General features: G+C 56.0%; 44 protein-coding genes (1 of these 44 only partly in view). 30 read left to right on the top strand and 14 right to left on the bottom strand.

From position 1 onward, the window contains the following. From C7459_RS01330 to C7459_RS01305, 5 genes are all read left to right on the top strand, one after another. Positions 1-496: the 3' portion of a glycoside hydrolase family 130 protein gene (locus C7459_RS01330; protein WP_245884357.1), read on the top strand. It extends 467 nt beyond the left edge of the window; only the last 496 of its 963 coding nucleotides appear in the window; its start codon lies off the left edge, out of view; the stop codon is at positions 494-496. Positions 497-515: 19 nt separating this feature from the next. Further along, positions 516-3,095 carry a beta-mannosidase gene (locus C7459_RS01325; RefSeq protein ID WP_109685482.1) on the top strand — a complete coding sequence of 860 codons (2,580 nt, stop codon included), beginning with the start codon at positions 516-518 and terminating at the stop codon, positions 3,093-3,095. 196 nt (positions 3,096-3,291) lie between these two features. Continuing rightward, positions 3,292-4,239: an ROK family protein gene (locus C7459_RS01315; RefSeq protein ID WP_109685477.1), complete on the top strand. Its 948-nt coding sequence runs from the start codon at positions 3,292-3,294 to the stop codon at positions 4,237-4,239. After that, positions 4,220-5,197: a type I phosphomannose isomerase catalytic subunit gene (locus tag C7459_RS01310; RefSeq protein WP_109685475.1), complete on the top strand. Its 978-nt coding sequence runs from the start codon at positions 4,220-4,222 to the stop codon at positions 5,195-5,197. The genes C7459_RS01315 and C7459_RS01310 overlap by 20 nt, the downstream gene beginning before the upstream one ends. Positions 5,198-5,291: 94 nt before the next feature. Continuing rightward, on the top strand, positions 5,292-6,908 hold the full coding sequence (locus tag C7459_RS01305) for an ABC-F family ATP-binding cassette domain-containing protein (RefSeq protein WP_109685473.1): 1,617 nt from the start codon (positions 5,292-5,294) through the stop codon (positions 6,906-6,908). Positions 6,909-6,949: 41 nt separating this feature from the next. Here the strand turns inward: C7459_RS01305 and C7459_RS01300 are convergent, their stop codons facing one another. Beyond that, positions 6,950-8,182, bottom strand: coding sequence for an MDR family MFS transporter (locus C7459_RS01300; protein ID WP_109685470.1), 1,233 nt, complete (start codon positions 8,180-8,182; stop codon positions 6,950-6,952). A 213-nt stretch (positions 8,183-8,395) separates the two neighbouring features. Between C7459_RS01300 and C7459_RS01295 the strand changes: the two genes are divergently transcribed. The 16 genes from C7459_RS01295 (at position 8,396) to C7459_RS01220 (ending at position 33,454) form a co-directional block, all read left to right on the top strand. Further along, positions 8,396-10,801: a penicillin acylase family protein gene (locus C7459_RS01295; RefSeq protein ID WP_109685468.1), complete on the top strand. Its 2,406-nt coding sequence runs from the start codon at positions 8,396-8,398 to the stop codon at positions 10,799-10,801. A gap of 154 nt (positions 10,802-10,955) precedes the next feature. After that, positions 10,956-11,165 (top strand): YwbE family protein, encoded by a 210-nt coding sequence (locus C7459_RS01290; RefSeq protein ID WP_109685898.1) that lies wholly within the window; start codon positions 10,956-10,958, stop codon positions 11,163-11,165. Positions 11,166-11,294: 129 nt separating this feature from the next. Next, entirely contained in the window at positions 11,295-12,029 is a 735-nt protein-coding gene (locus C7459_RS01285) for a YheC/YheD family protein (RefSeq protein WP_109685465.1), read from the top strand. Positions 12,030-12,259: 230 nt separating this feature from the next. Further along, entirely contained in the window at positions 12,260-18,490 is a 6,231-nt protein-coding gene (locus tag C7459_RS01280; protein ID WP_109685463.1) for an S-layer homology domain-containing protein, read from the top strand. 139 nt (positions 18,491-18,629) lie between these two features. Further along, a complete protein-coding gene (locus C7459_RS01275) occupies positions 18,630-19,634 on the top strand; it encodes a 5-oxoprolinase subunit C family protein (protein ID WP_109685461.1) in 1,005 nt (334 codons plus the stop codon). A gap of 223 nt (positions 19,635-19,857) precedes the next feature. Beyond that, positions 19,858-22,263 carry a bifunctional diguanylate cyclase/phosphodiesterase gene (locus C7459_RS01270; protein ID WP_109685458.1) on the top strand — a complete coding sequence of 802 codons (2,406 nt, stop codon included), beginning with the start codon at positions 19,858-19,860 and terminating at the stop codon, positions 22,261-22,263. A 341-nt stretch (positions 22,264-22,604) separates the two neighbouring features. After that, a complete protein-coding gene (locus C7459_RS01265; protein ID WP_109685456.1) occupies positions 22,605-24,401 on the top strand; it encodes an ABC transporter transmembrane domain-containing protein in 1,797 nt (598 codons plus the stop codon). Next, positions 24,358-26,094: an ABC transporter ATP-binding protein gene (locus tag C7459_RS01260; RefSeq protein WP_109685454.1), complete on the top strand. Its 1,737-nt coding sequence runs from the start codon at positions 24,358-24,360 to the stop codon at positions 26,092-26,094. Before C7459_RS01265 ends, C7459_RS01260 begins: the two co-directional genes overlap by 44 nt. A gap of 144 nt (positions 26,095-26,238) precedes the next feature. Next, a complete protein-coding gene (locus C7459_RS01255) occupies positions 26,239-27,030 on the top strand; it encodes a ComEA family DNA-binding protein (protein WP_170119196.1) in 792 nt (263 codons plus the stop codon). A 113-nt stretch (positions 27,031-27,143) separates the two neighbouring features. Continuing rightward, a complete protein-coding gene (locus tag C7459_RS01250) occupies positions 27,144-27,986 on the top strand; it encodes a sulfurtransferase (protein ID WP_109685450.1) in 843 nt (280 codons plus the stop codon). Positions 27,987-27,991: 5 nt separating this feature from the next. Beyond that, positions 27,992-28,348 (top strand): toprim domain-containing protein, encoded by a 357-nt coding sequence (locus C7459_RS01245; RefSeq protein WP_109685447.1) that lies wholly within the window; start codon positions 27,992-27,994, stop codon positions 28,346-28,348. Between the two features lie 101 nt (positions 28,349-28,449). Beyond that, positions 28,450-28,833: a DUF423 domain-containing protein gene (locus C7459_RS01240; RefSeq protein ID WP_109685445.1), complete on the top strand. Its 384-nt coding sequence runs from the start codon at positions 28,450-28,452 to the stop codon at positions 28,831-28,833. Between the two features lie 152 nt (positions 28,834-28,985). Continuing rightward, the gene (locus C7459_RS01235; protein ID WP_109685896.1) at positions 28,986-30,596 is read left to right on the top strand and encodes a spore germination protein; all 1,611 of its coding nucleotides are present in this window, start codon (positions 28,986-28,988) and stop codon (positions 30,594-30,596) included. Next, positions 30,593-31,783: a Ger(x)C family spore germination protein gene (locus tag C7459_RS01230; protein WP_109685443.1), complete on the top strand. Its 1,191-nt coding sequence runs from the start codon at positions 30,593-30,595 to the stop codon at positions 31,781-31,783. Before C7459_RS01235 ends, C7459_RS01230 begins: the two co-directional genes overlap by 4 nt. Further along, entirely contained in the window at positions 31,780-32,010 is a 231-nt protein-coding gene (locus C7459_RS01225) for a hypothetical protein (protein WP_109685441.1), read from the top strand. Before C7459_RS01230 ends, C7459_RS01225 begins: the two co-directional genes overlap by 4 nt. Positions 32,011-32,026: 16 nt before the next feature. Continuing rightward, positions 32,027-33,454: a GerAB/ArcD/ProY family transporter gene (locus tag C7459_RS01220; protein ID WP_109685439.1), complete on the top strand. Its 1,428-nt coding sequence runs from the start codon at positions 32,027-32,029 to the stop codon at positions 33,452-33,454. Positions 33,455-33,528: 74 nt separating this feature from the next. On the opposite strand, the gene C7459_RS01215 is transcribed toward C7459_RS01220, so the two are convergent. Further along, positions 33,529-35,244 (bottom strand): methyl-accepting chemotaxis protein, encoded by a 1,716-nt coding sequence (locus C7459_RS01215; protein ID WP_109685436.1) that lies wholly within the window; start codon positions 35,242-35,244, stop codon positions 33,529-33,531. A gap of 262 nt (positions 35,245-35,506) precedes the next feature. Between C7459_RS01215 and C7459_RS01210 the strand changes: the two genes are divergently transcribed. Beyond that, complete coding sequence (locus C7459_RS01210; RefSeq protein WP_425450707.1) at positions 35,507-36,346, top strand: YitT family protein; 840 nt, start codon at positions 35,507-35,509, stop codon at positions 36,344-36,346. 35 nt (positions 36,347-36,381) lie between these two features. Here C7459_RS01210 and C7459_RS01205 read toward each other — a convergent pair whose 3' ends face one another. Beyond that, positions 36,382-36,582 (bottom strand): hypothetical protein, encoded by a 201-nt coding sequence (locus C7459_RS01205; RefSeq protein ID WP_109685434.1) that lies wholly within the window; start codon positions 36,580-36,582, stop codon positions 36,382-36,384. A 118-nt stretch (positions 36,583-36,700) separates the two neighbouring features. Here C7459_RS01205 and C7459_RS01200 point away from each other — a divergent pair, with 118 nt between their 5' ends. Together C7459_RS01200 and C7459_RS01195 are read left to right on the top strand one after the other, a co-directional pair. Continuing rightward, positions 36,701-37,102: a hypothetical protein gene (locus C7459_RS01200; RefSeq protein ID WP_109685433.1), complete on the top strand. Its 402-nt coding sequence runs from the start codon at positions 36,701-36,703 to the stop codon at positions 37,100-37,102. 10 nt (positions 37,103-37,112) lie between these two features. After that, entirely contained in the window at positions 37,113-37,373 is a 261-nt protein-coding gene (locus C7459_RS01195; protein WP_109685431.1) for a hypothetical protein, read from the top strand. An 89-nt stretch (positions 37,374-37,462) separates the two neighbouring features. Here the strand turns inward: C7459_RS01195 and C7459_RS01190 are convergent, their stop codons facing one another. After that, on the bottom strand, positions 37,463-38,062 hold the full coding sequence (locus C7459_RS01190; protein ID WP_109685429.1) for a hypothetical protein: 600 nt from the start codon (positions 38,060-38,062) through the stop codon (positions 37,463-37,465). Between the two features lie 108 nt (positions 38,063-38,170). Here C7459_RS01190 and C7459_RS01185 point away from each other — a divergent pair, with 108 nt between their 5' ends. Beyond that, on the top strand, positions 38,171-38,425 hold the full coding sequence (locus tag C7459_RS01185; RefSeq protein WP_109685426.1) for a hypothetical protein: 255 nt from the start codon (positions 38,171-38,173) through the stop codon (positions 38,423-38,425). A 49-nt stretch (positions 38,426-38,474) separates the two neighbouring features. Here the strand turns inward: C7459_RS01185 and C7459_RS01180 are convergent, their stop codons facing one another. Then, complete coding sequence (locus C7459_RS01180; RefSeq protein WP_109685424.1) at positions 38,475-40,211, bottom strand: M6 family metalloprotease domain-containing protein; 1,737 nt, start codon at positions 40,209-40,211, stop codon at positions 38,475-38,477. Between the two features lie 210 nt (positions 40,212-40,421). Between C7459_RS01180 and C7459_RS01175 the strand changes: the two genes are divergently transcribed. After that, entirely contained in the window at positions 40,422-40,889 is a 468-nt protein-coding gene (locus C7459_RS01175; RefSeq protein ID WP_109685422.1) for a hypothetical protein, read from the top strand. 49 nt (positions 40,890-40,938) lie between these two features. Here the strand turns inward: C7459_RS01175 and C7459_RS01170 are convergent, their stop codons facing one another. Both C7459_RS01170 and C7459_RS01165 read right to left on the bottom strand, forming a co-directional pair. Next, the gene (locus tag C7459_RS01170; RefSeq protein WP_109685420.1) at positions 40,939-42,123 is read right to left on the bottom strand and encodes a pyridoxal phosphate-dependent aminotransferase; all 1,185 of its coding nucleotides are present in this window, start codon (positions 42,121-42,123) and stop codon (positions 40,939-40,941) included. A 109-nt stretch (positions 42,124-42,232) separates the two neighbouring features. After that, positions 42,233-44,335, bottom strand: coding sequence for a transglycosylase domain-containing protein (locus C7459_RS01165; protein WP_170119195.1), 2,103 nt, complete (start codon positions 44,333-44,335; stop codon positions 42,233-42,235). A gap of 171 nt (positions 44,336-44,506) precedes the next feature. Here C7459_RS01165 and speE point away from each other — a divergent pair, with 171 nt between their 5' ends. The 4 genes from speE (at position 44,507) to C7459_RS01145 (ending at position 46,957) form a co-directional block, all read left to right on the top strand. Further along, a complete protein-coding gene (speE, locus tag C7459_RS01160) occupies positions 44,507-45,337 on the top strand; it encodes a polyamine aminopropyltransferase (protein ID WP_109685416.1) in 831 nt (276 codons plus the stop codon). Between the two features lie 16 nt (positions 45,338-45,353). Then, positions 45,354-46,232 carry an agmatinase gene (gene speB / locus C7459_RS01155; protein WP_109685892.1) on the top strand — a complete coding sequence of 293 codons (879 nt, stop codon included), beginning with the start codon at positions 45,354-45,356 and terminating at the stop codon, positions 46,230-46,232. Positions 46,233-46,304: 72 nt separating this feature from the next. Then, positions 46,305-46,730, top strand: coding sequence for a YwiB family protein (locus tag C7459_RS01150; RefSeq protein WP_109685414.1), 426 nt, complete (start codon positions 46,305-46,307; stop codon positions 46,728-46,730). A 59-nt stretch (positions 46,731-46,789) separates the two neighbouring features. Beyond that, positions 46,790-46,957 carry a XapX domain-containing protein gene (locus C7459_RS01145; protein WP_109685890.1) on the top strand — a complete coding sequence of 56 codons (168 nt, stop codon included), beginning with the start codon at positions 46,790-46,792 and terminating at the stop codon, positions 46,955-46,957. A 46-nt stretch (positions 46,958-47,003) separates the two neighbouring features. Here the strand turns inward: C7459_RS01145 and C7459_RS01140 are convergent, their stop codons facing one another. The 7 genes from C7459_RS01140 to C7459_RS01110 form a co-directional block, all read right to left on the bottom strand. After that, the gene (locus C7459_RS01140) at positions 47,004-47,831 is read right to left on the bottom strand and encodes a DUF4435 domain-containing protein (RefSeq protein ID WP_109685412.1); all 828 of its coding nucleotides are present in this window, start codon (positions 47,829-47,831) and stop codon (positions 47,004-47,006) included. Next, positions 47,815-48,912 carry an ATP-binding protein gene (locus C7459_RS01135; RefSeq protein WP_109685410.1) on the bottom strand — a complete coding sequence of 366 codons (1,098 nt, stop codon included), beginning with the start codon at positions 48,910-48,912 and terminating at the stop codon, positions 47,815-47,817. Before C7459_RS01135 ends, C7459_RS01140 begins: the two co-directional genes overlap by 17 nt. Positions 48,913-49,424: 512 nt before the next feature. Further along, complete coding sequence (locus C7459_RS01130; protein ID WP_109685408.1) at positions 49,425-50,999, bottom strand: M4 family metallopeptidase; 1,575 nt, start codon at positions 50,997-50,999, stop codon at positions 49,425-49,427. Between the two features lie 126 nt (positions 51,000-51,125). Beyond that, complete coding sequence (locus C7459_RS01125; RefSeq protein ID WP_109685406.1) at positions 51,126-52,640, bottom strand: M4 family metallopeptidase; 1,515 nt, start codon at positions 52,638-52,640, stop codon at positions 51,126-51,128. 76 nt (positions 52,641-52,716) lie between these two features. Next, complete coding sequence (locus C7459_RS01120; protein ID WP_109685404.1) at positions 52,717-54,252, bottom strand: M4 family metallopeptidase; 1,536 nt, start codon at positions 54,250-54,252, stop codon at positions 52,717-52,719. Positions 54,253-54,445: 193 nt separating this feature from the next. Continuing rightward, positions 54,446-55,978 (bottom strand): M4 family metallopeptidase, encoded by a 1,533-nt coding sequence (locus C7459_RS01115; RefSeq protein ID WP_109685402.1) that lies wholly within the window; start codon positions 55,976-55,978, stop codon positions 54,446-54,448. 209 nt (positions 55,979-56,187) lie between these two features. Further along, a partial coding sequence (locus tag C7459_RS01110; protein ID WP_109685400.1) for a M4 family metallopeptidase occupies positions 56,188-57,671 on the bottom strand: 1,484 nt, incomplete at its 5' end.

Raw genomic sequence — 57,671 nt, 5'->3', positions numbered from 1 at the left:
GAAGTCGGGCGCCATCCTCGCGGAGCCGTTGGATGGGCGCTATGTGATGTATTTTGGTGACAAGTCCATCTGGGTGGCGTATTCCGAAGATCTGCTCCACTGGACTCCTGTGCAAAAACCGGTGTTCAGCCCGACGGAGGACCCGCAGGCATTTGACAGCGTGCTGATTGAGCCAGGCCCGCAACCGCTGTTGACAGAGGAAGGCATCGTGTTGATCTACAACGCGGCCCGCATCGTCGATGATCCTGCTGACGCCGGGTTTGGCAAGGTGCGATATGCGACTGGACAAGTGTTGCTGGCCAAGGACAATCCGGAACAAGTGCTCAAGCGCACCCGCGAACCGTTTCTCGTACCGGGCACTCGCGATGAACTGGAAGGGCAAGTGGATAACGTGGTGTTCGTCGAGGGCTTGGTCGCGTACAAGGGCGCGCACTATCTCTACTACGGCATGGCCGATTCCAAGATTGGAGTCTCCATCTGGAAGTCGCAAGGATGAGCTGAAGGGGGAATGCAGATTGAAGATCGACCGCAACTGGAAGATCCAAAGTTTTGATGTCGGTCAGGTGCGCGACTTGTATGTGGCCGCGCCCGAGTATGTGGATCACTTCTGGCTCCCGGCGGCTGTGCCGGGCGATGTCCATTCCACCTTGATTGAAAAGCGGATCATCGACGACCCCTTCGTTGGGCACAACGACCTCAAGTGTCAGTGGGTCGAAGCGAAGGTTTGGTGGTACCGTACCGAGTTTTCATTTGATGCTTCCGGGTGGGCGGGTGAAGCGTTGGAGCTGACGTTCGAAGGGCTCGATACGTTTGCGACGGTGTACCTGAACGGTGTGGAGTTGGGCAGCACGGCGAACATGTTCATCGCCCACACGTTCGATGTCACCCGCGAAGTGCGTGACGGACGCAACATCATCGCGGTCAAATTTGATCCGATCGACCCACATGTGCGGGACAAACAACACACGCAATGGTCTGGATACAGCGCGGAACGCATCTGGACGCGCAAGTGCCAATCCAATTTCGGCTGGGACTGGGGACCGCGAATTGTGACGGCAGGCATTTGGAAGGACGTGTATCTGACGACGAGGCATGCTGCGAAGATCGAGAGCGTGTTCGCCAAGACCACAAGTTTGCAAGCGGGGCTGGCGATTCTCGACGTCGAGGTTGCGGTCGAATCGTTTGCCGAGATGCAGCATGCCGTACTGGAAGTGCGGCTCCAAGCGGCGGACGGGATCGTTCACACGAGTGCGCGGCCGCTGCATCCCTACAGGGAAACAACGAATCGGGTGGATCGCCCCTATCTTGGCTCAGCGAGTTTGCACCGCATGACGCTGGAGATCCCCGATCCGCACTTGTGGTGGACACACGATCTAGGCGACCCGCATCTGTACAGGTTGGATGTGATCGTGTCGGGTGAGCAGGGGGTTGTGGATCGTGTTGCGCAACAGGTCGGCATCCGCACAATCGAGGTGGAACAGGTCGATCAGGACGGTCAATCCGTGTTCGCTTTCGTGCTCAACGGCATCAAGTTGTTTGCCAAAGGAGCGAATTGGATTCCGATTGACAACATGATCGGAGCGGTCCCCGACACCCGTTACGTACACCTGATCGAATTGGCGAAGCGGGGGAACATGAACATGCTCCGCATCTGGGGGGGCGGCATCTACGAGAAGGACGTGTTCTATGACGAGTGTGATCGGCAAGGGATTCTGATCTGGCAGGACTTCATGTTCGCCTGTGCGCTCTACCCCGATTTCAACCGCAACTTCATGGAGAACGTGCGCGAGGAGATCGTGCAGGTCGTGAAAAGGCTGCGCAACCGCGCCTGCCTCGCGCTCTGGTGCGGGAACAACGAGATCGATTGGGTCTATGAGGTGTTTACCGCTAACGGGGAAGTGACGACACCGTTTTATGGGCAAAAGATTTTCCACGATCTCATGCCGAAACTGCTCCGCGATCTTGACCCGACCCGTTTTTATTGGCCGAGTTCACCCTATGGCGGCAACGATCACAACGCCGCCGAAGCGGGAGACCGCCATAACTGGCAAGTTTGGCATGGCAACATCGAGCCGCGCCGTTTTGGTGAGATCCAACAGCAGGACTATAGCATCGAGGGCGTCTCGTTCAAGAATTTCAAAAAAGACCTCTCCCGCTTTGTCAGCGAGTTTGGCATGCACGCCGCGGCCGACCGCTATACGCTCCAGCAAAACATTCCGGACGGTCAGTTCTACTGGGGGAGTGCGGAGATGTCCTACCGCAACAAGGACTACCACCACCAAAAAGGTATTTTGCTCATGGAAGGGTATACCGGCATCCCGCAGGACATCGAGCAATATCTGTTTTTCTCCATGTTGACGCAGGCGGAAGGATTGAAGTACGGGATTGAACACTACCGCCGCAACAAGCCGTTGACCAGTGGCACCCTGTTCTGGCAACTCAACGACTGCTGGCCGGGCACCTCGTGGTCGGTGATCGACTACTACCTCATTCCAAAGGCTTCCTATTATTACGCGCGGCGTTTTTACGAGCCGTTGTTGCTGACGATTGAACATGATCCAGAACAACCGTTGCACATCTGGGTTGTCAACGATCGCTTGGTGGAGTATGTGGACGATGTTTGCGTGGAAGCGATCCGCTTTGATGGCACCTTGCTGTCCTCAAACACGATGCCGGTGCGTGTGCCATCCAACACGGCACAGCAAATTTCCACGCTTACAGAGGCAGAGATCTTGCGCGGATGCCCGCCGGAGGAAGTGGGCGTGCGGGTGCGGTCCTTGTCTGGACAGGCGAGACCCAATACGTACTTCCTGCGCGATCAAAAGCATCTCCGCCTGCCGCAAACGCCAGGTTTGCAAGTCCAAGTAGATCGGGAAGCCCGCACGGTAACGGTCATGTCCCAAAAATTTGCCCGGTTCGTTCGTTTGGAACTGCCGGCGAAGTCTGTGGTGTATTCCGATAACTATTTTGATGTGCTGCCAGGCGAGTCTGTGCAGATTCAGGTGGAACGCTTGGACGGCGGGGAGATTCCGTGGGACCACTTGCACATCTCCTCGGTGAACGCGGTTTCAGGCGATGGAGAGGGAGGGCGATGAGCATGGATCCGAACACCTATGGCGGTACAGGTGAGGCCAGCAGAGCGGGATGTACGCATCGGTGCAATCGCTTGCAGGCTGCCGGAATGATTTGGGACGGCCAGCTGGGCGAGCACGGTGTGGCATCGCGGGTGAACGGTGACAGGCTTCCCCGCATACTTTCATATGAAGCAGGTGGTCAGAGAGGGGGGAGTTCATGAAACCGTATGTGATTGGCGTTGACATCGGCGGAACCAAGATCGCCATCGGATTGGTCGACGAAGCGGGACGTGTGATCGGGCAACACGTCTTGCCGACGCATCTCGACAACTCCCCGTCCGTCATGGTCCAGCAGATCGCAGAGCGGATCGACGACCTCTTGCTTGCCGCGGAGGTAACTCTCGAGCAAGTGCGAGGGATCGGAGTGGGAGCGCCTGGCCCATTGGATGTCAAAAAAGGGGTCTTTCTCTGCCCGCCCAATTTGCCCACCTGGCACAACTACCCCTTGCTGGAAGATCTGCAAAGCCGATACTCGGTACCTGTGCTGATCGAGAATGACGCCAACGCAGCAACGCTAGCAGAAAAATGGGTCGGAGCAGCGCGGACGAACGACCATTTTATCTACCTCACGATCTCCACAGGGATCGGAGCTGGGCTGTATCTGAACGGGAACCTGATCTCCTCGATCCGCGAGAATGCCGGAGAGGTCGGGCATATCGTGATCGATCCAGCACGCGGGCGCTGTATCTGTGGACAATTGGGCTGTTTGGAATGGATCGCCTCGGGAACGGCGATTGCCCGGCGAGGGTCAGAGTTGCTGGGACGAATCGTAAGCACCGAAGAGGTCTTCTCCCTGTACCGTTCGGGGCATCCGAAGCTGGTCGCGCTCGTTGAGGAGACGTTTACGTACATCGGGATGGGGTGTGTCACGTTGATTAACTTGTTCAGCCCAGAGCGCATCATCATTGGCGGCGGGGTGTCCAACGTCGGGAATGCCCTGTTCGAAGCGGTGCGCAGCTATGTGCAGGGCTGTGCGCTGAATCCGTCTGGACGAACGACCGCCATCGTGCCCTCCGAAGTTGGAGCGTGGGCGGGGGTGGTCGGAGCGGCGGCGGTGGTCTGGCAGAGAGGGGAGGATGTGCGCGATGCGAGCGTATCCCGTTAAGTTTGCTCCGGTGGTCAAACCGCGCCCTTGGGGCGGCGACCGGCTCAAGGCGCTGTTTCAGATCGAGCGTGCAGAGCCCATCGGTGAATATTGGGTCCTGTCAGGATTGGCGCAAGACGCAAGCGTCGTCGTCAACGGCGCGTGGGCGGGCAAGACGCTGGTCGAATTGGTCGAGGAGCAACCTGCCGAGTATCTGGGCGGTGCAACGCATCAGCAGTTTCCGTTGTTGATCAAATTCTTGGAGGCGCGAGAGCACTTGTCTGTGCAGATTCACCCGGACGATCAGCGGGCTCGCGAGTGGGAGCAAAGCCTTGGCAAAACGGAGGCGTGGTACATTTTGGATCACGATCCGGGCGCCAAGGTGATCTACGGGCACAGCTTCCCGAACCCTGACAGCTATTGGCGGGCGGTTCGCGAACGGCGCGTCGTCGACTTTTTGCAGGAGCGACCGATTGCGCGAGACCAGTTGGTTTTCGTCCCGGCGCGCACGCTGCATGCGTTGCTGGCAGGTACGATCCTGATCGAAATCCAGCAGACGTCAGATGTGACCTACCGCGTCTATGATTGGGATCGCGTCGATGCACAAGGCAACAGCCGCGAATTGCATCTCGACCAAGCGGCACAGGTCATGCGCTACGGCGAGACGGCCGCCACAGACCCCAGCGACCAACAGCGGTACGTGTTGCATAGGGAGGATGGGATTGAACACGAGCGCCTGCTGACATGCTCGTACTTTACCATAGAGAAGCTGTGCCTCGATGACGCAGGGAAGTCCATGCAGTTGGGATGTGCAGGCAACCCAGACGTTGTGATCATCGCCGAAGGGGAGGGCTACTTGGAAACAGAGGACACGGTGTTGGAACTCCGAGCAGGTGACACGGTGCTGGTTCCAACCTCACAACGCGCGTATCGACTCACGACGACCACCCGCATGCAGGTGTTGCGAACGTTTTATTGAGGCGGTAAATTCCGTTCTTCTAGCCAATGTGCTATACTAGGTAATTGTTATTCCCTTTTAAATAGCACACCCTACAAAAGGATGGTATCCATACATGATCTCGACTAACGGAATTACCCTGCGCTACGGCAAACGCGCGCTTTTTGAAGACGTCACCATCAAGTTCACACCGGGCAATTGCTACGGTCTGATCGGCGCCAACGGCGCAGGCAAATCCACGTTCCTGAAAATTCTCTCCGGCGAAGTCGAACAAACCAAGGGCGAAGTCAACATCACCCCAGGCGAGCGCCTCGCGATCCTCAAGCAGAACCACTTTGAATTCGACGAGTTCGAAGTGCTGCGCACCGTTATCTTTGGCCACAAGCAACTGTACGATATCATGGTCGAGAAGGATGCAATCTACGCCAAGGGCGAATTCACCGAAGAGGACGGCATGCGCGCTGCAGAGCTCGAAGGCGAGTTTGCCGACCTCAACGGGTGGGTTGCTGAATCCGAAGCGGCCGAATTGCTCCAAGGTCTCGGCATCACGACCGCTCTGCACGACAAGCAAATGAAAGAACTCGACGGTTCGCAGAAAGTCCGCGTCCTGCTCGCCCAAGCGCTGTTTGGCAACCCGGACATCCTGCTGCTCGATGAGCCGACCAACCACTTGGACATCGAGTCGATCCGCTGGCTGGAAGACTTCCTTTTGAAATACCAAAACACCGTCATCGTCGTTTCCCATGACCGTCACTTCCTGAACACCGTCTGCACGCACATCGCGGACATCGACTTTGGGAAAATGACCGTCTACGTCGGGAACTATGATTTCTGGTACGAGTCCTCCCAACTGGCGCTGTCCTTGATGAAGAACCAGAACAAGAAAAAAGAAGAGAAGGTCAAAGAACTCGAAGAGTTCGTCCGTCGCTTCTCCGCCAACAAGTCCAAAGCGAAGCAAGCAACCTCGCGCAAGAAGTTGCTCGATAAAATTTCCATCGACGACATCAAACCGTCGAGCCGCAAATACCCGTTCATCGACTTCAAGCCGGATCGTGATGCGGGCAATGACATCCTGACCGTCTCGAATCTCACGGTCACCATCGACGGGGAGAAGGTCCTCAACGACATCTCCTTCACGTTGAACAAAGGCGACAAAGTCGCATTTGTCGGCCCGAACGAACTGGCGAAAACCACGTTGTTCAAAGTGCTGATGGGCGAAATCCAACCGGACAGCGGCGAGTTTACATTTGGCGTGACCACCACCCAAGCGTACTTCCCAAAAGACAACCAAGAGTATTTTGAGAACAACGACATGACCCTCGTCGACTGGCTGCGTCAATACACCCGCGACCAAGACGAAACCTATGTGCGCTCCTTCCTCGGCCGCATGCTGTTCTCCGGTGAAGAGTCTCTGAAAAAAGCGTCCGTGCTCTCCGGCGGCGAGAAAGTCCGCTGCATGCTCTCCAAGATCATGCAAACCGGCGCGAACATCCTGTTGATGGATGAGCCGACCAACCACTTGGACCTCGAATCGATCACGGCGCTGAACAACGGCCTGATCAAGTTCACGGGCACCCTGTTGTTCGTTTCCCATGACCATCAGTTCGTGGAAACGATCGCGAACCGCATCATGGAGATCACCCCGAACGGTCTCGTCGACAAAGTCGCCACCTACGACGAATACCTCGTAGACGAGCGCATCCAGCAACAACTGTCCTCGATGTACAACTAGTGGTAGTAAAAAAGGAGCCCCCAGCGCGGGGGCTCCTTTTTTTATGCATCGATATTCTTCGCCGTGCGAATTGGTTTGGGCAGCCCGACTTTGTTATAGGTGAGGAAGAAACCGGCGGCGACGATGCAGAGGACGATCATCAGGCCGATCATCGTCTGGGCGGAGAACTGTTCGAACAGGAACGCACCGAACAAGGGACCGACCATGCGACCGGCGGATTGACCGCTGGTGACGATGCCTTGGAACAGACCTTCGCGACCGGGGACGGCCAACTCTGCTGCCAGTGCCGGAACCCCAGGCCACGCGAGCATCTCGCCCATCGTGAGGATCACCATCCCGAGCACGAACCCAGCGTAACTCGGCCAAACCAGCACCGTGGTCATCGACAGGGCAAACAGCCCAGCCCCGATCAGAATCTGTACCTGCAATGTCCAAGCGTAGCGGCGGATGCACCACGACAGCAAGGGTTGCAACAACACGATCACCAAGCCGTTCACCGTCCACAGCACACTGTAGCTCGACAACGAGATGCCTGTGGACTGCACATACACGGAAACGGTCGTCTGCCACTGGCTATACGTCACGACCATGAAGCCGAGACCGATGGCCAACATGAACAGGGCGTACCAAGTCTCGCGCTTCACGACGGGTGCAGCGCCGGTGGCGCTTGTTTCCCTCGCAGGCTTGCCGCTGCGAGACTTGGCTTTGGCCACCACTTCCTCGGTAATCGTCGCGAGGAACAGCACGAGGAAGAGGATATACGAGAGCGCATTGCCGTAGAACGCCCACTTGAAGGAAGCAGAGGCCAGCAAGCCGCCGAGCACTGCGCCGATGGCGACACCTAAATTGTTGGCGACGTAGACCATGTTGATCGCACGCCTGCCGCCTTCGGGCCACAACACCGTACTGAGCGCCCGTTGGATCGGCCAGTACGTGCCTTGGCAGAACCCGAGCAGCACCAGCAAGACCACATACAACTCAAACGATTGCCACGTCCCCATCGCGATCAGGATCAACAGCGCGGCGGTGATCGAGAGGATCAGCGTCTTGCGCCCGCTCCAGCGGTCGAACAGCCAGCCGCCCGCCAAGTTGCCGAGCAGCATGGTGGCGTATTGCAACAACAACACAACGCCCGCCGTCATCAACGACTTTCCAAACGATCCGATATATGACGTTGTCAAAGGCCACAGAAAACTCTCCCCGATCGCCGAGATCGTAATGCTCAGAGCCAGCATCCACATCGCGCGTGGATAAGCCTTGAGAGATTCGAGCATGTGAGCCACCCCAGATCGTAGTTTTGTTTTGACGCAATCACCATTGTAGCAAGGAGATTGGAATCCTACAATTGCGCAAATACTCACTGTCGAGTAGAATTTATGTAAAGAATTAATTTTGGGATATACGCTCGCTGTAGGAGTTTATAGACCGAACTCACGAAGTATAGATTGGTTTTAAAGTTTTTCAAGAGGTAAAGGAGGGTTTATGCAGTGAGCACATACACCAAAGTTACCGTTCAGGGGTTGCAACACGCCGCACAAATTGTCTTCCAACCTGACGGGACTCCGCATGTGAAGGCCCATAACGATGCGGATGCGTATTACTGTGTCGGGTACTTGCACGCCAAGTATCGACTGTTTCAAATTGACTTCATCCGTCGTCAAGGCCACGGTCGTCTCGCAGAAGTAGTCGGCCCAACCTTGCTGGAGTCTGACAAATACCAGCGTGAACTCAACCTCTCCCGCCTCGTAGACGGCGAGTGGAAGCTCATTCAAGCGGTTCCAGAGACCCGCGCCGTGATCGAGGCTTACACCGCCGGGGTCAATTCTGTGATCGATGAATATCGTGCGAGTGGCCAATGGCCCTTTTTCTTCCAACAACTGGGGTATACCCCGGAGCCGTGGACACCACAGGATACACTGATGAGCAATGCCGTCATGTCGCAGTTGCTCTCCTCCACCGAAATTCCGGTGCTCTACTCCATGATCGCTGACAAACTTGGCGAGGACAAACTATCCAAGCTCTTCCCCGTACTTCCCAATAACGAACAGAATCCCTACGACCGCGGCCCGTATCGCAAACTCCCGCCGCAGCCGTTCCCGATCTCGCCCGAACAGTACTTCCGCGAATTCCATGCCCACGCCAACGCCAGTGTCGAAGATCTGGTCGCTGCCACCGAAGCGACGGTCGATCGGGAAGCAGGTCTGGACTTCCTCGCACGCTTCAACCAGATCCCGACGCACAACCAACGGGACCGTCACTCCAACGCGTGGGTCGTCAGCGGGGAAAAGTCGACCACCGGGAAAGCCATGCTCGCCGCCGACCCGCACCTCGTGCTCAACCTGCCGTCGATCTGGTACCAAGTTCACATCGAGACACCGCAATTCGACATCACCGGGGTAACCGTGCCAGGCAACCCGTTCGTGTTCATCGGCCGCAACCAGCATCTCGCATGGGGGGTCACCTCCGGGCAGAACGCTTCGAACTTTTTTTATAAGGAGCACACCGACGAAGCGCACCCGAATCAATACCTCTGGGACGGCGCGTGGCATGAGTTCTTCACCACGACGACAGAGATCAAAGTCAGAGGGGCCGAGACGGTCGAACACACGTATCAATCCTCCGTACACGGGCCGATCATCATGCGCGGGGATGCCCCGTATGCGCTGACGTGGGTCTACGGCGTGCCGGGACGTGGGGCGACGGCCTACCACAAAGCGACGCAGGCCAAGAGCTTCGATCAATTCAAGGCGGCGATCCGCCTCGCAGAAAACTCCCCGCTGAACTGGTGCTGTGCAGATGACCAGAACAACATCGGGATCATCAGTGGAGGTCGTCTGGCCATGTTCCGCGAGGGAGTCAAACCATGGCTGCCGATGACCGGAACTGGGGAAGCGGACATCATCGGACTCGTCCCGAAGGAAGCGATGCCGCTTGCACACAACCCGGAGCAGCACTACCTCAGCACCTCGAACCAACGCCAAGCCGGTCCCGACTATCCGTATTACCTCGGCACCGCGACCAACTTCGACCCTGGCTACCGAGCGAACCGTGCGCATCAGTTGCTCGCCGCCAAGGACAAGTTCAGCCCAGAGGATTTCGTGGCGATGCAGTTCGATGTCACCGATTGCCTCGCAGCCAAAATTGTGCCGGTGTTGCTGAATACGATGCAAGGTCAAGTCTCCGGCGACTTGGAAATCCAAGCGCTGCGTGTGCTGTCGAGCTGGGATTACCAGATGCTCGCGACCGAAGTCGGGCCGACGCTGTGGTGGGAGTTCTGGTCATCGTATCTGCAAGAGACGTTCGACCCGTGGATGAACCTCGCCGGACTGCCGGTGAAGGAATACAACGCCAGCCCGATCGAGTACTTGAACTCCGCGCTCGATCAGAACTTGGAGCACTGGACGCTCGCAGACCCGACCAACGAGTTCTTCACGAATCCGCAGACGGGCGTTGCGCGCACAGCACCAGAGGTCATGGTGGCGGCGTTCCACAAAATGGTCAACACCTTGCAGGAGAAACTCGGCACCGATGTCGACACGTGGACATGGGGCAGTGTCCACAACCGTCTGATCGCGTCGCTGATCGGTGAACCGTCGCTGAGCTACGGGCCGGTTCCATGTGACGGTGACACGTTCACGCTGAACGTTTCGCCGGGGATGACCGCTACGTTTGGCGCTTCGTGGCGGATGGTGACGGTGCTGGACAAGCACTACACCGGCGCGGGCATCTACCCAGGCGGGCAATCAGAAGACCCGACTTCCGGCTGGTACACCGACCGTCTCGCAGGATGGGCGACCGGGAACTACGCGAAGTTCGTGTCCTTCCACGACGCAGAGAAAGACCCACAGAATACACAACGCTGGGAACTACAACCGGCGAAACACCAAGGGTGATCTGAAAAAAACCTCTCTCGCCGCCTTGGCAGAGAGGTTTTTTTTGCCGATTTTGGGGCGGGAGCATGTGAAAAGTATGCATTCGGTTTTGCAATCGGGGCGAGATGTGGCAATCTAGTAGAGGAACTTGTCACAACCTGAGGAGGTCATCATCATCGACGGCAGAACGCGCAGCAACATCCGACCGGGGCTTACGGTGGATATCGTATTGAAACAGGACCAACGCACGGGCAAGCGCACACGCGGGATCGTCAAAGACCTGCTGACCAGCTCCCCGACCCATCCGCATGGCATCAAAGTCCGGCTGGCCGATGGGCAAGTCGGGCGGGTGCAGGAGATCATCACCGGCACGACCACCAACTGAGGATCGGAAAAAGACAGGGGGACATACAGGCCCTGTCTTTTTTTTGTACGCCTCGATCCCTCTGCGGTCGCAACATCGGCAACGTGCGCCGCATATCGTAGGGGAGACCCCGATGGAGGTGATCTCCCTTTGAAAAAGCCCACGATGCCTGGCAGCAAGTGGACCAAGTACAAACTGCTCCGCTCCGACCCGGCCCTCGCCGACCTTCAACCGGAGACACGGCTCTACACCCCGTCTGCGTTGCGTGCGATGCTCAGGCGCTACGAGACCCTCTACGTCAAACCGAACGACTCGTTTGGCGGACTCGATGTGCTCTGCCTCACGCGCACGCCGACCGGGTTGCTCCTCCAATCTGGCAAACGGAAAAAAACGCTCGCTGACATCGCGTCATTCGATCGATTTCTGCGGTCGATCTCGCGCGGACGCACCTTCATCATCCAGCGAGGCATCGCGTTGCGCCCATGGCACGGACGTCCGGTCGATATCCGCACCCTCGTGCAACGCCATGAAAAAGGTCTCTGGGAGACGCTCGGCCTGTACGCCAAAGCGGCCGCACCCGGTCTCGCGATCACCAACCTCAAGTCGGGTGGCAAGATCCTGACGGTCAAGACGTACCTCCGCGCGCTCCCGCTCTCGCTCGACGAACGCGCCGCGATCCTGCGCGATCTGCAACTGATCTCGGAACAAGTCGCCAGCGCGTTGGGCGAGCGCTATCGGAACCGTCGTTATGGTCTCGACATCGGGCTCGATGAGCAGGGCAAACTCTGGTTGATCGAAGTCAACGGACGCGTCAGCCTGAACATCCTGCGCCGCGTCGACAACGAGATGTACCGGCGCGCCATGAAGCGCAGAAAACAGCCCTAGCCGTCGCGGCAGGGTTGTTTTTTTAGAAGCTCCATATGAGGACCCAAGCACCTGAAAGCAAGAGGTGATTTTTTGCACTTGCCAAGCTTTCAGAATTTGCACTACAATAGATGTAGTTTGTGAACAGAGTGTGAAGTTTTTCGTGCGGCCTAAGATGCAAGCGGTTGCACGATTTTTCCACGCTTCATGCAACCGCTTTCAAGATTAGAGATGATAAAGGAGGTTCTCACATGCAGTTTTTACTGCGCAAGAAGCAGGTGCGCAACTGGTCGTTGATCACGGCATCGTTGATGGTCGTGCAGATGATCGGTGGCTCGATGTGGCCTGCGATCGCAGGAGCAGTTGACAACCCGATCGTGACAACCGTCGTCCAAGCGGACGTCTTGGTCGACCAGCCGGGTGGCAAAAGCAAGTGGGTCGTAGCGGGCAGTTTCCAAGGTTGGGACAACGCGTCCACCACGACGCAACTGAAACACCTCGTCGGCGATTTCTATGAATACTCAACCGTGCTGGAGCCGGGCCACTATGATTTCAAGCTCGTTCACCAAGGCACGTGGGACGGATACTCCGACAACGGCAGCAACTTCCAGTTTGACCTGAGTGAACAGTCCAAGGTCAATTTTTACGTAAATGACGCGCTGGGCCAAGCGCGCATCAACCTGCCGGGCGTCGCTGGTTTGCCCCAGTACACCCCCGCGCTGACCGATGCCGAGTGGCCGCGATTGGTCGGCGATATCCAGACGGTGTTTGGCGAACCGGCTTGGAGCCCGGATCAAGCGAAGCAGATGTTTGTCGATACGCACTTTGACAACACGGTCTACCAACTGCAGCGCTCACTTCCCGTCGGCAAGTACGCGATGAAGGTCGTCCAAGGCGATAACTGGAGCGCTCCAGCGTATGGCGATGCGGGCGGTAACAACTTTGAGTTGCAAACGATCGACCCGGCGGATGTGACGCTCTCGATCGACCTGCAGAACGGCAAGTCGCTCTCCACCGACTACAAACCGGCAGAAGGCCAGTTCGATGGCACGATCCATCGCGACAAGCTCGCCTTTGATTCCCGCACGGTGACGTACAAGAAACCGTTTGGCGCGATCAAGGAGCAAACGGAAGACCTCACGTTGCGTTTTTCCACAGCGGCGGGTGACGCACAAGTCGCGCGCGTGGAACTGACCAACCCGCAAGGACTCGCTTCCGCTTATGACATGCACAAAGCCACCACGTTCGATGAAAAAGACTTCTGGGAAGTCACGATCCCGAAAACGGCCTTCCAAGGCATCGGCGTGTGGGGCTACAAATTCATCCTGATCGACGGCCCGACCAAAGTCGAGTACGGCGAGGACAACACGCGCGGCGGCACAGGTGTCTCCGCAGATGAAGGGGCGTTGCCGTATGACCTCACCGTCTACGCCAAGGACTTCCAAACCCCGGATTGGATGAAAAACGCCGTCGTCTATCAGATCTTCCCGGATCGCTTCTTTGACGGCGACAAAACCAACAACCGTGCAAAAACCGCAGACGGCTACCGTGGCGGGGAGACCCTGCCCGGCGAAGTCCTGACCTCGAAGGACGGACACAAGCTCCAATACTTCGATGGTGGCGTGCCGAACGACCCGACCCCGGATCAAGTCGCGGGCCAATGGTCGGATGTGCCGGAGAACCCGGATCGCACGAAACCGGAACAGCAACCGTACTTCCCAGGGGCGAAAACAGACGGCCTCTGGACCAACGAATTCTACGGTGGCGATATCCAAGGTGCCGCACAGAAACTCGACTACCTCCAGTCGCTGGGCGTCACCGTCATCTACTTCAACCCGGTCGCGTGGGCCTCGTCGAACCACAAGTACGATGCAACCGACTACAAACACCTCGACCCGATGTTTGGCGAGCCGGTCTACAACACGCCGGGCGACCCGACGTCAGGCATGGATTATGAAAAAACACGCGTCGCGTCCGACCGTGTTTTTGCAGAATTCGCCAAGCAAGCGCGTGCGAAGGGGATCAAGTTGATCGTAGACGGCGTGTTCAATCACGTGGGCGATGATTCCATCTACTTTGACCGCTATGGCAAGTACCCGGAGATCGGCGCTTACGAGTTCTGGGCAAAAGTTTGGGACAAAGTCAACGTGGAACACAAGTCGCAGATGATCGCAGAGCAGGAAGTCATCGATTCCTTCACGGCGCAAATCAACCCGGCGACGGGTCAGAACTACCAGTACCCACAGGACTTTGATTTCACCAAGTGGTTCACCGTCTCCAATGAAAAAGTCGAAAACCACTACAAGTACGAAGGCTGGTGGGGCTATGACTCCCTCCCGGTTGTCGATGCACCGTCCGCAGCAGCAGGCGATACCGAAGCGCTGCCGGGCAACCATGAATGGAATGTCTTGGGCTACCGTGATATCGTCATCGGTCACGACCTGACGGGCAAGACCGACGAAGATGCGAGCGCGATGATGCAAAACGCGAACTCGCAGCGTTGGGAGTGGATGGGCGCGCGCGGCTGGCGTCTCGATGTCGCACCGGACGTCTCCGCTGGCACTTGGCAACAATTCCGCAAAGCGGTGAAGTCGACGACCGGACGCCTCGATGCCAACGGCGAACCGATCGACGACCCGGTCATCCTCGGCGAAGAGTGGGGCGTCGCAACTCGCTTCCTGCTCGGCGACCAGTTTGACTCGGTCATGAACTACCGCTTCCGTGGCGCGCTGCAGGGCTTCATCATCTCCGGCAACGCGCAGCAATTCAATGACGCGCTGGAATCGATCCGCGAAGACTACCCGGCAGAAGCATGGCAAGTCATGCTCAACCTCGTCGACTCGCACGATACGATCCGCTCGATCACCAAGTACGACAAACCGGAATGGGAAGAGGAACACCTCGCGATCGCCCCGGATGCGTCTGACAAAGCACTCAAGATGCAAGCGCTGACCGCGATCTTCCAGATGGGATATCCGGGCGCGCCGACGATCAACTACGGCGATGAAGTCGGGCTCACCGGCACCAAGGACCCGGACTCCCGCCGCTCGTTCCCGTGGGAGCGCGTCTCTGGCTCGAACGGCACCTATGCAGGTGTTGAGCGCTATGCAAGCCTGTTTGACACCTATCAAAAAGCGGCGAACACCCGTGACGACAACGAAGTGTTCCGCACTGGCGATCTGAAAGTGGCGTACACCCAAGGCGACGTCATCGCCTACGCACGCAAAACGGCCAGCAAAGCCGGTCTGGTCGTCGTCAACCGTGGGCCGAACGATGCGACGATCCAAGCGGATGTTGCAGGGTTCCTGCCAGACGGTCTGACGCTTCGAGACCAACTGGGCAACACGGTGGAAGGCACGACCGTAGACGGCAAAATTGAACTGACCGTCAAAGGCATGAGCGGTTTGATGATGACCTCCACAACCGATCTCGTCGTCGTTCCGTCTGTCGAGAACGTCCACGCGACCGGCGGCAACCAACGCGTCACCCTCACGTGGGATGCAGTCGCCACAGCGACGGGCTACACCGTCTACCGCGCACCGATCGAAGGCGGACAACTGCAACGCGTGGGCGTGATCACCGACACCACGTGGATGGACGTCAATGTGCAAAATGGCAAGAAGTACTACTACACCGTAACCGCAACGACCGATGGCGGGCAGAGCCCGTTGAGTGCGTATGCGGCCGCAACCCCGGCATTTGAGATCAGCGAAGTTGACATCACCCAACAGTCAACTCCGGTGACGCTGGGCGCTGGAAACAAGACCTCCGAAATCCAAGTCACAGTCAACGTACCCGGTCTGACCGATGATCCGGCGTATGCAGGTCAGGATGCACCGAACCTGATCGCTCGTCTCGCCTTCTATAAGGAAGGCAAAAACAAAGCCACAGCGACCGACACCAAACTGCGCTACAAGCAAGACACCAATGATGGCAAAAAAGTCTACTGGGCGACATTTGAACCGACCGAAGCAGGCGCGCACTACTACTTCGGCAAAGTCTCCACCGACAATGGCGAGACCTACACGGAGTCGACACAAGCATTTGTCGATGTCTATGCAGACGCCAACGACACCACAGCTCCGAACGCGCCGGAACTGGCTGCGATCAACGTCGAGTCCAACCGCGTCCAACTGAATTGGACGGAGGATGACCTCGATGCGAGCGTCTACCAATTCGAAGTGTATCGCAAGTCGACGGGCACCGACTTTGAAAAGCTCGCAGTCGTGGAGAAAACGGTGACTTCCTACGTCGACTTCACCGTCAGCAATGACACGGCGTACACGTACAAGGTCTCCGCAGTAGACAGCTCATACAACCGTGCGCTGTCCAACGAACAGTCTGTCACCCCGACGCTCGTTATGGTCGATGTGAAACTGCGCGTGCATCTCCCGAGCTACACGCCGGTGCAGGATGATATCTTCATCGCGGGCGACCTCAACGGCTGGAACTCATCGGGCGGCAAGTTGAACGTCCCGAGTGGCGCGACCTCCCGCGATGTCGTCGAGTACAGCTTCAAGATGATGTCAGGCAAGGCAATTCAGTACAAATACACCCGTGGCACTTGGTCGACCGAAGCGCTGACCTCGCACAACCGCATGGCGAACGACACCCAAGACCCGAGTAACTATGCGTACTCTTCGACCGATACCAACATGAAGCTGACGGTCAAGAACCAAGGCAGCAACCAGATGGTCGTGGACGATTATGTCCTGCGCTGGGTGGATATGCCGATGATCGTCACCATGCCGCGGATCTCGTATGGTGAAAAAATCACCTACTCGACGCCAGACGATCACTTCACGCTCAAAGCCAACGTGCCCTATGGCGTGACCTACACCATCAACGGCCAACCGATTCCGGCTGGCAGCATGGATGCTTTTGGCAACGTCCAAGTTGACAACCTGCCACTGGCACCGGGTCTCAACCACTTCGTGTTGCACATCGAACCGAGCGCGGAGACGATGAACCTGCCGTGGTACACCGACAAGGGCCGCGCAAGTCAAGCGACCAAGACGCTGGAGATGGACATCACCCGCGAGTCCACAGTCGCGCCGGTTGCTGTCACTGGCGTTGCGCTCGACAAGTCACTGCTGGTGCTGACGGCGGGTCAAGCCGCGACCAAGCTGACGGCCACGATCGAACCTGCCAACGCAACCGTCAAGGATGTCACCTGGAGCTCCAGTGATCCGACCGTCGCAACGGTCAACGCGAACGGCGAAGTCACCCCGCTCGCACCAGGCCACACCGTGGTCACCGTCACGACGAAGGATGGGAACTTCACCGCCACCAGCACGGTCAACGTCAACAACGCAGGTGGAAATGGCAACGGCAATAGCAACGGGAACGGCAAGCCGGCAGAAAAGCCGGGCACGATCTCTGAGCAGCAGTTGAAGGACGCGATCAACGCATCCAGCAACGGCACCAACGTCACCTTGAACATCAGCGGCAAGAACGAAGTCTTCCTGCCGACCAACACCGCCGCACTGCTGGGTAACAAGCAACTGGAACTCACGCAGGGCAATGTCGTGCTCCATGTCCCGACAGAAACCCTCACCCAGCTCGTCAATCAAACGGGCGCTACCACGGGCCAGCAGATCTCCTTGCAAGTCAAGCCGCTGGACGAAGCAACGAAAAAAGTCCTGCTGGGCAAAGCGAGCGAGACAGGCAAGGCGAACGTCGCGGCTGTCTCGGACGTCTATGACTTCCACCTCGCGCTCGTCGGTGCAGATGGCAAGGAAACGTCCGCTCTGAGCCAATTCGACCATCCGCTCACCCTGACGTTCCAAGTGAACGGCAATGCGAACAAAAAGCTGCTCGGCATCTACTACATCAGCGACGATGGCAAACTTGAATTCGTCGGTGGCAAGCTGAGTGCAGACGGCAAGACCATGACCGTCGAAATTCACCACTTCTCCAAATACGCAGTGCTTGAGTTCAACAAGCACTTCGCTGACCTCGATGCCAAGCACTGGGCGGCGAATGCGATCCAAGAGCTGACCGCCAAGCATGTGATCACCGGCACCAGCGATGACCAATTCGAACCGGAGCGCAACATCACCCGCGCCGAATTCGCCGCACTGCTCGTGCGCACCCTCGACCTGAAGGCGATGCACAACGCCTCCTTCACCGACGTGGATGCAAGCGACTGGTATGCACAGTCTGTCGCCGCCGCCAGCGAAGCAGGACTCGTCTATGGCCGGAGCGCGAACACCTTCGCTCCGAACGAGACGATCACCCGTGAAGAGATGGCCGCGATGCTGATGCGTGCACATGCTGTGAAGACCGGTCACGAGGCGACGGATCTCGCGGAACTGACCTTCCACGACGCAGCCGACATCAGCGCGTGGGCACAGACCTCGATCCAAGCGGCAGTCCAATTGGGCTTCCTCGCAGGTGAGGGTGACAATACCTTCTCCCCGCAAGGCCAGACCACTCGTGCGGAAAGCGCACAAGTCATCTACAAACTGCTCGGCGAGTAAGCCAAAAAGACCCCCTGCCTCAGGGGGTCTTTTTTGTGCTATGAATCGGAGCAATGATGTAGTAAACTAAACACATGCGATAAATCGTAAATTATTTTTAATTATAAAATTTCCAAACTTGATTTGGGAGGGTATATCCATGAGTCTGAAGATCATCCGCAGGGGGTTGTTCAGCACCTTGCAAGAACGCAGCCGGTATGAGTTTGGGCAGGAGGGGCTTGCAGTCGGAGGAGCGATCGACTCGTTCGCTTTGCTGGCGGCCAATCTGCTGGTTGGCAATGAAGAAGGGGAGCCTGCGCTGGAGATCACCTTGCTCGGACCTGAGATTCTGTTCGAGCGTGAGGCGTTGATCGCCGTCTGTGGGGGCGACCTCGAACCGACGGTGGACGGGCAGGCGATCCCGAACTGGCGACCTGTCTACGTCCATGCGGGCAGCGTGCTGCGCTTTGGCGACGCGAAGTCCGGCTTCCGCGCCTATCTCGCCGTCTCCGGGGGCTTTGAAGTTCCGACAGCTCAAAACTACCGCTTCTCCAGCCCGCGCCCGGGAGCGTCCTTGCACCAAGGCCATGCCTTGCGCGAGGGCGACACCTTGCAATTCGGGCTGCCGTCTGAGACGGGCGAGCGCCGTATGATCACCCTGCGCGAGAAAGCGAAGCATCGTGCGTTTGCAACCACCCCGTGGTTTGTCTCGCACGAGATCATGCCGTCCTACAACGCCAAGCGCCGCATCCGCGTCCTGCGCAGCGGCGAGTTCGCCGAGTTCAGTTCCGGCTCCCGCGAGCGCATCTTCACAAGTCCCTTCCAATTGAAGCCGGAGACCGACCGCCTGCACTACCGTCTCGACGGAGTGTCCTTGCGACTCGAACAATCGTCGTCTGCCACCACCTCCGCCTCCTCCGAACTGATCGGTGCAATCGGCCTCCCAGATGGCGACGAACCTGTGATCCAGATGAGCACAGGGGTGCTGACCACAGCGCACATCGCCAACGTCATTCCTGTCGATTTCCCGGTGCTCTCCCAAGTGCGCCCTGGCGAACGAATTAAATTCCACGAGATCTCAATCCAAGAAGCCCAAGAACTCGCCTACCTGCGCGAGATGGGGTTGCATATCCTCAAAAACACGATCCTTGCACAAAACCGTTGAGAATTGATCTGGAAAAAGCCGAGCATCCACTTGCGGATGCTTGGCTTTTTTTGTGCAGATGAAAGTAGATAGTTGTTTACAATGTATATACTGGTAAATAGGCAGATTGAGTGTTTCTGAATTAGTGGTGTAAATGAAATGCCATACATGATATATTGGATACACCAAGAGTTGCACCGAACTGTGTTATTTCCTGTCAAACGGGAGAGGAGGAGTTGCCGAGATGAGAGTATGGAAGTCTAGTATTTTTTGGCGAATCTATCTGATCAACTTGGCGCTCATCTGCATCCTGCTGGCTTCCATGTTTGTCACCTCTGCTGTGACGTTGCCGGAAATTTCCCGTGAGAAGGCGCAGACGATTACCGATGCCAGCGTCAACCGCATCACAGAGCAAGTTGAGAATGTGGCGGACTATATTCACGTGGTGATCAAAGCGGTTCAGCAAGACTCGAATTTCCATAGCACCGATGGCAGCGTCTTGCGAAAGGGCCTCCAAGACATCGTGGAGACATCTGCAATCATCGACAGTGCGGTGATCACCGATCCGAACGGAGTAGTTCGTCAAGTCATCCCCAACGATCTGGCGGACTTGCAAGACGTGGATCTCGGCTACCGCGAGTACATCCGGCATTCCTTGGTGCAGAAGACCCCCTACATCAGCGATGTGCTCTGGGGCGCGGCAGGACGACCTGTCGTGGTCGTCTCCGTGCCGATTCTCGATGAGCTGGGTGTCGTGGAGCGCAGCGTCAACCTGACCCTGCGGATCAGCGAGAACAAATTCCTCAGTACCTTGTTCCAGAAAATCGAACTGGGCGGCGAGGGCTATGTCTATATTTTTGACCGGAACGGACGGCTGATCTCACACCCGGACAAGACCCGTATCGGCGAGAACATCTCCCAGAACGAAGTGGTGCAATCGGTCACCAACAACAAAACCTCGGGCTACCGACAAGTCGTCAACACGCGTGGCGTGCTGATGGATGCCTCCTACGCCTACGTCCCGGAGATCGGGTGGGGGGTGGTGGCACAGGTGCCAGACGAGTCGGTCTATGAGGGATTTAATGCCTTCCGCCACAACCTCTGGATTCTGTGCATCTTGATCTTCATCCCGCTGTCGGTGGTCACCGCGATCTACGCCCGGCAGATCATCAAGCCGATCCGCCAACTGTACAACGCGGTCGACCAAGTGGCGAGAGGCAATTACGAGATGGATATCGAGACGGTCTCTTCGAGCCGGGAGATTGGGCTGTTGACGAAGCGCTTCAACGATATGTTGCACACCATACGCGATGCCAGAGAGCAGATTCAGTACCAAGCCTACCACGACCCGCTGACGGGACTGCCGAACCGGATGTTGGCGGCCGACCGCCTCGGGCAGATGCTCGCACATGCGCAGCGCACGCGGACACAGGTTGCGGTGCTGTTCCTGAACCTCGACCGCTTCAAGGGCATCAACGATTCGCTAGGCCACAGCATCGGCGATCGGTTGTTGCGGGAGGTGGCGGAGCGCATCTCTGGATGTGTCAGTGAGAGCGACACCGTGTCGCGCATCGGTGGGGATGAATTCCTGCTGATGATCCCGGATGTGATGCATGTGCAGGATGTGCTGAACGTCGTGCAAGAGATCCTGCAATTGCTGAACATCCCGTTCTACCTCGACAGTCATGAACTGTTCCTGACCGCGTCGATTGGCATCTCGTTCTACCCGGACGATGGAGATGAGATCACTGAGCTGATCAAAAACGCGGACATCGCCATGCACCGCGCCAAGCAACAAGGACGCAACACGTGGCAGCTGCACACGACGGCGATGAATCAGCACGCCGCCGAGCGTCTGCTGATGGAGAACCACCTGCGCAAAGCGCTGGAGCGGCGCGAGTTTCTCGTCTATTACCAGCCCAAAATCGACCTGATGACCGGCGACTTGGTCGGGATGGAGGCGCTGGTCCGCTGGAACCACAGCATCTGGGGGCTGGTGTCCCCTGCCAAGTTCATCCCGGTCGCTGAGGATAGCGGGTTGATTCAACCGATCGGGGAGTGGGTGTTGCGCACCGCCTGTGACCAGACCAAGCGATGGCAGGACGCGGGTCTACCGCCGATGCGCATTGCCGTCAACCTATCTGCACACCAAGTGGAACAGGCCAATCTGGTCGAGACGGTGCAGAGCATCTTGCAAGAGACGGGATTGGAACCGCGCTACTTGGAACTGGAATTGACGGAGAGCATCCTGATGCAAAACACCGAGACGGTGAACATGACCCTGCGCCGCTTGCGGGACATGGGCATCTCGATTGCCATCGATGATTTTGGCACGGGCTACTCGTCGCTGTCCTACCTGCACCGCTTCCCAATCACTTGCTTAAAAATTGACCAATCCTTCGTCCGGCGCATCGAGGGCAACGGCGACCGCACCGATGGTGTGATTGCCAAGGCCGTCATCGCCCTCGCCCACAACCTCGACCTTGAAGTGGTCGCGGAAGGTGTGGAGGAGAAATCCCAGATGCAGTTTTTGCGCGATGAAGGGTGCAGTTTGGCACAAGGCTTCCTGTTCAGCAAACCGGTTCCGCGTGAAGAGTTCGAAATTTTATTGACAAAAGCAGGCACGACATCATATACTGAGAGCATCTAAATTCTACCAATCCACTTATTAAAAAGGAGGTCTACGTCATGGTGAACGAAAAAGTAGGGGCTCGGGCCTTGAATCCTGAACTTGTTGTTCAACTCAATAGGGGCGTAGAACAGCCGTATGGATCGGTGGCTGCACGGTAACTTTCTCCGCGAGGGGATCGGATGGTGCAAATAGCATGCACCAGTTCAACCATAGGCCGCTGTTACACGCGAGCCTATGGTTTTTTGTTTGCCCACATCGGGCGACTCTCAAAGCCGTAGGAATCTTTCGGGATTTTTGCGGCTTTTCTGTGTTTTTGTACCATCCATATTTTGGGATCGGAACTGGAGAAGGAGGAACTCATGAAGATTTTTCTCGACTTGCTTTGGTATTTCAAGCACGAAAAGCGGGCGTACTCGATCGGCATCGCGACCTTGCTGTGTGTCGCGGTGTTGGAGATGATCCCGCCGTATGTGATCGGCGTGATCGTCGACGGGATCAAAGACCGGACGCTGACGTCCGACAACCTCATGAAGTGGGCGGGAGCGATCGTAGGGGTGGCGCTGGTCATCTATTGTCTACGCTACCTCTGGCGCATCTACTTATTTGGAGCTTCCTCGCGGTTGGCGCGACTGCTGCGCAACCGACTGTACGAACACTTCACCAAGATGTCGCCGCAATTTTTCCACCAGCGCCGCACAGGTGACCTGATGGCCCATGCCACCAACGACATCTCCGCCATCGAACTGACGGCGGGGGATGGCGTGCTCACGCTGGTGGACTCGATCTCGCTGGGCGGCATCGTCATCCTGACGATGGCGACGACGATCTCATGGAAACTCACCCTGTTCGCCCTGCTCCCGATGCCGTTCATGGCGTGGGCGACCTCGCGCTATGGCAACATGCTTCACGAGCGCTTCCATCTCGCCCAGGAAGCGTTCTCCACGATCAACGACAAAGTTCAGGAGAACATCTCCGGCGTGCGCGTGGTCAAGGCATTCGGGCAAGAACAAGCGGAGAAGGACGACTTCAAACGCCTTTCCGATGACGTGGTGGACAAAAACATCCGCGTGGCGCGCGTCGACGCGCTTTTTGACCCGACGATTCTGCTCGTTGTCGGTTGCTCCTACCTGCTCTCGATCGGCATCGGCGCCCGCTATGTCGTGAACGGAGAGATCTCGATCGGTGAACTGACGCAGTTCACGATCTTGCTCGGCCACCTGATCTGGCCGATGCTGGCGTTCGGCTGGCTGTTCAACATCGTCGAGCGGGGCCGGGCTTCCTACGACCGCGTCGATGCGCTGCTGAACGTCAAGGCTACCGTCGTCAACCAAGCGGGTGCGACAGAAGCGATCCCGAGCGGCGAACTTCGCTACGAGATTCAATCGTTCACCTACCCGGAAAAAGAAACCCCGGTGTTACGGGATCTCCACATCGCGCTCCAACGCGGGCAGACGCTCGGCATCGTCGGCAAAACCGGTGCAGGCAAGACGACCCTGCTGAAACTCCTGCTCCGCGAGTTCGACATCACCGACGGTGACATCAAGATCGGCGGCACCTCGATCTACGACACCACGCTCAGTTCCTTGCGTTCGGCGGTCGGGTATGTGCCACAGGATCACTTCCTGTTCTCCGCGACGATCGCTGAGAATATCGCATTTGGCAACCCGAGCGCCTCGCAGGCGGATGTGGAGGCTGCGGCGAAGCTCGCCTGCATCCACGACGACATCCTGCACTTCTCCGAAGGCTACCAGACGCTGGTCGGGGAGCGTGGGGTCACCCTGTCCGGTGGGCAAAAGCAGCGCATCTCGATCGCGCGTGCCTTGCTCTTGAATCCGGAAGTGCTGATCCTCGACGACTCGCTGTCGGCGGTCGATGCCAAAACGGAACAGGCGATCCTCGATGCCTTGCAAGCCAACCGACAAAACAAAACCACGCTCATCTCCGCACATCGCCTCAGCGCGATCGAACACGCGGAGCAGATCATCGTCCTCGAGGACGGGTCGATCGTCGAGCAAGGTCGACATGATCACTTGATGGAAGACAACGGCTGGTACGCGACGATGTACCAGCGCCAACAACTTGAATCTCTCGTAGCCGAAGGAGGTGTCGCGGATGGTGATTCGCAGACTCGCCGCGTATCTCAAGCCACATCGTAAAAGCCTATTGATCGCCTTCCTCCTGCTGTTGTGCGGGACGATGGCCGAAGTCTGGACCCCGAAACTGGTGCAGATCTTCATCGACGATTACCTGACACCGGGGAACTTTGACTCGACCGATCTGACCTACCTCGCCGTCGGGTTCATCCTCCTGCACATCGCCGCCGCTGGGTTCAATTATTTCCAGTTGGTGATGTTCAACAAGATCGCCCAATGGATCGTGCAACAACTGCGCATCGACGTGTTCGGCAAAGTCCAGCACTTGGGCCTCGAATTTTTTGACCGGACCCCTGCGGGTTCGCTGGTCTCGCGGATCACCAACGACACCGAAGCGGTGAAGGAATTGTTCGTGAGCGTGCTCTCGACTTTCCTGCAAAACACAGTATTTCTCGTCGGCGTGTTCGCGATGATGTTCTACCTCGATGTGAAGCTGGCGTCGTACTGCCTGCTGTTCATGCCGGTCGTGCTGGGGATCATGTGGCTGTACCGCCACTTCTCCACCAAGATCTACCACATCTCGCGCCAAAAGCTCTCACAGCTCAACGCCAAGCTCAACGAATCGATCTCGGGCATGAACATCATCCAAGCGTTCCGCCAAGAGCAACGACTGCGCAAGGACTTCTCAGAAACCAACCAAGAGCACTACATGGCGAATGTTCGCAACATCCGCTTGAACGGGTTGCTCCTGCGTCCGATCATGGACATGATGTACTTGCTGGCGATCGTGCTGGTGCTGTACTTTTTCGGCAACCTCTCGCAGCACAGCGTCGTGGAAGTCGGGGTGCTGTACGCATTTATCAACTACATCGAGCGTTTCTTCCAGCCTGTGATCCAGATGATGTTGCGTCTGTCGCAGATGCAGCAAGCCTTGGTCTCTGCGGAGCGCGTGTTTGAATTGCTCGATGACGAGCGGATGGCACCGACGCAGCAGGGCGAGTCGAGCCCGGAAGTTCGCGATGGATGGATTGAGTTCAACAACGTCTCCTTCTCCTATGACGGGGAGACCGACGTCTTGAAAAACATCTCCTTCACCGCCAAGCCGGGCCAGACGGTCGCCTTGGTCGGGCACACGGGGAGTGGCAAGAGTTCGATCATCAACTTGCTGATGCGTTTCTACCCGAACTACCGAGGGGAAATCTCCATCGACGGGGCTTCGCTCTCCGCGTTCACCGACGAGGAGTTGCGCAAAAAGGTCGGGCTCGTTCTGCAAGATCCGTTCCTGTTCGTCGGGGATGTGAAAGGCAACATCCGGCTCGCCAACGACGAGATCACCGAGGAGCAGATCTACGAAGCGGCACAGTTCGTGCAAGCGGACTCCTTCATCCAGAAGCTGCCGAAGGGCTATGACGAGCCGGTGGTCGAGCGCGGGGCAACGTTCTCCAGCGGACAGCGACAATTGCTGTCGTTCGCTCGGACGATCGCGTTGAACCCGAAAGTGTTGGTGCTCGACGAAGCGACGGCGAGCGTGGATACGGAGACGGAGGAAGCGATCCAAGAAGCGTTGGAAAAGATGCGCAAGGGCCGCACCACCATCGCGATCGCCCACCGCCTCTCCACGATCCAAGACGCCGATCTGATCCTCGTGCTGCACCGTGGGGAGATCGTTGAGCGCGGCACCCACCAAGAACTGCTGGCCATGCAAGGGCTCTACCACAAGATGTTCCTGCTCCAACTGGGCGGCGTGGCATCGTAAGAAGAGAAAAGACCTGTCCTCGGGACGGGTCTTTTTTCACCGTGGCGATAGGTCTAGAGAAATGGTTCGAATCAACCATTCAAATTCATTCATAACTATGCGAAAATGAATTATATCTGACTGGTATCAGCCATGAGGTGGATTATGACCGACAAACAAAACGGATCTGTCTGGAAGCACTCCCTATGGATTCTATGGACATTTACATTTGTGTTGAACTGGGTGGCGTTTCTCTACATCGGCTCAAAGGCGAAACGTCCGGCATGGTGGTTGGCAGGTGCCGTGTATGCGACCCCGGTGGTGCTGTTGCTCGTCTTGCAGGACAGCGCTCGACTGCTCGATGCGCTCGCGGTGCTGGTGCTAGGTCTGGCGAGTATCGTCCATGCCTTTCTCGCGCGTCCGAAGTACCTCGCACACGTCAACGCGGAGTTGGAGCAGAAGTTGCGCAAGTATCAAGCCCTGCAAGAGTTGATCCAACAGGATCAAGAAGCCGCTCCTGCAACCCGCGTGCAACCGAAACCTCCCGCAGCGGACGTTCCCGCCGCCGAAATCCCTGTGGTTTTGGCAACGGAACCTGATCTCCCCCCTGAACTACCTCCTGCAGTCGCGCCGCCTGACACGATGGCAGAGGAACCGGCTCCGGTGTTGCCGCCGCGCACGTTGACGCAGCGGGTCGATGAATTTGTGCTGGAGGATGTGGAGGACAACGGCCAGCGCGGGTTGCAGGCACAAGTTCCCAACCACCAGATCATCAACCTGAACACCGCCAGCGCCGGGGAGATCGGCGGGGTGCCAGGCCTCGGACAGATGTTGGGGATGCGGGCGGTCAGCATTCGGGAGACCCAAGGCCACTTCACCTCGATCGAGCAATTCGTGGACGCCATCGGCCTCCGACCGCACGTCGCCAACCGCATTCGCCCGTATGTCACCTTGTAATTCCTCAAACACCCGCCAGTGCGCCGGGTGTTTTTTGCGTGCCGTTCCCTTTTCCGTAACGACCGGATGTGAGACAATGGAAAAAACAAACCCAACGGGGGAGTGATCAACCCATGTCTTCGCATCTCATGTCCTTGCACGAGCTCGCTGAAAACCTCAGCAACCCGAACGTGAAGATTCTCGATTGCCGCTTTGTCCTCGGCCAACCGCACGCCGGTCGCGAAGCGTATCTGCAAGACCACATCCCAGGCGCGTTCTACTGTGACCTTGAACAGGACCTCTCCGCCAAAGTCGAGGCCCACGGCGGACGCCATCCGCTCCCGAATCTCGACGAACTGGCGGCGAAGCTCGGCGGCATCGGCATCGATGCGCAGACGACCGTCGTCGCCTACGATGACCAAGGCGGCGCGATGGCCGCTCGTCTCTGGTGGTTGCTCCAGTACCTCGGGCACGACAAGACCGTGGTCCTTGAGAGTTCCTACACGCACTGGAAGCACGCCGGACACCCGACTACCTCCGAACTGCCGCACGCCACGCCCAAGACTTTCACGCCGTCGATCCAGCACACCCACGTCTACCACATCGACGAGGTGAAAAAACGCCTCGGCCAGCCGGGCGTCACGTTGATTGACGCGCGCGAGGAACGCCGGTACCTCGGACTCGAAGAACCGATCGATCCGGTCGCAGGGCACATCCCGTCCGCGATCAACCATTTCTGGAAGGACAGCTTGACGGAGGAGGGGTCTTGGAAACAGGCGGAACAACAACGCGCTCGCTTCGAAGACCTCAACCCAGACGATGAGATCATCGTCTACTGCGGTTCGGGTGTGACGGCGACGCCGAACATCCTCGCGCTGCGCGAGGCCGGCTTCCAGAACGTCAAACTCTACGCCGGCAGTTGGAGCGACTGGTGCTCCTACCCGGAGAACCCGATCGGCACGAAACAGGGCGAGTGACGCCGATGTCACACCCGCCGAAGATCTTGATCGTCGAAGGCAAGACCGACCGTCAGCGCTTGCTCCAAGTCCTCACCGAACCTGTCGAGTTCATCCTCACCTATGGGACGATGAGCGACGACAAACTGGAGGCGTTGATCTGGCCGCTCGCCGACGAGGAGGACGTCTATGTTCTCGTCGACGCCGATGATCCCGGCAACAAACTGCGCAGTATCCTCAAGCGCGAACTCCCAAACGCCCGGCATCTCTACACCCGCCGCCTCTACCGCGAAGTCGCGACGACCCCGCTGGAGCACCTCGCAGAGATCCTGCATCGTGTACACTTCGAGGTGCGTGCGGAGCTGTTGCCGAAGCTTCCCTAGCTACACAACTGTCATAAGCAACCTGCGCAAGGTTGCTTTTTTTCTGTGAGAATCTGCTATGATAGGTGCGATAGACTCTACAAAAGTGAGGACTGGTTGTCATGACTCGGAAATTTACAATCCTCGGCAGTATCTTGATGCTGCTTTCTGTTGCGATCGGCGCGTTCGGTGCCCATGCGCTCAAGCCGGTGTTGCTGGAGAACAATTTGCAATCCACGTTCGAAACCGGCGTCCACTACCACATGATCCACGGCTTTGCGATCTTGTTGATCGCGCTGCTTGCCGACAAGTTTGCCAAGCAGACCAAGCTGTTGAACGTGGCAGGCTGGCTGTTTTTTGCCGGGATCTTGCTGTTCTCTGGTTCCTTGTATGTCTTGGCGGTCACCAACATCACCATTCTTGGGGCGGTCACACCGCTGGGTGGCGTTTGCTTCCTCGTCGCATGGGCCTTGGTTGCTCTCGCGGCTGCTCGCAGCGCTCGCTAAGGAAACTGAAAACCCCTTTCCACTCACCGGAAAGGGGTTTTTTATTGCGTGCCAACACATACTACCTCTTACCAGTCATAGGAGGTGTTCCCATGTATCGACGATTCCGCAAGGGGCGCAAATCATCGCAAGCAAAAAATCCACCGGAGGAGATGCGCCACGAACGGACGCCTGTGAGCGATGACATGTCGGAGTCGTTGGAGAATCTCAACCGTCCCTATGTGGAGCAGCTTGGGGAAGTATCAATCGCCTCGTCCCTGCAGCAAAACCTTACGTTCCTCAACGAGTTGTTTGCGGACTGCTCGGATTTCGTGATACGTCCGTTTCAAATTGAAACGTCCCGTCCGGCACGGGCCATTTTTATCGACGGCCTGATCAACTCGGCGGAGGTCGATCGCGCGTTGCAGGCGCTGATGATCGACGAAGGGGGGATGGTTGATGCCTCGCAACTGGCGGAGCGTTCCGTGCCAGCGGCGCAAACTGCAATGGTTGAGAACTACCGAGAGCTCGTGTTGGCGGTGCTGTCCGGGGATACCGGCATCCTGATCGAGGGGGAACGGCAGGCGATCCTGTTGAGTTTGCGCGGGGCCAAGATGCGCTCGATCAACGAGCCAGAATCTGAGGCGGTCGTGCGCGGACCGCGGGAAGGCTTTATTGAAAACTTGCGCACGAACACCTCGATGCTGCGCCGCAAGCTCAAGACCCCACGCTTGAAAATGCAACCGCTCGTCGTCGGCAAACATTCCAACACCAGCATCGCCATCGCGTACCTAGAGGGGGTCGTCGACCCTGCGACTGTGGACGAAGTGATCGGGCGGATCAAGAAGATCCAGATCGACGGCGTGCTGGAGTCGGGCTATATCGAGGAATTGATCCAAGACAGCACCTACTCCCCCTTCCCACAAGTGCAGTATTCCGAGCGCCCGGACACCATCGCGGCGGCACTGCTCGAGGGGCGCGTCGCGATCTTTGTGGACGGTACGCCATTTGTCCTGATCGTGCCGACGACGTTCTGGCAACTTTTACAGGCCAATGAGGACTACTACGAACGCTTCCAGATGGCGACGCTGATCCGCTGGTTGCGCTATATGTTACTGTTCATCGCCTTGTTGTTGCCCGCCCTGTACATTGCGATATCGACGTTTCACCAGACCATGTTTCCCACGACCCTGCTCCTCTCGGTAGCCGCTGCTCGCGAGACGATTCCATTCCCAGCGGTCGTGGAAGCGTTCATCATGGAGGTGGCCTTCGAAGCGCTGCGCGAGGCAGGGGTTCGGTTGCCCAAGACGGTTGGACAGGCGGTCTCGATCCTCGGTGCGCTCGTGGTTGGGCAAGCGGCGGTGCAGGCCGGGATCGTGTCGGCACCGATGGTGATCATCGTCTCGCTCACCGGGATCGCCTCGTTCACGATCCCGCGCTACAACGCCGCCATCGCCTTTCGGATGTTGCGCTTCCCGTTGATGATCCTCTCGGCGATGTTTGGCATGTATGGGATCATGGTTGGCGTGATGTTGATCCTTGGGCATATGGCCAACTTGCGATCGTTTGGCATTCCGTACTTATCGCCGACGGGCCCGCTCTCCAGTTCCGACTTGAAGGATGTGTTGATCCGCGCGCCTTGGACAGAGATGGCCAAGCGACCCTCGTTCCTCGCGATCAAAGACACGCGCCGGGCGGGAGCAGCTATGATCGAGGATCTGGACACCGGGCTTGGACAGAAAGGCATCGGGATCAAGCATCCGAGTGAGGAGGGGACGTCATGAGCACCGCAGGTCTGAAGGTGCTGCTACTGGTTCTGGTGTTGCTAGGCATGACCATCACCTCTAGCGGATGTTGGGATCGGACGGAAATCAATGATATTGCCATTGTCGTCTCCAGTGCGTTTGATCTGGAGCCGGATGGACGCATTCGCATCACCTGCCAGATGGCGTTGCCAGGTCAGATGGGGGGATCGAACGGCGGGGGTGGAGGGACGAGCGGACCGCGAAGTTTTTATGTTGATACCGAAGTGGGCCGCACGGTGCGAGAAGCCAACTCCAAGCAACAGGCGCGGTTGTCGCGCCAATTGTTTTTTGGTCACCGACGCGTCTTGGTGATCGGGGAAGAATTGGCCAAGCAAGGGATGCGCGATGTGTTTGATGTCATCGCCCGCGTGCCGGAGAACCGACTGACTTCAAACATCGTGATCGCCAAAGGCAAGGGGTATGACCTGCTCACAGCACAGCCGAACTTCGAGCGCTTCTCGGCGGAAACGATGCGTGAAATCTTGCAATCGGATGTCTTGATCCAAGTCAATTTGAAGGATGTCGCGCAAGAGTTGAGTCAAAAAGGAACGGACCCGCTCCTCCCGTTCATGGCTCCGGTCGAAACCGTCAAAGGCAATGAGCACAACAAGGAAATTGAATTCAAAGGGTACGCACAATTCCACGATGACAAACTGGTCGGTGTGATCACCAAGGATGCTGCCAAAGGCGTGCATTGGGTGCGGCAAAAATTCCAGCCCTATGTGACAACCCTCGATACCAAGCCGTTTGGAAAACTATCAATCAACCTCTACAAGGGCAAGTCCAAGATCAAGCCCAGTTTTGAACAAGATCATCTGCACTTCGACATCGAGGTCCAAGCGCTGTGCACGATCCTCGAAGTGTTCGGCGAGCACGACTTTGGCCGAACGGAGAATGTGCAACAACTAGAGGGGGAGATCGACAACAACATTCGCGATGGGATTCTCGCGGCGATTCAAACCATGAAGGAACGCCAGTCCGATTCGGGTGCGCTCGGGTTGGTCATCGCCCGGAGGTATCCGCGCTTGTGGAAGGAAAAGTACAGCAAGAACTGGTACGCAGAATTGGAAAAAGCGACGTTCAGCATCTCGATCAATTCTGAGGTTTCGCGAGTCGGCTTGGTCTCGGAGAATCTGGCCAAGAAGGAAGAGGAGGAGACGCATTGACCTTTTCCTATCTGGTGGTATTTCTCCTCGGCATGCTCGTGTCGTGTTGGCGTGACCGCAAGGACTTGAAGCAAGCCAAGCGCAGTGAAATAGCGATCTACTGGTCGCTCGCAACGCTCACGCTGTTCTGCTTTTTCAGCAGCTACATCAACCTGCACATCCCGATGCCGACGGAGATCATCGCCCATCGGTTTGCGCCGTGGTTCCACCAATTTACGAAGATCTGAGGAGGTGGCAGAGCCGGTGAAACGGAGGGACAAGCAAGACCAGATTCAACTCTTGAACCAACGGCAACTCGCATGGATGGTCAGCACCGTGCTGATTTCCGGTGGTCTCCTGTCCGTGCCCAAGGCGTTGATCGAGGTGGGCAAGCTCGATGCGTGGTTCTCACAGCTGGCGGGGATGGCCTATGCGTTTTTTATCGCGTATTTCTTCTATCAATGCGCACGGAAATTCCCAGGCAAAAACCTTTATGAGATCGTCTTCGAGCTCTGCGGTCGTTTTTTTGGAGGTGTGATCAACGCGGTATTCCTCTTGTACATCTGGTTGCTGCTCGTCCGGGATACGCGTGGGTTTACTGATTTTATGAACTCCACGCTGTTGTTGCGCACGCCAGAGGAGTTTGTCATGTTGTTGTTCACCTTGGTGTTGGCGTATTACTGCAAGAGCAGCGTGGAGGTGCCGGTGCGGGTCAATGACTTGATGTTCCCGCTGTTTCTGTTTGTGATGTTCTCGTTTCCCTTTTTGTTGACCAATGAATTCGCATTCGAGCGACTGGAGCCGATCCTCGGATCGGGGCTGGCGACGGTGGGGGAAGCGAACGCGTTGCCGGTCGGGTGGTATGCAGACTGCTTGATCGCCGGAGCGTTTCTGCATACCGTCTCGACCAGCAGGCAAATTCATTCGGCGATCAAGTTTGGTGTCGCGATCTCTGCGGTGGGACTGACGATGTTGTTGTTCCTGTGCATCACGGTACTGGGCTCCAGCGTGGCGGCACGGACGATGTACCCGAACTATACGTTGGTCGAGCAGATCCACATCACCGACTATCTCGATCGTCTGGAATTGGTGCTGTTCAGCATCTGGTTGCCCTCGTTCATCCTGAAGTGTTGCTTCATCTTCACTTCGGTGTTGATCGGTCTGAACGCCTACACCAAGCGTGACGGACAGAAACTCTACAACCAGCAGTTTGCGTGGTTTTTGCAAGTCACGACCTTGATGGCGTTTCACAGCGTTGTGGAAGTGTTCGACTTTGGAAATTACGGATCGCTGTTCACCACGGCGGTGCTGCAACTTCCGTTCCTGTTGTTGCTTTTGGTGCTCCTGCTCCGGCGCAAGACAGCAGACGTTGAACTGGAAGCGGATCGTGCGACCCGTGAACGAGAACAGCACCAACAGGCGGATTCCAACAAGCAAGGACTTTGGATCACAAAAATTAAAGCGAGGACGTGGTCGAGGCTTACGCTGCTCGTGATGGCGCTCTGTGCTACCACCATCGCAATCGGTGGGATGCTCGGGATGGACTCGGCACGAATCGGGGGCATCTGTGGCCTCGTTTACGCGGTTTTGCTACCCTCTACGATCTTCACCACCTACATGGAGTTTCGCAGTGTCCGTGAAGCCTCGCTCAAGCCGGAACAGCACAAAAAGCACGAGCAGAAGCTGGCGTAAAAGGCAGGCCGCCTTGAAACAGCAAAAACGACCTGAGTCCTGAAGCATCGGACTCAAGTCGTTTGTTGAGGAGATCAGGATTGCACTTTAAATCGTCCAATGATCTCCTGCAAGTCATTCGCCATCTGGGACAATTGTGCAGTCGAGCTGGAGACTTCCTCGATGGAGGCCAACTGTTCTTCGGAAGCGGCTGCGACTTGTTGGGCGTTGTGTACCGATTGGGTGGCGATGTCTGCCATGCTCTCGACGGAGGAGCTGATCTCCTCGGTGCTGGCCGACATCTGTTGTGCCGATGCAGAGACTTCCTCGATTTGCGCCGCGACTTCATGTGACATGTGCAGGATGCGTGCAAACGATGCACCTGCTTGCTGTACCGCTTCCATGCCTTTCTCGACCTCAATCGTGCCCGCGTTCATCGCCAAGACCGCATGCTCCGTGTTGGTCTGCATGTTCTGGATGATGAGATGGATCGAGGACGCCGCCTCGCGGGATTGCTCGGCGAGTTTGCGAACTTCGTCGGCGACGACCGAGAAGCCTTTGCCATGCTCACCGGCGCGTGCCGCCTCAATCGCGGCGTTGAGCGCCAGCAGGTTGACTTGGTTGGAGATCTCCGAGATGGCCGCGACAACATGTCCCACTTCACGCGAACTCTCGCCCAACTCCTGTACCAACCGCGCTGATGTACCGACCGTCTCGATGATCGAATCCATCTGCTCGATCGCTTTTTGTACGGCGGCGCGCCCGTGTTCCGATTCCTGGCTGGCTTCGTAGGAAGACTGTGAAGCGTCAGACGCAGATTCGGCGACTTTGTGAATCCCGACGGACATCTCCCGCATCGTGGAGTTCGTTTCCTCGGCCCCGCGCAATTGCACCTCGGCCCCTTGGGACACATCCTGGATCGCGACCGTGATCTCCTCGGTAGCAAACGCGCTCTGGGACGCATTGGCCGTCAATTCCTCGGCGGAGGCGGAGAGGCTCGTTGCAGTATTGTTCAGGTGGAGCATGATGTTTTGGAACCCTTGCATCATCTGGTTGAAGTCGGTCGTCAATTGCCCGACCTCATCCTTCGACCGATACGTGCCTTGCACGGTCAGGTCGCCTTCGCGGGCTTTGGACATCAGGTCTTGGATCTCACGAATCGGGCGGGTGATGAGGCGGGTGATGTACATGCCGACCACGGTCAGCAGTACGAGTGCTGCCACGATCATGATCAGGTTGATCATCGACGTATCCTTCGCGTTGGCCGTGCTGTCTGTGTTTAGTTTCTCGGCGATTTGCGCATTGTATTCACCGAGGCTTTTCAACGTAGTCGTCAACTGTTCCCGAAGCGGTCTGACCTGCGTCAAGAAGTCTTTGTAAGCTTCTGTGCTTTTGTTGGCCAGACTGAGTTGGATATTCGCCTGACGGGCCGCGCGGTAGTTTTCAAGCTGAACCTTGTAGCTTTTGAGCAATTCCTGTTCCTTGGGGTCCAGCTTGGTGGCCTCATACTGTGCGATCAGGTTGTTGTTCTCTTCCTTCAACTTGTTAATATGCTCATCGAGCTGCTTTTTCTCTGCGGGATTGGTGCTCAGGATCAATTCCAGCAAGTCGCTGTCGATGATTCGATTGTTGATGCGGATCTGGCCCAACCATTCAACGGGCCTGAGTCGATCGGTGTACATCGATTGGGAATTGTCAGCCATCTGATTCGAATTAAGAGTGCCTACAGCCCCGACGACGAGCAGGAAAAGCAACGCCATGCCTAACAAGACCCATAGTTTGATGGCGACCTTCATATTTTTCAAAAACATGATGCGACGAACCTCCCCTGTCTTCTATCCTAGATACTCTAACTATATAGTATGGGGTATAAGAAGTGAATAATAAAGTAACGGGATTTGTCGTAAATAGCGACAATTTGTTGAAAATAGTGGAAATCAAAATTCGTGCCAATGTTCTGCACATCCTACGGTATAATGAAAGTAGTCAATAATCTGAGTAAGGAGTGTGGAAATGACGGTAATGAATGATACGATCCAACAACAAGCGCAAGCCAAGAAGGCGGGCTTGCCGATGTTCACGGTGCTAAAACGCACATTGTTCATCATACTGGGTTCTCTGTTGGTCTCTGTAGGTTTGGAGATCTTTCTCGTTCCGAACAACATCATCGATGGGGGGATTGTCGGGATCTCGATCCTGTTGTCCCATATCAGCTCATGGCAGATCGGTCTGTTTCTGTTCGTGTTGAACCTGCCATTCGTGATCCTTGGTTATAAACAAATCGGCAAGACGTTTGCACTGTCTACCTTGCTAGGGATCACCGTGATGTCAATCGGAACGAATTTCCTGCATCCGGTGCCGGGTCTGACAGATGACCCGTTGCTGGCCTGCGTGTTCGGGGGGATCATCCTCGGCGTCGGTGTCGGGATGGTTATCCGCTACGGCGGCTCGCTGGACGGGACGGAGATCGTCGCGATCTTGGTCAACAAAAAAACCCCGTTCTCGATCGGGGAGATCGTGATGTTTGGCAACATCTTCATCCTCGGCAGCGCTGGATTTGTGTTCGGCTGGGACCGTGCGATGTACTCGCTGATCGCCTACTTTATCGCCTTCAAAGTCATCGACATCACCATCGACGGGTTCCAAGAGTCCAAGTCGGTCTGGATCATCAGCGACTATCACCGCGAGATCGGGGATGTCCTGCTCGCCCGACTGGGCCGTGGTGTGACCTACCTCAACGGCGAGGGTGGCTTCTCCGGCGATGAGAAAAAAGTCGTGTTCTGCGTGGTCACGCGTCTGGAAGAGGCGAAATTGAAGCTGATCGTGGAAGAGATCGACCCTGAAGCCTTCCTCGCCGTCGGCACGATCGCAGAAGTGCGCGGCGGGCGATTTAAGAAGCGAGACATCCACTAGATCTGCGAATCACCACGCATCAAAAAAGGAGCGCCTCAGTAGGCGCTCCTTTTTTTACGTCTCACCACAGATTTCAGCAAGAGGAACAACGCTCCATACGTCACAGTGGCTGCAAGGGTGGCAAACAGCCAGTGGTCGGTGCCAAGCAACAAATACAGCAGCAGGTGGGCGAGTGCCACCACGGTCAGCCAGAGCAACACGTTCATGCGCTCGATGAAGTTGTAGAAACCGTTCAAAGCGGATGCACCTCCTTGGGACTAGGGTGTGCAAAAATGGGCGGGGCATGCGTAGCAGAACGGCTGCGGTGTCCATAGACTGGTAGTGATTTAACGGAGCAGAGGAGGGTGAACCCACGTGGCGAAAAAAGGCAAGAAGACTACGAAAGAGACACCGAAACAACAGAGCGCACCCAACGTTCAGCAGACGCCTCCGAATCTCGGAGATCAACTCAAGGACCGGCTGAAAACCGTGAACAAAGGCGGTTTGCTCGGCATGCTAGGCGAAGTTCACAAGACCACCCCGGACCAATGGAAAGACCCGGAAGCCGTCAAGAACATGGCGAAGAAATTCGCTGAACAACTCAAGATCCCAGTCGATGAAAATCGCCTCAATCAGTTCATGAAAGCGTACAAAGACGCGACCAAAGGCGGCAACCCGAACGCCAACGTCGAAGATCTGGTCAAGAAATACGGCAACGGCAAGATCGACGACAAAACGCTCAAGGAAATGCAGAAGTTCATCAAGCCCAAGGACTAAGGCAGACGCGATGGGACACTCCAAACGGCGCAGACGAGCGGAGCGCGAGACACGACAGGAGCAGGAGCGTTCGTCCGAACAGACAGGGGAGCGTTACCACTCCAGCAGTCGAAAAAGCCGCCGTGCGGCGAACGGTACGGAGAGCGTTCCGGCTCGGCACGAGGCAGGGCTTCCCGATGTCTTGGGCAGCGACCGCCACTTCTGGAAGTTCGCGCTGGCGTTCCTGATCATTTTTGTCCTGTTGTGGTTGTTGGCTCCTGACGAGAATTGAGCAACGAGGAAACCGGCCCAGTGGGTCGGTCTTTTTTTGTTCTGCAAGGGCGCTAGGGCGTGGGGGCGACAAAAAAAGCGAACGGTCACTTACTGACCGTCCGCTTTTTTCTCATCTTCCTGCTTGTGTTCGGAAGATTTCTTCGCATCGCCACCGCCTGCCGTGCTCAGAAACATGCCCGCCAGCGGGGAGTTCATCAACGCCATCAACAGCGTTGTCCACTCGCTGGTCGTCATGTCCTTGAACTTGCCACCGATCACTTTGGGCAGGACGCCTTCCTTGTGCAGGTGGCTGCCTACGCCGTGTAGCGAGTCAAAGAGCTGATCGGCGCGCGACATGTAGCCGGTGTATTTTTTGCAGAGCTGGCGCAGGGTGGAGAGGTGCTTGATCGAATCTTCCGCGAACGTGGGGCTCTTGGGACTCGGCAATTGGAAGCTTGGGAACGAGGCGCCGCCTGGCAAGGGCACTCGTTTGCTGTTGTTGAGTTTGCCGGATGTGCTCTTTTTGGCGGTTGGCTTGTGCTTGGGAGCCGTTTTCAGCTCGGCTTTGGCGAGTTTGATCTCGCTCTCGAGGATGCGCTTGGTCGTCTCATACGTCGGTTGCTTCAGATCGAGCGTCGTCAGGCAGGCTTGGAGCGTGCGGACGCGTTTTTCTAGTTGCTTGCGGCCTTTTTTCTTGTTTCCGGCCATCGGGGACACCTCCGCGCAAGTCAGGTTCCCTATAACATATGGAAGAGCATGAACGGGCGTGTGGGCGGATACACTACGTCCGAGACAATAAATTGGGGAGGGACGCACATGTCGCGCAGAAAAGACCAGCACCAAGACTTTTATGCCAACCACGGCGGCGTTCACTTCACGCAAAACGTGCCTGCTGAGCAGATCAACAACTTCGTTCGCGAACTGTCGAGCGAGAAGCGGGACAACCTCTTTGAAGTGCTAGATGAATTGGAACAGGCCGGCATGATCACGTTGTACAACGATGGGCAACTGGCAGACGGGTCCGGTCACATCGGCGGAACGGCTGGCTGCTACGAAGAAAACGATCGATGAGCAAAAAAAGCCTCCACACGCGTGCGTGCGGAGGCTTTTTTTCGACAGCTTACGGTTTGATGCGAGCGTTGATCACGCCGTTGGTTTCGGTGATGTTGGTCACACGGAACGCCGTGACCGGGATGTAGTACGAGCCGCTGTAGGAGGCTTTGTTGAAGATCAGGTCGGTTCTGCCAGAGGTGCCTGGGAACACGTCGCCAGCGTCGCCGCTGTTCATGCCGTATTCCAGATCAAACTTGCCGTCCGCTTGCACGACGCCGACGCCGTAGTGCCATTCGTTGGTGTCGGAGTAGAGATCGACCGGGTTGTACGCGCGACGGTCTGCGTTCGCGTCTTGACCTTCATCCGGACGCCAGAAGTTGCGTTGCAGGACATTGTCATCCACGTGGTAGACGACGAGGCCGTGCATCTTGTCGTTGAACTGGCCGGCTTTTACACCGCCGTAACGAGCAAGGCCGATGTCATAGCCTTTGAGCTGACGGTTTTCGAGCAGGAAGTACTCGGTGCCGTGCGTGGAGGTGACGGTGTATTTGTAGATGGTGTTCGAATCTGCAGCAGCCGGGATCGAGATGTTCGGGTAGTTGTACGGGTTCAGTTCCTTCGCATCTGCGATGCCTGCGAAGTAGCGGTTCCACGCGTCGAGTTGGACCGGGGTGTTGCCGTTGTATTGGACATAGTTCGGGTAACGTGCCCAGGAGCCGCCCGCCATGACCGACCAAGCGCCGACACCTTCGGAATCGTAGCCATAGTCGTAGAGGTCCGGGAGACCGAGGATGTGCCCGAATTCATGCGCGTAGACGCCGACAGCCGGTGCGAACGGACCCGAGATCAGCGCCGGATCGTAGCTTTCGCCATCGAAGCCGGTCAAGTTGCCGCCGTATTCCGGTTCCATCGAGTATTTGGAAACTTTCACACCGTCCACGACGAGCGGTTCGTTGAGTTCCCACTTGTGAGACCAGATTTGTTGCGGGTCGGTGGACCACTCGCCGCCCGTCCCTTCGTGGATGACAAAAATACCTGGTACTTCGCCGTTCGCATCTGCGTACTTGGAGAAGTCGATAGTGCCGTCAGCCGCTTTTACGACGTCCTCGACGAGACCTTGGACGTTGTGCGGGTAGTCGCCAAAACCGTTGGCGTTGTAATCGCTGGTCGAGGTCGGCAGGGAGCCGGTATCGCCAAAGTAGTAGGAATACGGATGCGGAGCCACGACCCAGCCCACTTTCTCCGGGGAGTCTTGGGTGGTGACGTTGATTTTACCGTAGGAGATGTCTTTGTAGTAGTTGTGCAGGGTGCGGTCGGTCGGTGCCGCCACACCATTCGGAGCGGTTGCATACTTCGCGAACTGCGGCAGCTCAAACGGGTTGTAGGAGGTGCCGTAGAGCAGGTCGTTGATGTATTTCGCCGGGATGCGCTCAGACGGGGAACCCGGAACGGCAGACTTGCCATTCTCCTCCGGGAATTTGACGAGCAGCGCCAAGTTGTTTTGGATCGGGTTGAGGCTCAAGCGATCCTCAGGACCTTTGTGTGCCACTCTATTGTTGGGGTTCTTGGGATTCTTTTTGACTTTCGGTTCTTTGATGCTGACCCCTTTGGTTTTCAGAGCTTGCATGACTTCCGGGTCAACAGTTGCTGCAGAGAATTCGGTGGAATCGGGAGTGTCCATTGCGGTAGTCGAAGCGGGTACAGACGACGGAACGGATTTGGCCGAGACGACGGGTGCGCCCAGCATGGTAGTAGCAGTCAGCGTGGAAATGACCGCAAATGCTACGAGTTGTTTCTTTTTCATTGCATAACCTCCCCTTTTTCTCGACAACCCTACAATCAGAATTGTCGAATCTATCTAAAATATAATCCGCGAAATCCGAAAAGTCAACAAATAGTTTGAAGTAGGTGATATTTTTAATTTAAGATTATTAAATATTATTATTGGAGTATTTGATCTATTCGGATGGAACTTTTTGTCGGTATAATGGAAGGAAAAAAGGGAGGGGAAAGCATGCGGAACAAGCGGTCGTATGGGGTCTTGGTGTTGCTCTTGCTGATGGCTTTGGGACTGATCGGTTGTGGGGAGCCCAAGGAAACCACGGAGCAGAAGTTCGAGGCCTTCAAGAAAGCGCAGCACGCGATCTATGATGCGTGGCAAGCGAACACGACGACAGAGTTAAAAGACCTGCTGTCTGCAGGGCTCACCGACCCGTTGTTGAGTCAGCAGTTTGATCAGCAGACCAAGGTGATGCAGCAGCGGCTGATGCTCAATGAGCGGCACTCCGTCAAACAGATCACGTTTAACCAACTGGACATGGTGAAGGATGGCACGACCGATTTCACGGTCTACGCGGATTGGACGGTCGATGGCATCCGCGAACACGGCGACCTCCACGAGATGAAAGTCTCGTACAAGAAAAAGTTCCACCTCGTGAAGCAAAAAGACGGGCTGTGGAAGATCGATCAGATGATGGATTAGTGGGTAGGAAAAAAGCCGCTTGTGACTCCGGGGAGTCACAAGCGGCTTTTTAGACGAGTTCGTTCAGGAACGCTTCCAGACGATCCATCGCCTTCGCGAGGTTCTCGCGCGACGTGGCGTAGGAGATGCGGAAGTTGTTCGGGGCACCGAAGCCAGAGCCCGGAACGAGCGAGATGTTGGCGTGCTCCAGCAACAAGCTGGCGAAATCGTCGCAGTTCTGGACGGGATGGTTCTGGTAGGTCTTGCCAAAGGTAGCCGAGCAGTTCGGGAACACGTAGAAGGCACCGGTCGGAGTTGCACAGGTGATGTATGGCATCTGGCTCAGGCGGTTGAGCACGTAGTCGCGGCGCCAGATGAACTCCGGCACCATCGCTTCGTCGCGGTGGTCGAGGGCGGCGACCGCCGCTTTTTGCGAAATCGAAGCCGGATTCGCCGTGGTATGGCTCTGGAAGGAGGTCATCGCTTTGACAATCGCACGGTCGGCTGCGAGATAGCCGACACGCCAGCCGGTCATCGAGTATGACTTGGAGAAGCCGTTGATCACGATCGTCCGCCGTTGGATGTCTTCACCGAGACTTGCGATCGAGATCTGCTCCACGCCATAGACGAGTTGGTCGTAGATCTCGTCGGAGATCACGTAGAACTCATGCTTGCGAACCACGTCCGCCAGCGCTTGCAATTCCGCAGGCGTGTAGACGCTGCCCGTCGGATTGCTTGGCGAGTTGAGCAGCAGCACTTTGGTTTTCGGCGTGATCGCCGCTTCCAGTTGGGCCGGTGTGATCTTGAAGTTGGTCGATTCGTCCGTCGGGATCATGACGGGAACGGCCTCTGCGAGGCGCACCATCTCCGGGTAGGACACCCAGTAGGGAGCCGGGAGAATCACTTCGTCGCCGGGGTTGCACAGCGCCATGAAGGCGTTGTAGAGCGAGTGCTTGGCGCCGGAGGAGACGAGGATGTCGTCTGCGGTGTAGCGCAGACCCTTCGTCGCCAATTGATCGGCGATCTTTTTGCGCAGTTCCACGATGCCCGGTACCGCCGTATACTTGGTGAATTGCTGGTCGATCGCTACTTTCCCTGCAGCACACGCGATGTCCGGTGTCCCAAAGTCAGGCTCACCAACGCTCAAGTTGATGACATCCAGACCGTCTGCGATCATCGCTTTGGTCTTGGTATCAATCGACAGCGTCGGGGACGGTGCGATGTTTTTCACCCGGTCAGACAATCCAAAAGCCATATTCGTTTCCCTCCATGCCCTTTATCTACTTCTAACAATACATTCGCATAATTCTAGCGTCAAGCAAACGGCGGGTCTTCATGAGACCCGCCTGTTTCCTCCACCCTATTCAGTTGCCTGTGACCCAGTTCCAGAAGGATTTGAGGCCGCCTTCCGTTTTGGTGCCGATGTTTTTGACCGTGCCTGTGACGGAGGGGTGTTCCTCACACCACTGGGTTGGTTCGGAGCCTGCGAGGAAGTATTCGCGTTGCTGGGTCGGGCAGTTTTCGGTCGCCAATTGTCCGCTGTCTGGGTCGATGTACAGCTCAGACACGTTGGAGGGGGGCGTGAAGTCGCGCACGGGGAGGCCCGCGTGTGCGGCCTGCATGAACTGCGCCCAGATCGGGGCTGCAACATAGGACTCCGTCGGGGAGAGCAGTTGGTCTTTGTCATAACCAACCCACACGGCGGTCACCAAGTCGGGGGTGTAGCCGATCATCCACGCATCGGTGTCGGTCGTCCCGGTCTTGCCAGCCGCCGGGCGGTTGAACATCTCGTGGACGCGGAAGCCAGTGCCGCTCGGGGACGTATACACCGATTTCATCATGTCGGTGAGGATGAACGTGACGCCCGGGTCGAGGATCGCGTTTTTTTGCTCCTCGAACGCGGTGATTTTGTTGTAGGCGGCATCCTCGATCTGTTGCACGACGTGCGGCTCGACGCTGTAGCCGCCGTTGGCGAGCGGGGCGTAGGCTTTGACCATCTCCAGGGGTGATTCGGGAAACACGCCGAGTGCCAGCGACGGGTAGGGCTTCATGTCGCCGGTGAGCCCGAGCGCTTTGGCGGTGTTGATGACTTTCTCGGGGCCGATGTCCATCACGGTCGTCACGGCAAATACATTGTCGGAGCGGGCGATCGCATCTCGAAACGCGATGTAGTTGTTGAGGTAGTGATCGCCGTAGTTGTGTACGTCGTAGGTTTTTTCCTCGCCTTGGTCGTTTTTGTAGGTGAACGTCGTCTGTTCACTTTTGATCCGGGTGGCGGGGGTGTAGTTGTTCATGAGGGCGGTCAAGTAGACGACCGGCTTGAATGCGGAGCCCGGTTGACGCTTGGCGAGCGCACGGTTGAACGAACTCTGCTTGTAGTCCCGTCCGCCGACCATCGCTTTGATCGCCCCGGTATTCGGGTCCATCGCGACCAGCGAGACCTGCATGTTTTTCGCCGTGGCCGGGAGTTTTTTCAATTGCTCCTGCACCGCTTGTTCAGCGGCGGCTTGCAGGTTCGAATCGAGTGTGGTCTCGATCTTCAGCCCACCGCGATAGAGTTCGCCGTCGGAGATGCCGTAGGTGGTTTTTAACTGGTAGGACACGAAGTCTGTAAAGTACGGTGCCTTGCCCGACGGCATCTTTTGCGGGGCGAGTTCGAGCTTCTCCTGAAATGCGCGATCTGCTTCGGCAGGGGTGATGTGGCCTTCGGTCGCCATCAGGTCGAGCACGATGCGCTGGCGTTCCTTGGCTTGGTTGAAGTCGAGATAGGGGTCGTAGATGCTCGGCCCCTTGGGCAGTCCGGCGAGCAGGGCAGCTTCCGCGAGGTTGAGGTCTTGGGCGTCCTTGTTGAAGTAGGACTTGGCGGCCATCTCGACCCCGTAGGCACCGTGTCCGTAGTAGATCACGTTTAGATACTGTTCGAGGATCTCGTCTTTGGAGTAGTTCATTTCCAATTGGATCGTCAGCATCGCCTCGCGCAGTTTGCGGGAGATCGTCTGATCTTGGGTGAGGAACAGGTTTTTGGCGAGCTGTTGTGTGATCGTGGAGCCGCCCTCCACGACTTGTCCAGACTTGAGGTCGACCCAGAGTGCGCGGGCGATGCCAGCTGGGTTGATGCCGCTGTGTTGGTAGAAGTGCTGATCCTCGACATCGATCGTAGCTTCGATCAAGTTCTGGGGCATGTCGGCGAGCGGGATCTTGATGCGGTGCGTGTCGTCACCTTTGACGAGGTTGGTCAGCATGGTGCCATCGCTTGCGACCACGGCGGATGGATTGGCAATTTCGTTAGGCGGAAGTTCAGCATAGCGCAAGTATAAGTAGAAGAAAGCCCCGAACCCGATCGTGGACATCAGGAAGATCACGAAGGCCTTCCAAAACCACATCGACGAGCCCTTGCGACGGGGCGCGCGCAGAGGTCTGCCGGTCTCTACGTTGTCTTCCAACTCTTCAAAGTTCGGAGTTTTCATAAGCTGCCCCTCCCGATAGGTATTCTTAATCTGCCAGTATGATCCTGTTGAGAGGAAATCATACAAAAAAAGCTGTTTATTTTTCCAGTAGGTTTGGTATAATACGTACCGTCTGCAAAAAACAGCATCGACCTGTAAGTTGACATACATACACCAAGGAGGTACCACCCAATGGAACTCTGGTATACCGAGAAACAAACCGAGAATTATGGCATCACTGCGAAGATCGAGAACACGATTCACACCGAGCAATCTGAATTCCAACGCATCGACCTGATCGAAACCAAGCAATGGGGCAAGATGCTCGTGCTCGACGGCATGGTCATGACCACCGACAAGGACGAGTTCGTCTACCACGAGATGATCACCCACCTCGCGATGAACACCCATGCGAACCCGAAGCGCGTCCTCGTCGTTGGCGGCGGTGACGGCGGTGCGATCCGTGAGATGCTCAAATACCCGTCTGTTGAAACCGCAGTGCTGGCGGAAATCGACGGTCGCGTCATCGAACTCTCCAAGGAATACCTGCCGGAGATCGCGGGCAAGCTCGACGACCCGCGCGTAGACGTACAAGTTGTGGACGGGATCAAATACATCCATGACAACAAAAACTCGTTCGACGTCATCCTCGTCGACTCCACCGAACCGGTCGGTCCGGCAGTGGGTCTGTTCGCACGCGATTTCTACCAAGGCATTTTTGAAGCGCTGAAAGACGATGGCATCATGGTCGCTCAATCCGAATCCCCGTGGTTCAACTCCGAGCTGATCACCCGCGTGTACAAGGACATCGCGTCGATCTTCCCGATCACACGCTACTACTCCGCGTCGATCCCGACCTACCCGTCCGGCCTGTGGTCGTGGACGATGGGTTCCAAGAAGTACGATCCGCTGGAAGTGGACGAAGCGAAACTGATCGAACCGGAAGGCACGAAGTACTACCACAAAGCGATGCACAAAACGGTCTTCACCTTGCCGAAATTCGTCGGGGAGCTGTTGAAATAACATGAGCATCCACCGCATGAAACACGACCCGGCATACAGCGGCCGCGAGTTCATCGGCGCGACCTCGAACTACGAAGAAGCGGACTCCGTGATCTACGGTATGCCGATGGACTGGACGGTCTCGTTCCGCGCCGGCACCCGTCTCGGCCCGCAGCGCGTCCGCGAAGTATCGATCCTGCTCGAAGAGTACTCCCCGTACTTGGACAAGCATCTGGAGGACGTCTCCTACTACGACGCTGGTGACATCCCGCTGACGTTCGGCAACCCGGCGAAGTCGGTCGACCAGATCTACGACTATGTCAAAGGCCTGCTCGACGATGGCAAGTTCCCGATCGGTCTCGGTGGCGAACACCTCGTGACGTGGGGCCCGGTGCGCGCCTTCCACGAAAAATACCCGGACCTCGTCGTCGTGCAGTTTGACGCACACGCCGACCTGCGCGAGAACTACGAAGGCGAGCCGTACTCGCATGCGTCGGTTCTGCGCAAGGCCTGCGACATCGTCGGCCCGAAAAACGTCTACCAGTTCGGCATCCGTTCCGGCACCCGCGAGGAATTCCACTGGGCGCGCGAGAACACGAACTTCTACCCGTTCGATGTGTACGAGCCGCTCAAGGGCTGCATCGAGGAGCTCAAAGGCCGCCCGATCTACCTGACGATCGACATCGACGTGGTCGACCCGGCGGAAGCGCCGGGCACCGGTACGCTCGATGCGGGCGGCATCACGGCAAGAGAGCTGTTCAAGTCGTTGTACCTGATGCGCGATGCAGGGCTGAACATCGTCGGTTTCGACCTCGTCGAGATCGCACCGGTGTACGACCCGGCGGAGCAGACGCAGATCCTCGGTTCCAAGATCGTGCGCGAAGTGTTGCTCGCTCTGGCACCGCAGAAGAAATAAACAGGTTGGAATGGAAAAAGCAACTCCAGGGAACTCTGGAGTTGCTTTTTGCTCACGAAGGAGAGATGGGTCATGTCGGAGAAAGTGCCAGTGCAGGTATCGGTTTGGTCCCAACAGCGGGCCAAAAGCGGCGAGCGTCTGACCTTTCGCACGCAGGTGGCGGGGACGCTGTATGAAAAGGGCGAGGCGATCTATGTCGCCTATCGCGAGGGGGAGGACAGCGGGCTTGGGCAGACGTTGACCACCCTGCGCATCGAAGGACGCCACGTCACGCTGATCCGCCAAGGAGAGACGGTGATGAAACAGTCGCTGGTCAAAGGCGAGGAGCAGGTCGGTACCTACAAGACCCCGCACGGCACGTTCGACCTCGTCACCCGTACCTCGCAACTGATCGTCAACATCAACGCCAAGGGCGGGCGCCTAGAAGCCTTGTACAACCTGCGACTCGCCGGGGACAAAAGCCGAATGGAATTGAAAATTGACGTCAAACCACTGTAGTAGGCGTATGTAAACGCGGCATACCCTAAAGTATTGGAAAAGGGGGCGAGATCATGGATCTGAAAGTCTGGATTCTCTCATTGGTCACCGGCGTCATCGTCGGTGTGGTCTTCACGCTGTTCCGTCTGCCGATCCCAGCACCGCCCGTGCTATCCGGGATTCTCGGCATCGTCGGGATCTGGCTAGGTGCGCAAGTTGTGGATTGGGTAAAAGGATTTTGGCAATAGAAAAGGCACCTGTCCGCTAAGCGGTCAGGTGCCTTTTTCTTGGTCATTAGGGGGCTAGTTTGGATAATATGTCGCTCCAGTCGGTAGGAACGTTTAGGCGAGACCAAAGATGTTTGCGGTATTCTTCCTCGTCTTCTTGTCCGAGCAAGCGTTGGAGAACTTGCAGAACGTGTCGCTTCCAAAACCATTTCCCATGCACGACTTTGTGAAGTTGTTCTTGTTGTGATAACTGGGTGTCTGCAAATCTCCATTTTGCTTCGAGACGAGCAAAGATTGTTTGGGGATCAAGATATTGATGCCACTCTTGTAATTTGTTTTGAATGTATACATCATCTTGTGCATGTTCAAATTCGAGGATTTCTTTTTGGTAAAGTAGTGACTTCAAACCGCTTCGCAACGGCTGTATTTCTGACCATAAGACTCCATGCCGAACCCATTGTTTAAGATCGAGTATCAATAGTTTCTCAAAGGCGTTATATCCCCCTATTTGATTTGTGATGGTTTGTCTGTTTTCAGTCGTGAGGGCGTTCCAGATCTCGCTGGGATCAATGAGATAGCTCTCCATACAATAACGAGGTAGAACACAAAGGTTTGAATGAGTATCTCGTGCGTGTTGGATATCAATCGAATTCCACTCATCATGGTCAACGATTCCAACCCAACTGGATTCTTCACGTAACATTTTTAGTAGAGGACCTTTACCATTTGCATGGGCAATTGCCCATTTTGTTGACCAGTTATTCCCGAATTGTTTAGTGAGCAAATTCAAGTAGGCAGCTTTATCGTCGGTTCCCTCTACGAGGAGGACCCGAATGTTTTTGTTCGCAATTTCTTTTTCGCGAATCTCCTGCAACCGATCAGTCCAGCCACTCATCTGTGTCCTCCAGCCGTTCCTCTTTGTCTTCACTCCAGGTTGTTTGGTTCATTTCGGCACCAAGAATAATTCGTTTTCCGATCGCTTTGTAACGTGACCAAACATCTGTTTGATGGGAAGTGAGGATAAGTTGGCCATGTCTCTTTTGAATAAGGGTTTCTAGATAGCCTAACAATCCAGATACTTGTGAGGGGTGAAGGTACAAATCTGGTTCATCGATAAGCACAACTCCGCCCGTCTCTAACCATCTGCTAATGATGAAGATGAGAATTAACAACTGATGTTCTCCGGCACTTAACTCGTCCAACGTGTGCCATCGTGCAGAGTTGTTAATGATGACTCGAAGGCGATTGTTATCCTCCTCGTGTACGGTAGGGTCAATTCGTTTTCCAATCAAGAAACCATTGATGTCATTCAAGGCTCTGCGATATTTCTTTTCGTCAATGATTTTTAGATTTATTAATGAGGATTCGAGTTGTCCTTTCCAATGCTCAGTTACTTGGTACGTTGTTAACCAACGGTTTTGAGAATCATCAGCCACAATTTCCCCAACGTTTTTGCGGGGGGTGATCCAACGTCGCTCTTCAGAGTCAAGGTAAATCATATTGGCGGTTGTCGATTTTTCACCGACTAAAAGACGCTGTCTTTCTTGTCGCCATTTGCGACGAAGGTCTTCATTTAACTTATATTGGATGGAATGGCCTCTGCTAACAGTTTCGCCGACCCACTCGATGTTAGGATACATCTCCTCTAGATCGTCGAGAAGATGTTGATCCCCAAATACGATCCCAATCGGTTCCTTATAGTCTGGGAAGAGATCGCGAACAACGATTGCACAGCCCCCCCATTGTTGTAACCAGGTGCGGGCGTTACTTTTTTTTGGGCGACCAAGATCCAACGACTGACCGGCAAGAATCCATAGATTCGCAATCATTTTTAGAACAGTTGATTTACCACTACCGTTCGGTCCAGTTAGGAGAACCCATTTGTAGACATCATTGCTGAGTCGACGAACAAGACTCTCAGACCATCTGGTAGGAAGTGGCCCTACCTCACGCGTGTAAATCTGCTCGATTCGCATCTTTGATCTCCCTAATAGTTAGTTTGTTTATCCTACATTTTTACCAATACAGTTAGTATATTCTCCTCCATTTTGCGCAATTCAATTCTATCTGGCAAGTAAAATGCGCTTATTCCTCAGGAATAAGCGCATTTGGGATAAAGTTACGCTTGACGAGCAGTTCGCCGCTTCTGAATCGCTCTCAGATATGAAACGTTGAAGTGAGATAAGAGTGCTCCGCTTGATCACCGGTTGTGTCTATTTTCAAGTTCCGCCTCTACGGGGTGGTTTAGTGCGCCGATGTAGCCCGTGGTGCAATGGTCAGTGTCGCTGAGGCGAACAATATCAAGTAGCCAGTATTTTTTAGTTCATCGAGGAATGACCCTGTTTTACTAATATATATGAATAATATAGGGTGAAAACCTCGGTAGTTAATGAGGACCTCTTTTGATACTTGAGTATAAAAATGAATAGTATCAAAAGACCTCATCGCTACAAGAGCGGTGAGGTCTTTTGTTCACAAGGAGTGGCGATTAGTTTACGCCAACGTTGCTCCAAGCGGTTTGCAGAGCGGTGTAGTAGGAAGAGGTGGTGCCGTAGAGAGCGCCAACTGCTTGCAGGGTCGCCGCACGTGCGCCGGAGAAGTTGGTGGAAGCGGTCATGTAGTCACGGGAAGCGGTGTACCAGACCTTGGATGCGATGGTACGGGAACCGATCGCGGTTGCGAAGTTGTAGAAGGCTTTGTTCGGGATGCCGGAGTTGGTGTGGACGCCGCCGTTGTCGGAGGTGGTGTTCACGTATTGGGACATGTTTTCCGGATCGCCGTAGATGGACGGGCTGGACATCGAGCGCAGGCCATCGCCCGGGGTGTTCGGGGTGTAGATGTCGTCGCCGACGAGCCAGTTGTCGCCTTCGACGGAAACGCCTTGTGCATCAGACCAGGACTCGTTCAGTGCGCCAGATTGGCCGGAGTAGGTCAGGTTGGAGGTGCGCTCGGTCACCGCGTGGGTGATCTCGTGTGCATCGACATCGAGGTCGCCGGAGAGCGGGATGAAGGTCACGCCGTCGCCATCGCCGTAGGTCATCTGCGTGCCGTTCCAGAACGCGTTGTTGTAGCTGCGGCTGTAGTGAACGCCGGACAGCATGGTTGCACCCGCGTTGTCGAACGAGTTGCGGTTGAAGTTTGCGAGGTAGTAGTCATAGACTTTGCCTGCGTAGAAGTGCGCGTCTACAGCTGCTTTATCGGTCCATACGTTGTCAGCATCCGCGATGTCCGTTTGAGCATTGGTGCCGTTCGCGTAGGTTTTGGTGTAGATTTTGCCGCCGGTTGCGTTCATGTACTTGGTTTGGTCAACCAGGTAGTAGGAGCCGGTGGAGGATTTGATGGTGTTCAGGGACTTGGTGTCGCCCAGTACGCCTGTACCGGTACCGACTGCGTTGGTGCCGGTCGGAGCGGTGTTGCCGCCCGGTTTTCCGAATTCGATGCGGTTGATCGAATCGATGATGGAACCGTTGGTTGCATCGACTGCGATCTGGTAGCGACCCGGGTTGTCCCCCATGAAGGTAACTTCAACCAGGTAGGAGAGTACCGCTTTGTCGCCGTTCGGATAGAACAGCAGTTCCGAGGTAGCCGGTTCGGTCAGCTCGCCGGTGTAACCGGTGGAAGCGACTGCCGTTTCGATCGCTTGTGCGGAGGTCAATTCCGCTTTTTTCGCGCTCGGGGTGAGCTTTTTGAAGTCGCCGGTGACGCCTTGAACGTCGCCGTTTGCTTCGTGGACGATCATTTGTTGGCCGAAGACGCGCAGGCCGTCGATGACGCGGTCAACTTTGGTGTGTGCGATGCCGTTTGCATCTTTATGAGATTCTTTGGATTTGAAGTTACCGCGAGCGGTGTCAAAGCCGAAGTCTTTGCTTACTTTATCGAGAGCGTTAAACGCGCGGTCTTCAGCGGTAGCGCCCGATACTTTACCGAGCTTGCCGACGACGTTGTGGATCGCGCCTTTTTCGTCCTTCAAAACTTGCTTGTCGTTAGCAGCGCCTGCAGACATTGCGAATGCAGAGCCAACCAAGGATGTCAGGACCAAGGTGGTGATGAGCTTTTTGTTCATGTAAATGCCTCCCTATTTTTTGTAATTTTTTTATGATTGTTGTTCGTTCTATTTTGAATTGTACGGGAAGTGTGAACGTTCGTCAACAATATTTTAGAAAATTTTCAACAGTGGGTTTTCTTATTTTTATTCGACACCAACTGATAACCATGCAGTGGCGAGGTCGTGCGCGATCTGCGAGTTAGGGCCGTAGAGGACGGCGCAGGCTTGTTCGGTAGCAGCTCGTGCGGCCGAAAAATCGGCGTCTGGCGTGAGGTAGTCCCGAAGGGCGAGGTACCAGACTTGTCCCGCCTGTTCGCGCGAGTGAATCCGGGTCGCAAAGTTGTAGAACGCTCGGTTGGGGATGCCAGCGTTCAGATGAACGCCGCCGTTGTCCTCCTCCACGGTGCGGTAGTCGCGCATGTGCTCCGGTTGACCATACGCGGCGGGTTCCGCCAACGAGCGCAGCGCCGTCTGCTTGCTTCCTACGGGGAACAGGTCTTCGCCAAGGGTCCAATCACGGCCTTCGATCACACTGGCGAGCGCGTCGGCAAATGATTCGGCGAGCGCACCAGACTGTCCTGTGTAGAGCAGGCCAGCCGAAGTGTCGATCACCGCGTGCGTCCATTCATGGGCACAGATGTCGAGGGCGGCCGACAAAGGAGTGGGGATCTGGTCATCTCCGTCGCCATAGATGACTTGCGCTCCGTCCCAGAAAGCGTTCGCGTAGTTGTGGCCGAACTGTACCGCGCTGCGCATCGGACTGCCGAGGCCATCGAAGGAGTTGCGCTTGAAGTGTTGGAGGTAGTAATCATAGATGCGACCGGCATGGAGGTGTGCGTCGACGGCTGCGCTTTGCTCGGGGCTGTCCCAGATGTTGTCGAGATCTGTCAGTTGGGCTTGCGATTGAGTGCCAATTTGGAATGTGTAGGTGCGGATCGACGATCCGAATTGCTCGAACATCGGGCGGCTTTCATCTATTAAATAGTAAATGCCGCTGCGCATCGTGGTCTGCACAGACTTGTCACTGGTTTCGATGTTGTTGATTTTGGCAAGGATCGAGCCATCCAACGCGTCGACCAACACGGTCCAGCGACCAGGTTCATCGCCGAGCCAGTTTACGCGCACGAGATAGGCGAGATTCGCTTGATCTCCAGTTGGGTAATAGACGAGGTCGGCGCTGAGGTCTTCAGATGGGGTAGGGTTTTGTACCGCTTCTTGGGCAGCGTCGATGGCTTCCTCCGCTTTCACGGTCGGCATGTCGGAGTTGGGGGTCAGGGGTTCGCAGAATCCAGAGACCCCGACCAAGGCATCGTCCATCTCATGCAGGAGGACGTCGCGGCCAAAAATTGGGATGTTGTTCAGGCGTTGGTGGAGGCGTTGGTGCCGAAGTCCATACTCGTCGAGATGACTGTTCTCATAGGAGAATTGCCGGTTGGGGTCTGTGAATCGATAGGTGTCCTGCACCAGCTGTAAGGCATGGAGGGCCCGCGCTGATTCGCTATCTCCCTGAAAGCGTCCAAGGTAGCCGGTGATGGTGTGAATCTGGCCAGATTCGTTGCGGTAGATGTGGAGGTTGGCGTCGGCCTGCGCAATTTCGGGGGCGGAAGGTAGTAACAAACTCATACTGAGCAGGAGTGTCGTCCATCGAAATCTCTTCATCTGTAGAAAACCTCCTAAAGGAAGAAACCCTCACGACCATGTCGCGAGGGTTGGATACATCTGGAAAATCTCCAGATTAATTCACGCCTACGTTGCTCCAAGCGGCTTGCAGAGCGGTGTAGTAGGAAGAGGTGGTGCCGTAGAGTGCGCCGACTGCGGACAGGGTCGCAGCGCGTGCACCGGAGAAGTTGGTGTTGGAGACCATGTAGTCACGGTCTGCGGTGTACCAGACTTTACCGGCGATGGTGCGGGAGCCAATTGCGGTTGCGAAGTTGTAGAAGGCTTTGTTCGGGATGCCGGAGTTGGTGTGTACGCCGCCGTTGTCGGAGGTGGTCACAACATATTGGCTCATGTTCGCCGGATCGCCGTAGATCGTCGGGTCTTCCATCGAGCGGAATGCGGTGTAGCCGCCGCCCGGGATGCAGAGGTCTTCGCCCATCAGCCAGTTGCGGCCTTCGATGACAGCGCCCATCGCGTCAGACCAAGATTCGTTCAGTGCGCCGGATTGGTCTTGGTAGATGAGACCGGAGGTTTTCTCGGTGACACCGTGGGTCAATTCGTGACCGATTACGTCAATTGCGCCGGAGAAGGCACGGAAAGTGACGCCGTCGCCATCGCCGTATACCATGTAGGTGCCGTTCCAGAAGGCGTTGTTGTAGTTTTTGTTGTAGTGAACCAGCGACTCGAGGCTCATGCCGTTGTTGTCGATGGAGTTACGACCGACATTGTTTTTGTACCAGTCATAGACTTGTCCCGCGTAGAATTGCGCGTCAACGCCTGCACGTTGGTAGGTGGTGTTCCAGACGTTGTCGGTGTCGGTCATGTCATAGATCAAGGAAGCGCGGTTTTTCATGTCGCGGGTGCGAACGATGCCTGTCATCGGCTTCGTTGTATCTTCCAAGTAGTACGCGCCGGAGCGCAGGGTGGTGTTGATCGACTTGGTGTCGCCGAGGACGCCAGTACCCGTACCGACTACATGTTCGATTTTGTCGATCACTTTCACGATCGAGCCATCGGTCGCGTTCACGAATACGTCAGCGCGAGCCGGGGTGTCACCCAGTGCGGAGTAGGAGACTTTGTAGGTCAGCACCGCTTGGTCGCCTACCGGGTAGTACATCAGGGTTGCGTTCGGAATTTCGGTGAACTCACCCGCAGCGCCAGTTGCTGCAATCGCGTTGGAAACGGCCGTAACGGAGTCGATCGTCGCGGATTTTGCGGTCGGGGTGAGTTTTTTGAAGGAACCGGTGACGCCGGAGACATCTCCACTTTTCTCGTGAACGATCATTTGCTGGCCGAACACCTCGATACCGTTGATGATGTTGATCATCTTGGTGTGAGCAAGGCCGTTTTCGTCAGCGTGGCTTTCCTTCGCTTTGAAGCTACCAGCTGCTTTATCGAAACCAAAGTCAGTTTTTACTTTTTCAAGTGCGTTCAGTGCGCGCGCTTCAGCAGTTGCACCGGTCACTTTGCCGATGGTGCCGACAACGTTGTGTACGCTGCCTGTTTCGCTTTTCAGGACTTGCTTGTCAGCCGGAGCAGCACCTGCGCTCATTGCGAAAGCGGATGCGACCAACGACGACATGACCAAAGTAGTGACGAGTTTCTTGTTCATACTTGAATTACCTCCCATTATTTTGTAGTGGTTAGTAATGTTCTATGTCTATGCATTTATAGTAGCTTAATTGTGAATATAATGTCAACAGTGTTATGGTTATTTATTTAGTAGTTTCGTATTTTTATGTTGGGGAGGTGCAACTTGCAAGAAAAAAAGCCATGACCGAAGTCATGGCTTTTTCCGTGAAAGATTAGATACCTACGTTGCTCCAAGCGGTTTGCAGAGCGGTGTAGTAGGAAGAGGTAGAGCCGTACAGAGCAGCTACTGCAGACAGGGTAGCAGCGCGTGCGCCTGCGAAGTTGGTGGAAGAGGTCATGTAGTCGCGGGAAGCGGTGTACCAGACCTTACCAGCGATGGTGCGGGAACCGATCGCGGTTGCGAAGTTGTAGAAAGCTTTGTTCGGGATGCCGGAGTTGGTGTGTACGCCGCCGTTGTCGGAAGTCGTGTTCACGTAAGCGGACATCGTAGCCGGTTGGCCGTAAGCAGCCGGGTTGGACATGGAGCGAAGAGCGTCGCCAGCGGTGTTCGGGGTGTAGACGTCTTCACCGATCAGCCAGTCGTCGCTGTCAACTACGGAAGCTTGAGCATCGGACCAGGACTCGTTCAGAGCGCCGGATTGGTTGGAGTACACGAGAGCCGAAGTGGTTTCGGTGACTGCGTGGGTCAATTCGTGTGCTACAACGTCTTTGCCGCCGGACAGGGAGCGGAAGGTTACGCCATCGCCATCGCCGTAAACCATTTCAGCGCCATCCCAGTATGCGTTGTTGTAACCGGAAGAGTAGTGGGTGTAGGAGTAGATCGCAGAGCCTGCGTTGTTGTAGGAGTTGCGGCCCAGACCTTTGTAGTAGTCGTATACGACGCCAGCGTAGAAGTGAGCGTCAACGCCTGCACGTTGTGCAGTGGTGTTGTTCCACACGTTGTCGGTGTCGGTGTAGTTGTAGCCGGAGGTGGTGCCGTTTTTCATGTCATAGGTGATGATACCAGCCGGGATGCGGGAGGTGTCTTTCAGTTGGTAGGAACCGGAAACCAGCGTGGTTTGGATGGTTTTGGTGTCACCCAGAACGCCTACACCGGTACCAGCAACGTGGTCGATGGTGTTGATGGAGGAGATGATGTTGCCGCTGACAGCGTCAACAACGATCTGCCAGTTAGCCGGTTCAACAGCATCGTTGTAAGCAACGTTTACTTTGTATGCGAGAACTGCTTTGTTGCCTTGAGCAACGTAGGTCAGTTCCGAGGTAGCCGGGCGGGACAGTTGGCCGGTGAAGCCGGTGGAAGCGATCGCTTTGTCGGTCGCTTGAACGCCGTTCAGGTCAGCCTTGGTAGCGTTCGGGGTCAGCGCTGCGAAGTCGCCGGTGACGCCTTGAACGTCGCCTTTGAGTTCGTGAACGATCATTTGATGATCCATAACTTTGATGCCGTTGATGACTTGGTCAAGCTTGGTGTGTGCCAGACCGTTTTCATCGTTATGGGAAGCTTTTACTTTGAAGTTGCCAGCAGCTTTTGCGAAGCCGAAGTCTTTGCCAACCAGGTCGAGAGCGTTGATTGCGCGCTCTTCAGCGGTTGCGCCTGCAACTTTGCCGAGTTTACCTTGGACGGTGTGGACTTTGCCGGTTTCGTCCTTGAGAGCAACCTTGTCAGTTGCTGCTGCGCCTGCGGATACTGCGAATGCGGATGCAACGAGAGAAGACATAACCAACGTGGTGATAAGTTTTTTGTTCACCTGTGTGACCTCCGTTTTATCTTGTATTTGAGCTTACTTACAGCTCTTGTCTAGATACTACGATAAGACTGAATACTACGTCAACATATTTTTCAGAAATCTTTTAATGTGGCGGATGTTTACTAATAATTTTGGTTTCACTAGAAAAAATACTAAAAAAAGACCCGTGAGAAGATCCACGGGTCTTTTTTTGGAAGCTTGCGGCGGTATTAGTTAACGCCGACGTTGCTCCAAGCGGTTTTCAGAGCGGTGTAGTAGGTGGAGGTGGAGCCGTACAGAGCAGCGGTAGCGCTCAGGGTCGCAGCGCGTGCGCCCGCGAAGTTGGTGGAAGAGGTCATGTAGTCGCGGGAAGCGGTGTACCAGATCTTACCAGCGATGGTGCGGGAACCGATCGCGGTTGCGAAGTTGTAGAACGCTTTGTTCGGGATGCCGGAGTTGGTGTGCACGCCGCCGTTGTCGGAAGTCGTGTTCACGTATGCGGACATCGTAGCCGGTTGGCCGTAAGCAGCCGGGTTGGACATGGAGCGCAGAGCGTCGCCAGCGGTGTTCGGGGTGTAGACGTCTTCACCGATCAGCCAGTCGTCGCCGTCAACTACGGAAGCTTGAGCATCGGACCAGGACTCGTTCAGAGCGCCGGATTGGTTGGAGTACACGAGAGCCGAAGTGGTTTCGGTGACTGCGTGGGTCAATTCGTGTGCTACAACGTCTTTGCCGCCGGACAAGGAGCGGAAGGTTACGCCATCGCCATCGCCGTAGACCATTTCAGCGCCATCCCAGTATGCGTTGTTGTAACCGGAAGAGTAGTGGGTGTAGGAGTAGATCGCAGAGCCTGCATTGTTGTAGGAGTTGCGGCCCAGACCTTTGTAGTAGTCATAAACAGCGCCAGCGTAGAAGTGAGCGTCAACGCCTGCACGTTGTGCAGTGGTGTTGTTCCACACGTTGTCGGTGTCGGTGTAGTTGTAGCCGGAGGTGGTGCCGTTTTTCATGTCATAGGTGATGATACCAGCCGCGATGCGGGAGGTGTCTTTCAGTTGGTAGGAACCGGAAACCAGCGTGGTTTGGATGGTTTTGGTGTCACCCAGAACGCCTACACCGGTACCAGCAACGTGGTCGATGGTGTTGATGGAGGAGATGATGTTGCCGCTGACAGCGTCAACAACGATCTGCCAGTTAGCCGGTTCAACAGCATCGTTGTAAGCAACGTTTACTTTGTATGCGAGAACTGCTTTGTTGCCTTGAGCAACGTAGGTCAGTTCCGAGGTAGCCGGGCGCGACAGTTGGCCGGTGAAGCCGGTGGAAGCGATCGCCTTGTCGGTCGCTTGAACGCCGTTCAGGTCAGCCTTGGTAGCGTTCGGGGTCAGCGCTGCGAAGTCGCCGGTGACGCCTTGAACGTCGCCTTTGAGTTCGTGCACGATCATTTGACGATCCATAACTTTGATGCCGTTGATGACTTGGTCAAGCTTGGTGTGCGCCAGACCGTTTTCATCGTTATGGGAAGCTTTTACTTTGAAGTTGCCGGAAGCTTTTGCGAAGCCGAAGTCTTTGCCAACCAGGTCGAGAGCGTTGATTGCGCGTTCTTCAGCGGTTGCGCCTGCAACTTTGCCGAGTTTACCTTGGACGGTGTGGACTTTGCCGGTTTCGTCCTTGAGAGCAACCTTGTCAGTTGCTGCTGCGCCTGCGGATACTGCGAATG

Origin of the sequence: Tumebacillus permanentifrigoris (assembly GCF_003148565.1) — a bacterium.
In the GTDB taxonomy this organism is placed as follows: Bacteria; Bacillota; Bacilli; order Tumebacillales; family Tumebacillaceae; genus Tumebacillus; species Tumebacillus permanentifrigoris.
Note: the sequence above shows the minus strand (reverse complement) of the source record. Positions and strands in the feature narration are given on the sequence as shown.

Coding starts and splice junctions, on each gene's coding strand:
- C7459_RS01315 (WP_109685477.1), top strand. CDS start 3,292: ATGAAACCGTATGTGATTGGCGTTGACATCGGCGGAACCAAGATCGCC.
- C7459_RS01310 (WP_109685475.1), top strand. CDS start 4,220: ATGCGAGCGTATCCCGTTAAGTTTGCTCCGGTGGTCAAACCGCGCCCT.
- C7459_RS01305 (WP_109685473.1), top strand. CDS start 5,292: ATGATCTCGACTAACGGAATTACCCTGCGCTACGGCAAACGCGCGCTT.
- C7459_RS01300 (WP_109685470.1), bottom strand. CDS start 8,182: ATGCTCGAATCTCTCAAGGCTTATCCACGCGCGATGTGGATGCTGGCT.
- C7459_RS01280 (WP_109685463.1), top strand. CDS start 12,260: ATGCAGTTTTTACTGCGCAAGAAGCAGGTGCGCAACTGGTCGTTGATC.
- C7459_RS01275 (WP_109685461.1), top strand. CDS start 18,630: ATGAGTCTGAAGATCATCCGCAGGGGGTTGTTCAGCACCTTGCAAGAA.
- C7459_RS01270 (WP_109685458.1), top strand. CDS start 19,858: ATGAGAGTATGGAAGTCTAGTATTTTTTGGCGAATCTATCTGATCAAC.
- C7459_RS01265 (WP_109685456.1), top strand. CDS start 22,605: ATGAAGATTTTTCTCGACTTGCTTTGGTATTTCAAGCACGAAAAGCGG.
- C7459_RS01260 (WP_109685454.1), top strand. CDS start 24,358: ATGGTGATTCGCAGACTCGCCGCGTATCTCAAGCCACATCGTAAAAGC.
- C7459_RS01255 (WP_170119196.1), top strand. CDS start 26,239: ATGACCGACAAACAAAACGGATCTGTCTGGAAGCACTCCCTATGGATT.
- C7459_RS01250 (WP_109685450.1), top strand. CDS start 27,144: ATGTCTTCGCATCTCATGTCCTTGCACGAGCTCGCTGAAAACCTCAGC.
- C7459_RS01245 (WP_109685447.1), top strand. CDS start 27,992: ATGTCACACCCGCCGAAGATCTTGATCGTCGAAGGCAAGACCGACCGT.
- C7459_RS01240 (WP_109685445.1), top strand. CDS start 28,450: ATGACTCGGAAATTTACAATCCTCGGCAGTATCTTGATGCTGCTTTCT.
- C7459_RS01235 (WP_109685896.1), top strand. CDS start 28,986: ATGCGCCACGAACGGACGCCTGTGAGCGATGACATGTCGGAGTCGTTG.
- C7459_RS01230 (WP_109685443.1), top strand. CDS start 30,593: ATGAGCACCGCAGGTCTGAAGGTGCTGCTACTGGTTCTGGTGTTGCTA.
- C7459_RS01215 (WP_109685436.1), bottom strand. CDS start 35,244: ATGTTTTTGAAAAATATGAAGGTCGCCATCAAACTATGGGTCTTGTTA.
- C7459_RS01210 (WP_425450707.1), top strand. CDS start 35,507: ATGTTCACGGTGCTAAAACGCACATTGTTCATCATACTGGGTTCTCTG.
- C7459_RS01195 (WP_109685431.1), top strand. CDS start 37,113: ATGGGACACTCCAAACGGCGCAGACGAGCGGAGCGCGAGACACGACAG.
- C7459_RS01190 (WP_109685429.1), bottom strand. CDS start 38,062: ATGGCCGGAAACAAGAAAAAAGGCCGCAAGCAACTAGAAAAACGCGTC.
- C7459_RS01185 (WP_109685426.1), top strand. CDS start 38,171: ATGTCGCGCAGAAAAGACCAGCACCAAGACTTTTATGCCAACCACGGC.
- C7459_RS01180 (WP_109685424.1), bottom strand. CDS start 40,211: ATGAAAAAGAAACAACTCGTAGCATTTGCGGTCATTTCCACGCTGACT.
- C7459_RS01175 (WP_109685422.1), top strand. CDS start 40,422: ATGCGGAACAAGCGGTCGTATGGGGTCTTGGTGTTGCTCTTGCTGATG.
- C7459_RS01170 (WP_109685420.1), bottom strand. CDS start 42,123: ATGGCTTTTGGATTGTCTGACCGGGTGAAAAACATCGCACCGTCCCCG.
- C7459_RS01165 (WP_170119195.1), bottom strand. CDS start 44,335: ATGAAAACTCCGAACTTTGAAGAGTTGGAAGACAACGTAGAGACCGGC.
- speE (WP_109685416.1), top strand. CDS start 44,507: ATGGAACTCTGGTATACCGAGAAACAAACCGAGAATTATGGCATCACT.
- speB (WP_109685892.1), top strand. CDS start 45,354: ATGAAACACGACCCGGCATACAGCGGCCGCGAGTTCATCGGCGCGACC.
- C7459_RS01150 (WP_109685414.1), top strand. CDS start 46,305: ATGTCGGAGAAAGTGCCAGTGCAGGTATCGGTTTGGTCCCAACAGCGG.
- C7459_RS01140 (WP_109685412.1), bottom strand. CDS start 47,831: ATGAGTGGCTGGACTGATCGGTTGCAGGAGATTCGCGAAAAAGAAATT.
- C7459_RS01135 (WP_109685410.1), bottom strand. CDS start 48,912: ATGCGAATCGAGCAGATTTACACGCGTGAGGTAGGGCCACTTCCTACC.
- C7459_RS01130 (WP_109685408.1), bottom strand. CDS start 50,999: ATGAACAAAAAGCTCATCACCACCTTGGTCCTGACATCCTTGGTTGGC.
- C7459_RS01125 (WP_109685406.1), bottom strand. CDS start 52,640: ATGAAGAGATTTCGATGGACGACACTCCTGCTCAGTATGAGTTTGTTA.
- C7459_RS01120 (WP_109685404.1), bottom strand. CDS start 54,252: ATGAACAAGAAACTCGTCACTACTTTGGTCATGTCGTCGTTGGTCGCA.